The organism is Chryseobacterium elymi, from assembly GCF_003385495.1.
GTDB lineage: Bacteria > Bacteroidota > Bacteroidia > Flavobacteriales > Weeksellaceae > Chryseobacterium > Chryseobacterium elymi.
Window position 1 is genome coordinate 1 of the sequence record NZ_QNUH01000017.1, and the last position, 57671, is coordinate 57671.

The 57671-nt window shown below is 37.3% G+C and carries 50 protein-coding genes and 4 tRNA genes (1 of these 54 running past the window's edge); 19 read left to right on the plus strand and 35 right to left on the minus strand.

Translation table 11 applies throughout. The annotated features are described in order from the left end of the window. Window positions 1–248 precede the first annotated feature (248 nt). From DRF60_RS16350 to DRF60_RS16365, 4 genes are all read right to left on the minus strand, one after another. Complete coding sequence (locus DRF60_RS16350; RefSeq protein ID WP_116013136.1) at window positions 249–1691, minus strand: TolC family protein; 1443 nt, start codon at window positions 1689–1691, stop codon at window positions 249–251. Beyond that, the gene (locus DRF60_RS16355) at window positions 1678–4872 is read right to left on the minus strand and encodes an efflux RND transporter permease subunit (protein WP_116013138.1); all 3195 of its coding nucleotides are present in this window, start codon (window positions 4870–4872) and stop codon (window positions 1678–1680) included. The genes DRF60_RS16350 and DRF60_RS16355 overlap by 14 nt, the downstream gene beginning before the upstream one ends. A gap of 22 nt (window positions 4873–4894) precedes the next feature. Continuing rightward, a complete protein-coding gene (locus DRF60_RS16360; RefSeq protein WP_116013311.1) occupies window positions 4895–5977 on the minus strand; it encodes an efflux RND transporter periplasmic adaptor subunit in 1083 nt (360 codons plus the stop codon). 152 nt (window positions 5978–6129) lie between these two features. After that, window positions 6130–6519 (minus strand): hypothetical protein, encoded by a 390-nt coding sequence (locus tag DRF60_RS16365; protein ID WP_116013141.1) that lies wholly within the window; start codon window positions 6517–6519, stop codon window positions 6130–6132. Window positions 6520–7077: 558 nt separating this feature from the next. Here DRF60_RS16365 and DRF60_RS16370 point away from each other — a divergent pair. Together DRF60_RS16370 and DRF60_RS16375 are read left to right on the plus strand one after the other, a co-directional pair. Next, entirely contained in the window at window positions 7078–7470 is a 393-nt protein-coding gene (locus DRF60_RS16370; protein WP_116013144.1) for a hypothetical protein, read from the plus strand. Window positions 7471–7500: 30 nt separating this feature from the next. After that, window positions 7501–7938 (plus strand): META domain-containing protein, encoded by a 438-nt coding sequence (locus tag DRF60_RS16375; protein ID WP_116013147.1) that lies wholly within the window; start codon window positions 7501–7503, stop codon window positions 7936–7938. Between the two features lie 71 nt (window positions 7939–8009). On the opposite strand, the gene DRF60_RS16380 is transcribed toward DRF60_RS16375, so the two are convergent. The 9 genes from DRF60_RS16380 to DRF60_RS16420 form a co-directional block, all read right to left on the minus strand. Next, window positions 8010–8267 carry a SemiSWEET transporter gene (locus DRF60_RS16380; protein WP_116013150.1) on the minus strand — a complete coding sequence of 86 codons (258 nt, stop codon included), beginning with the start codon at window positions 8265–8267 and terminating at the stop codon, window positions 8010–8012. A gap of 67 nt (window positions 8268–8334) precedes the next feature. After that, window positions 8335–9372, minus strand: coding sequence for an NAD(P)/FAD-dependent oxidoreductase (locus tag DRF60_RS16385; RefSeq protein WP_116013152.1), 1038 nt, complete (start codon window positions 9370–9372; stop codon window positions 8335–8337). A gap of 56 nt (window positions 9373–9428) precedes the next feature. Beyond that, window positions 9429–10367: a type IX secretion system ring subunit PorN/GldN gene (gene porN, locus DRF60_RS16390; RefSeq protein ID WP_116013155.1), complete on the minus strand. Its 939-nt coding sequence runs from the start codon at window positions 10365–10367 to the stop codon at window positions 9429–9431. A gap of 20 nt (window positions 10368–10387) precedes the next feature. Next, window positions 10388–11980, minus strand: coding sequence for a type IX secretion system motor protein PorM/GldM (gene porM / locus DRF60_RS16395; RefSeq protein ID WP_116013158.1), 1593 nt, complete (start codon window positions 11978–11980; stop codon window positions 10388–10390). Between the two features lie 53 nt (window positions 11981–12033). Continuing rightward, the gene (gene porL / locus DRF60_RS16400) at window positions 12034–12726 is read right to left on the minus strand and encodes a type IX secretion system motor protein PorL/GldL (RefSeq protein WP_116013160.1); all 693 of its coding nucleotides are present in this window, start codon (window positions 12724–12726) and stop codon (window positions 12034–12036) included. Window positions 12727–12783: 57 nt separating this feature from the next. Next, window positions 12784–14205: a T9SS ring complex lipoprotein PorK/GldK gene (gene porK / locus DRF60_RS16405; RefSeq protein WP_116013163.1), complete on the minus strand. Its 1422-nt coding sequence runs from the start codon at window positions 14203–14205 to the stop codon at window positions 12784–12786. Window positions 14206–14313: 108 nt separating this feature from the next. Then, a complete protein-coding gene (gene glmS, locus DRF60_RS16410) occupies window positions 14314–16167 on the minus strand; it encodes a glutamine--fructose-6-phosphate transaminase (isomerizing) (protein WP_116013167.1) in 1854 nt (617 codons plus the stop codon). Window positions 16168–16208: 41 nt separating this feature from the next. Beyond that, window positions 16209–17843 carry a DUF4270 family protein gene (locus DRF60_RS16415; protein ID WP_116013169.1) on the minus strand — a complete coding sequence of 545 codons (1635 nt, stop codon included), beginning with the start codon at window positions 17841–17843 and terminating at the stop codon, window positions 16209–16211. An 11-nt stretch (window positions 17844–17854) separates the two neighbouring features. Beyond that, window positions 17855–18625, minus strand: coding sequence for a glycogen/starch synthase (locus DRF60_RS16420; protein WP_111959196.1), 771 nt, complete (start codon window positions 18623–18625; stop codon window positions 17855–17857). 171 nt (window positions 18626–18796) lie between these two features. Between DRF60_RS16420 and panC the strand changes: the two genes are divergently transcribed. Further along, the gene (gene panC, locus DRF60_RS16425; RefSeq protein ID WP_116013172.1) at window positions 18797–19645 is read left to right on the plus strand and encodes a pantoate--beta-alanine ligase; all 849 of its coding nucleotides are present in this window, start codon (window positions 18797–18799) and stop codon (window positions 19643–19645) included. Window positions 19646–19830: 185 nt separating this feature from the next. On the opposite strand, the gene DRF60_RS16430 is transcribed toward panC, so the two are convergent. From DRF60_RS16430 to DRF60_RS16445, 4 genes are all read right to left on the minus strand, one after another. Continuing rightward, window positions 19831–19903 (minus strand) — tRNA-Lys (locus DRF60_RS16430). Between the two features lie 176 nt (window positions 19904–20079). After that, a tRNA-Lys gene (locus DRF60_RS16435) sits at window positions 20080–20152 on the minus strand. A 73-nt stretch (window positions 20153–20225) separates the two neighbouring features. Next, window positions 20226–20308, minus strand: a tRNA-Leu gene (locus DRF60_RS16440). 36 nt (window positions 20309–20344) lie between these two features. After that, a tRNA-Lys gene (locus DRF60_RS16445) sits at window positions 20345–20417 on the minus strand. Between the two features lie 114 nt (window positions 20418–20531). Here DRF60_RS16445 and DRF60_RS16450 point away from each other — a divergent pair. Next, window positions 20532–21047 (plus strand): shikimate kinase, encoded by a 516-nt coding sequence (locus DRF60_RS16450; protein ID WP_116013175.1) that lies wholly within the window; start codon window positions 20532–20534, stop codon window positions 21045–21047. A 12-nt stretch (window positions 21048–21059) separates the two neighbouring features. Here DRF60_RS16450 and DRF60_RS16455 read toward each other — a convergent pair whose 3' ends face one another. Further along, entirely contained in the window at window positions 21060–21500 is a 441-nt protein-coding gene (locus tag DRF60_RS16455) for an RNA-binding S4 domain-containing protein (protein ID WP_116013177.1), read from the minus strand. Window positions 21501–21555: 55 nt separating this feature from the next. Between DRF60_RS16455 and DRF60_RS16460 the strand changes: the two genes are divergently transcribed. Continuing rightward, entirely contained in the window at window positions 21556–22299 is a 744-nt protein-coding gene (locus DRF60_RS16460; RefSeq protein ID WP_116013180.1) for a hypothetical protein, read from the plus strand. A 70-nt stretch (window positions 22300–22369) separates the two neighbouring features. Here the strand turns inward: DRF60_RS16460 and DRF60_RS16465 are convergent, their stop codons facing one another. The 5 genes from DRF60_RS16465 to DRF60_RS16485 form a co-directional block, all read right to left on the minus strand. Next, entirely contained in the window at window positions 22370–23887 is a 1518-nt protein-coding gene (locus DRF60_RS16465; protein WP_116013182.1) for an FMN-binding glutamate synthase family protein, read from the minus strand. A 51-nt stretch (window positions 23888–23938) separates the two neighbouring features. Then, window positions 23939–25285 (minus strand): tRNA (N(6)-L-threonylcarbamoyladenosine(37)-C(2))-methylthiotransferase MtaB, encoded by a 1347-nt coding sequence (mtaB, locus tag DRF60_RS16470; RefSeq protein ID WP_116013185.1) that lies wholly within the window; start codon window positions 25283–25285, stop codon window positions 23939–23941. Between the two features lie 70 nt (window positions 25286–25355). Continuing rightward, window positions 25356–25943, minus strand: a complete 588-nt coding sequence (locus DRF60_RS16475; protein ID WP_116013188.1) for a DUF1572 family protein — start codon at window positions 25941–25943, stop codon at window positions 25356–25358. Window positions 25944–26037: 94 nt separating this feature from the next. Further along, on the minus strand, window positions 26038–28146 hold the full coding sequence (locus DRF60_RS16480; protein ID WP_116013191.1) for a T9SS type B sorting domain-containing protein: 2109 nt from the start codon (window positions 28144–28146) through the stop codon (window positions 26038–26040). A gap of 168 nt (window positions 28147–28314) precedes the next feature. Continuing rightward, window positions 28315–29112 carry a hypothetical protein gene (locus DRF60_RS16485; RefSeq protein WP_116013313.1) on the minus strand — a complete coding sequence of 266 codons (798 nt, stop codon included), beginning with the start codon at window positions 29110–29112 and terminating at the stop codon, window positions 28315–28317. Window positions 29113–29315: 203 nt separating this feature from the next. On the opposite strand from DRF60_RS16485, the gene glgP reads away from it, so the two are divergent. Next, a complete protein-coding gene (glgP, locus tag DRF60_RS16490; protein WP_116013194.1) occupies window positions 29316–30971 on the plus strand; it encodes an alpha-glucan family phosphorylase in 1656 nt (551 codons plus the stop codon). Window positions 30972–31052: 81 nt separating this feature from the next. Here the strand turns inward: glgP and DRF60_RS16495 are convergent, their stop codons facing one another. Continuing rightward, complete coding sequence (locus tag DRF60_RS16495; protein ID WP_116013196.1) at window positions 31053–31238, minus strand: DUF6496 domain-containing protein; 186 nt, start codon at window positions 31236–31238, stop codon at window positions 31053–31055. A gap of 11 nt (window positions 31239–31249) precedes the next feature. After that, on the minus strand, window positions 31250–31723 hold the full coding sequence (locus DRF60_RS16500; RefSeq protein WP_116013200.1) for a hypothetical protein: 474 nt from the start codon (window positions 31721–31723) through the stop codon (window positions 31250–31252). Between the two features lie 120 nt (window positions 31724–31843). Between DRF60_RS16500 and DRF60_RS16505 the strand changes: the two genes are divergently transcribed. The 7 genes from DRF60_RS16505 (at window position 31844) to recG (ending at window position 43028) form a co-directional block, all read left to right on the plus strand. After that, the gene (locus DRF60_RS16505; RefSeq protein WP_116013203.1) at window positions 31844–33973 is read left to right on the plus strand and encodes a S9 family peptidase; all 2130 of its coding nucleotides are present in this window, start codon (window positions 31844–31846) and stop codon (window positions 33971–33973) included. 147 nt (window positions 33974–34120) lie between these two features. Beyond that, window positions 34121–35776 carry a peptide MFS transporter gene (locus DRF60_RS16510; RefSeq protein ID WP_116013205.1) on the plus strand — a complete coding sequence of 552 codons (1656 nt, stop codon included), beginning with the start codon at window positions 34121–34123 and terminating at the stop codon, window positions 35774–35776. 132 nt (window positions 35777–35908) lie between these two features. Next, window positions 35909–37663, plus strand: a complete 1755-nt coding sequence (locus DRF60_RS16515) for a peptide MFS transporter (protein ID WP_116013208.1) — start codon at window positions 35909–35911, stop codon at window positions 37661–37663. A 58-nt stretch (window positions 37664–37721) separates the two neighbouring features. Then, window positions 37722–38717, plus strand: coding sequence for a PDDEXK nuclease domain-containing protein (locus tag DRF60_RS16520; protein ID WP_116013210.1), 996 nt, complete (start codon window positions 37722–37724; stop codon window positions 38715–38717). 21 nt (window positions 38718–38738) lie between these two features. After that, entirely contained in the window at window positions 38739–40250 is a 1512-nt protein-coding gene (locus DRF60_RS16525; RefSeq protein WP_116013213.1) for a peptide MFS transporter, read from the plus strand. 41 nt (window positions 40251–40291) lie between these two features. Next, the gene (locus DRF60_RS16530) at window positions 40292–40825 is read left to right on the plus strand and encodes a thioredoxin family protein (RefSeq protein ID WP_116013216.1); all 534 of its coding nucleotides are present in this window, start codon (window positions 40292–40294) and stop codon (window positions 40823–40825) included. Between the two features lie 118 nt (window positions 40826–40943). Then, complete coding sequence (recG, locus tag DRF60_RS16535) at window positions 40944–43028, plus strand: ATP-dependent DNA helicase RecG (protein WP_116013219.1); 2085 nt, start codon at window positions 40944–40946, stop codon at window positions 43026–43028. Window positions 43029–43626: 598 nt separating this feature from the next. Here recG and DRF60_RS16540 read toward each other — a convergent pair. From DRF60_RS16540 to dapA, 4 genes are all read right to left on the minus strand, one after another. After that, on the minus strand, window positions 43627–44073 hold the full coding sequence (locus DRF60_RS16540) for a response regulator (RefSeq protein WP_116013222.1): 447 nt from the start codon (window positions 44071–44073) through the stop codon (window positions 43627–43629). Further along, complete coding sequence (locus DRF60_RS16545; RefSeq protein ID WP_116013225.1) at window positions 44066–44647, minus strand: helix-turn-helix domain-containing protein; 582 nt, start codon at window positions 44645–44647, stop codon at window positions 44066–44068. The genes DRF60_RS16540 and DRF60_RS16545 overlap by 8 nt, the downstream gene beginning before the upstream one ends. Before the next feature lie 294 nt (window positions 44648–44941). Further along, window positions 44942–45445, minus strand: coding sequence for a GNAT family N-acetyltransferase (locus DRF60_RS16550; protein ID WP_116013228.1), 504 nt, complete (start codon window positions 45443–45445; stop codon window positions 44942–44944). 134 nt (window positions 45446–45579) lie between these two features. After that, window positions 45580–46452 (minus strand): 4-hydroxy-tetrahydrodipicolinate synthase, encoded by an 873-nt coding sequence (dapA, locus tag DRF60_RS16555; RefSeq protein ID WP_116013231.1) that lies wholly within the window; start codon window positions 46450–46452, stop codon window positions 45580–45582. A gap of 106 nt (window positions 46453–46558) precedes the next feature. Between dapA and DRF60_RS16560 the strand changes: the two genes are divergently transcribed. The 4 genes from DRF60_RS16560 to recO are packed head-to-tail and all read left to right on the plus strand — an operon-like array spanning window position 46559 to window position 51213. Continuing rightward, window positions 46559–47317 carry a 5'-nucleotidase C-terminal domain-containing protein gene (locus DRF60_RS16560; RefSeq protein ID WP_116013234.1) on the plus strand — a complete coding sequence of 253 codons (759 nt, stop codon included), beginning with the start codon at window positions 46559–46561 and terminating at the stop codon, window positions 47315–47317. Beyond that, entirely contained in the window at window positions 47317–48267 is a 951-nt protein-coding gene (locus DRF60_RS16565) for a bifunctional metallophosphatase/5'-nucleotidase (RefSeq protein WP_116013237.1), read from the plus strand. Before DRF60_RS16560 ends, DRF60_RS16565 begins: the two co-directional genes overlap by 1 nt. Window position 48268: 1 nt before the next feature. Continuing rightward, complete coding sequence (gene porZ, locus DRF60_RS16570) at window positions 48269–50527, plus strand: type IX secretion system anionic LPS delivery protein PorZ (RefSeq protein ID WP_185144597.1); 2259 nt, start codon at window positions 48269–48271, stop codon at window positions 50525–50527. Beyond that, window positions 50527–51213, plus strand: a complete 687-nt coding sequence (recO, locus tag DRF60_RS16575) for a DNA repair protein RecO (protein ID WP_116013239.1) — start codon at window positions 50527–50529, stop codon at window positions 51211–51213. Before porZ ends, recO begins: the two co-directional genes overlap by 1 nt. Window positions 51214–51399: 186 nt before the next feature. On the opposite strand, the gene DRF60_RS21650 is transcribed toward recO, so the two are convergent. The 3 genes from DRF60_RS21650 to DRF60_RS16590 form a co-directional block, all read right to left on the minus strand. Then, entirely contained in the window at window positions 51400–51597 is a 198-nt protein-coding gene (locus DRF60_RS21650) for a hypothetical protein (RefSeq protein WP_238640227.1), read from the minus strand. Window positions 51598–51692: 95 nt separating this feature from the next. Further along, complete coding sequence (locus DRF60_RS16585) at window positions 51693–52166, minus strand: GNAT family N-acetyltransferase (RefSeq protein ID WP_116013242.1); 474 nt, start codon at window positions 52164–52166, stop codon at window positions 51693–51695. A 4-nt stretch (window positions 52167–52170) separates the two neighbouring features. Then, window positions 52171–52788: a DUF1684 domain-containing protein gene (locus DRF60_RS16590; protein WP_116013245.1), complete on the minus strand. Its 618-nt coding sequence runs from the start codon at window positions 52786–52788 to the stop codon at window positions 52171–52173. Window positions 52789–52924: 136 nt separating this feature from the next. Here DRF60_RS16590 and DRF60_RS16595 point away from each other — a divergent pair, with 136 nt between their 5' ends. After that, window positions 52925–54508: a GMC family oxidoreductase N-terminal domain-containing protein gene (locus DRF60_RS16595; protein ID WP_116013247.1), complete on the plus strand. Its 1584-nt coding sequence runs from the start codon at window positions 52925–52927 to the stop codon at window positions 54506–54508. A 2-nt stretch (window positions 54509–54510) separates the two neighbouring features. Here DRF60_RS16595 and DRF60_RS16600 read toward each other — a convergent pair whose 3' ends face one another. The 3 genes from DRF60_RS16600 to mqo all read right to left on the minus strand — a co-directional run bounded on the left by DRF60_RS16600 (window position 54511) and on the right by mqo (window position 57378). After that, window positions 54511–55377, minus strand: a complete 867-nt coding sequence (locus tag DRF60_RS16600) for an AadS family aminoglycoside 6-adenylyltransferase (RefSeq protein ID WP_116013250.1) — start codon at window positions 55375–55377, stop codon at window positions 54511–54513. A gap of 8 nt (window positions 55378–55385) precedes the next feature. Beyond that, the gene (locus DRF60_RS16605; RefSeq protein ID WP_116013319.1) at window positions 55386–55787 is read right to left on the minus strand and encodes a hypothetical protein; all 402 of its coding nucleotides are present in this window, start codon (window positions 55785–55787) and stop codon (window positions 55386–55388) included. Window positions 55788–55872: 85 nt separating this feature from the next. After that, window positions 55873–57378, minus strand: coding sequence for a malate dehydrogenase (quinone) (gene mqo, locus DRF60_RS16610; protein ID WP_116013252.1), 1506 nt, complete (start codon window positions 57376–57378; stop codon window positions 55873–55875). Between the two features lie 262 nt (window positions 57379–57640). On the opposite strand from mqo, the gene DRF60_RS16615 reads away from it, so the two are divergent. Next, on the plus strand, window positions 57641–57671 hold the beginning of the coding sequence (locus DRF60_RS16615) for an aminopeptidase P family protein (RefSeq protein ID WP_116013255.1). 1367 nt of this gene lie beyond the right edge of the window; the window shows 31 of its 1398 coding nt (coding positions 1–31); its start codon is at window positions 57641–57643; its stop codon lies off the right edge, out of view.

The window sequence follows — 57671 nt, forward strand, 5'->3', positions numbered from 1 at the left end:
TTTGTGTGTATTAGTTGGTATAATTCTGCAAATTTAACGTTTTTTAACGTATCAAAGTCATATGAATGTGATTTAATATCAATTTTATCACTTATTCGTGTTTTTATTGGTATGCTAAGTTGTTATAATACAAAAGTATTACTACAAAGCGACAAAACCTGTCGTATTAAAATAAAAAAGGGCCAACTCAAAAGAATTGACTCCTTCCAAAAAATATTAACTGTTTATATAGATAGAATTATGATATTTTATTTCCAGCCACCACCTAAGCTTTTGTAGATGTCTACAACGGTGCTCAGCTGTTTCTGTTTAGCTTCAATCAGCTCCATTTTAGCATCCAGAGCGTCTCTCTGATTCAAAAGAACCTCAAGATAATCCGCTCTTGAATTTTTAAATAATTGATTGGCTATATCAATAGACTGATTCAAAGCTTTGGTTTCCTGGGACTTCATCTGATAGTACTGATCAATATTTTTGATCTTTGACATTAAATTCGCTACATCCAGATAGGCATGTAAAATCGTTTTGTCATACTCATACAACGACTGTATCTGTTTAGCATCAGCAGTCTGAAAGTTCGCTTTGATCGCGCTTTTGTTGATCAGCGGACCAGCCAGTTCACCTGCCAGATTGTAAGCAATGGATTCAGGCATTTTAACCAGATAAGAAGGTTTGAAAGCTTCCAATCCTAATGTTGCAGAAATCTCCAGTGACGGATAAAATTCCTTTCTAGCAGCCTGTACATCAAGTTTTGCGGCTTTTAATTCCAGTTCTGCCTGTTTGATATCCGGACGGCTAGCCAGTAACTGGGACGGTATCCCTGTGTAAACAGTCTGTGGCATCGTAGACATAAAGTTTTCTTTCGTTCTCACGATAGGTTGCGGATATCTTCCCAAAAGTGCATTGATCTGATTCTCTTTCTCAGTGATATCCTGGCGGATCGTATATTCCGCAGCTTTTGATTTTGCCAGCTCAGCTTCAAATTTCTTCACAGCCAGTTCCGTTGCAGCTGCAGCTTCTTTCTGAATTTTGGAAATTTCCAGTGCTCGTTCCTGCAACTTAATATACTGCTGAATAATATCCAACCGATTGTCAAGTGCCAGCAATTCATAATAATTGTCCGCTACTTCTTCAATAAGATTGGATAATACAAAGTTTTTTCCCTCAACGGTAGAAAGATAATGAGCAACAGAGGCCTCCTTTTCAGTTCTGAGCTTTTTCCAGATATCAATCTCCCAGTTGACCATCAATCCAACTTCAAAATTACCCAGCGGATCGGGCATTTCTTTTCCGGGTTCTATTTCTGTAGTGGCATCACCGGCTCCTTCACTGGTATAGCGGCCAGCTTTTTTTATTCCAGCTCCTATTCCGGCTGATACCGTTGGTGTCAGTTTTCCTTTTTTAGCCAATACTCCGCTTTTCGCAATTTCAATTTCCTGAAGTGTGATCAGTAATTCCTGATTGTTTTTCAAAGCGGTTTCAATTAAGCTCACCAGATTTGGATCTGTAAAAAACTGTCTCCAGGGAGTAGTTCCGCTGTTTGCACTGGCATCCTGCTGTTCTTCCAGATTAAAATTCTGAGGCAGGTTTTCTTTTACTTCATCTTTTATAACGGTACCCATCGGAGCTCTACAGCCTACGAGGATAAGCGATAGAGCAATGGCTACTATATATTTATTATAAATCTTCATGTTTGTTATCGTGTTGATAAGGTTCAGTTTGTTCTGTTAAAGGATTTTCCTCTTCATATCTTGCCAGTTTCGATTTCTCTGCGATGGTTCCGAAAATATAATACAGCCCCGGAATAATCATAAGTCCGAAAATAGTTCCTATCAGCATTCCTCCTGCAGCTGCAGTACCTATTGTCCTGTTTCCTACAGCACCCGGTCCGGTTGCAATTACCAATGGAATAAGGCCTGCAATAAAGGCAAATGAAGTCATCAGGATCGGACGGAAACGGATCGCCGCCCCTTCGATAGCCGCTTTCGCTACGGGAATTCCCTCCTCTGCTTTCTTCTGAACGGCAAATTCTACGATCAATACCGCATTTTTACCTAGCAGACCAATCAGCATGACCATCGCTACCTGAGCATAGATGTTATTTTCCAGACCTAGCAATTTCAGGCATAAGAATGCTCCGAAAATACCTGTAGGAAGGGATAAAATTACCGGTAACGGCAGAATAAAGCTTTCGTACTGTGCTGCAAGGATCAGATAGACAAATCCGAGACAGACCAGGAAGATAAACACAGCCTCGTTTCCTCTGCTCACTTCATCTTTGGAAATACCCGCCCAGTCAATACCGAAGCCTCTCGGAAGGGTTTTATCCGCAACTTCCTGGATTGCTTTAATGGCTTGCCCGCTACTGTATCCCGGTGCCGGGGTTCCACTTACTTCTGCAGAATTATACATATTGTGTCTTGTAATTTCTGATAACCCATATACCTTTTCCATTCTCATAAAGTCTGAATACGGAACCATCTGATCTTTATCGTTTTTAACATAAAGTTTCAGCAGATCTGTAGGTAAGGCGCGGTATTGAGGACTAGCCTGCACAATTACTTTATAAGGTCTGTCGAAACGGATGAAACTGGTCTCATAGTTAGACCCGATCAATGTAGACAGGTTATCCATTGCATTTTCTATCGTTACTCCTTTCTGTTCGGCAAGGTCATTATCTACCTTCAACATATACTGAGGGAAACTTGCAGAATAGAAGGTAAATGCAGATCCAAGCTCAGGACGTTTTTTCAGTTCTCTTACAAAATCATTACTTACCTGCTCCATTTTGTGATAGTCTCCGCTTCCTGCCTTATCAAGCAAACGAAGTTCAAAACCTCCTGCGGCACCATAACCCGGAATGGAAGGCGGCTGGAAGAATTCTATATTAGCGCCGGGAATATTCTTGGCTTTTTCTTCAAGTTTTTCAATAATCTCAGCAGCGGATTCTGTTCGTTCTTCCCAGCTTTTAAGGTTAATCAGACAGGTTCCTGAGTTGGACCCCGTACCTTCCGTTAAGATTTCGTATCCTGCCAGTGAAGAAACGGACTGTACCCCATCGATGTCTTCAGATTCCCTTAATAATTCTTTGGCAATCTGGTTAGTTCTTTCTAAAGTGGAGCCCGGAGGTGTCTGAATAATGGCATAGATCATTCCCTGATCTTCCGCCGGAATAAATCCTGAAGGAAGCGAGTTGCTTAAGAAGTATGTACAGGCACAAAATGCCAAAAGTAAAGGAAGGGTGATGGATTTTTTCTTCACTGTTTTATTCAGCATTTTCTCATACTTCCCGGCACCTTTCGTAAATAAATTGTTGAATTTATCCAGGAAAATGGTAATCGGGGTTTTATTTTTGGCTTTTCCGTGGGTATTTCTTAAAATCAAAGCACATAAAGCCGGAGTCAGTGTTAATGCTACAATCCCTGAAAGGATAATGGCAGAAGCCATCGTAATGGAAAACTGACGGTAAAACACTCCCACCGGACCGGACATGAATGCAATCGGGATGAATACGGATGCCATAACCAAAGTAATTGCGATAATCGCGCCACTGATTTCATGCATGGCCTCTTCCGTCGCCTTTAATGGGGAAAGTCCTTTTTCTTCCATCTTGGCATGGACGGCTTCAATCACCACGATCGCATCATCAACAACGACCCCTATGGCCATTACCAATGCAAAGAGCGAGATCATGTTTAACGTAATCCCAAATGCGGACATGACGGCAAATGTACCAACCAGTGAAACCGGAACCGCCAGCGCAGGAATTAAGGTTGAACGCCAGTCTCCAAGGAACAGGAATACCACGATGGCTACCAGGATAAAGGCTTCAAATAGGGTATGAATAACCTTTTCCATAGATGCATCCAGGAATCTGGAAACATCATAACTGATGTCGTAATGCATTCCTTTCGGGAAGTTATTTTTCTCAAGATCTTTCATCAAAGCTTTAACATTTTTGATGACGTCACTTGCATTGGAACCGTAGGACTGTTTTACAGTGATCGCTGCAGAAGGCTTTCCGTTCAATGTAGAATAGATATCATACATTGAGGAACCGAATTCTATATCAGCCACATCTTTTAATCTTACAAATTCTCCACCCGGTTTTGCTTTTAAGATAATATTTCCGTAATCTTTTTCATTATTGAAACGTCCGGAATATTTCAGAATATATTCAAAAGACTGGGAGCGTTTTCCTGAACTTTCACCTGTTTTTCCGGGGGAAGCCTCCAGACTCTGCTGGTTCAGGGATTCCATCACTTCGTCTGCAGAAATATTATAAGCGGTAAGCCTGTCCGGTTTAAGCCAGATACGCATAGCATATTCGCGGGTTCCGAGGATATCTGCAAAACCTACTCCACTTACTCTTCTCAATTCAGACATCACGTTGATGTCAGCATAATTGAAAAGGAATTTCTGGTCAGCTTTAGGATCATCACTGTACAGGTTAATGTACATCAACATGTTGGGTTCTTCACGGGTAATCTTTACCCCTTCACGCACTACCAGAGGCGGCAGTTTGTTAACCACGGAAGATACACGGTTTTGAACGTTTACTGCGGCTACATTGGGATCTGTTCCAAGATCAAATACGATCTGAATGGAAGCTTCGCCATCGTTACCGGCATCGGAGGTCATATATTTCATACCCGGAACTCCATTCAGGCCTCTTTCGAGGGGAATAACTACTGATTTAATCAATAGTTCGTTGTTGGCTCCCGGATATTCTGCGGTGATATTTACTTTAGGCGGTGAAATGGAGGGAAACTGGGTCACTGGAAGTTTTACCAGCGACAGAATCCCCATAAATACAATGATCAGTGAGATCACAATAGACAGAACAGGTCTGCGGATGAATTTCTTAAACATACTGTTTCGTTTTACGAGTAGACTACTCTGCTTTTAGTTTCAATGACTGAAGAACTTTTTTAGGATCCTGGAATTTGGTCTGTATTTTTTGGTCGTCTTTTACTTTCTGTACCCCTTCTAAAAGGATTTTATCTCCTTCTGCAAGCCCTGAACCTACCACATAGAGATCCGGAAGTTCATAAGCCACCCTGATATTTCGGGATTTTGCCGTTCCGTTTTTATCGATGATGAATACATATTTCTGATCCTGAATTTCATAAGTTGCTTTCTGCGGAATGATCAGTGCATTGTGAACAGGCATAGTCATTTGTACTTTTCCGGTTTCACCATTTCTAAGCAACTTGTCAGGGTTTGGAAATTTTGCTCTGAAGGCGATATTTCCTGTTTCATTGTCGAATTCTCCTTCTATGGTCTGAATTTCACCTTTCTGAGGAAGCATTTCTCCATTAGCCATGATCAGAGATACCTGATTGCTCCCTCTGTCGGCAGCGTGTGTCTGATAGGTTAAATATTCAGGTTCTGAAACATTAAAATAGCTGTAGACATTGGTATTATCCGATAAAGAAGTCAGCAAATCTCCTTCATCCACAAGGCTTCCCAGTTTTAAAGGAATTCTGTTGATCACCCCTGAAAACGGTGCCTTAATGTCGGTAAAAGATAAATGAATCTGTGCCAGTTTCATTTCAGCATTGGCAGCATCCAACTTAGCTTTAGCCATTGCTCTTTCGTTATTAGAAACGATGTTGTTACTGGCCAGGGTACTTGCATTTTTTAATTCTATGGTAGCCTGTTCTGCTTCTGCTCTGGCTTTTAATAATTCTGCCTGATACAGCTGCGGCATAATTCTGAACAGGGTTTGTCCTGCATGAACATACTGACCTTCGTCTACGTAAATTTTTTCAAGAAATCCTTTTTCCTGTGCGCGGACTTCAATGTTCTTTACAGACTGGATCTGGGCTACGTATTCTTTGTTGATGACCGTGTCCATTTTTACAGGACTGGTGATGGGATATACTGTGGCTTCATCTTTCTCTTCTTTTTTCTGACTGCAGCCGACAGTCAGTAAAAGGGTGCTTATCGCAATGCCTGAGGCAACTCTTTTGATCATAATTCTAGAGTTTAATATAAATCGTTAATATTTTGAATGGAAATAAAATGGTAATGGAGTTCCTGCGCAGGAATGATTACCGGCATATGCAACGCAGGATATTTCCTATCCGGACTGAGGACAGAAAACAGATCACGAAAAATGATTTTTTAAATTCTGATAGAACGGATCAGAATGAATGTTTTAACATTGGAATACAGCGAAATAAAACCATTGATATCAGGCTTTCTGCTCTTAGAAGAACGAAGACCAAAAATATAGACAAGGTTGAATACACCGGCAAATACAGCAATCATCTGAATCTTATCCGATAGCTGAAAATCATCTTCAGTAAGCTCAAGATTGGTATTATCAATATTGTCTGCCATCTGCTGTACCGAAAGCTTTTCGAAAGTCTGATTCAGTTTATTGGCTTTTTTAGGCATATGATGAGAAACATGACCTGAATAGTCATTTCGGAGTGTTTTAACGCTAAGCCTGCTTTCAACTACGAAGAGCAAAAAAAGACCTGTTAAAAGATATATTATAAAGTTTCTCATTTTGAAGTGGCAAATGTACATTTAGAAATGTATTAGTCATAGCAGATTAACAAAATTTAACTCTCCTTTAAATGAGCTGAAGAAAAAAAATTAGCCATTAGAAAGACTAAAGTTCTTGCGGAATCTAAATAAAGAGTTTCAAAATAATTATCTACAGAGAAATCTAGAATTGAGTAATTATTTTTAACTGAATATGAAAAAGAAGGTATTCTAACCAGCATGATTTAAATCATTTTTTACTGGGTATCAGCATCATATAATTTTAATACTTTTGCAATCAATTAAAACAACAAATGTACCTATGAAAAAAACTGTACTATTTCATTCTTAAAACCGACAGCTCAAAGAGCATTCCTGCGGTAGTTTATTCTTTACAAATCTTTAAAAATCCGGTATTTTTATGATTTATAAAAACGCCTGTGAAGAACTGTAATGCATAACAGATAGAAATATCAGATTAATTTATGTAAAATTAACATATATTTATTAAAAATATTTGTAAATTTATATAGTATTAATATCACTATTTCATGATACACTTACCAATCACTTATCACTATGAAAAAATTATTTACATTGGTCCTTATGGGGCTGGCAATCCTTTCCTCAACAGCGTGTAAGCATCCAGGCAAAGAGGCAGAGGTAATTACAGAAGCAGTACCGGAAAACAAAGATGAAACCACAAAAGATGTTTTCACCGACAGTTATGGGGAAAAAATTGAGGTCATCATCAATCATACAAAAGGTACAGCAACAGTACATCTGGAGGGTAAAACCTATGATCTTAAAAAAAGTGATGCGCTTCCTGAATACACTGCAAGTAATGAAGAATATCAGTATTCGAATATCAAAGGTAATATCACTTTACTGAAAAAAAATGTGGATATGGTTCTGTTCCACGCAAAACGGGAAGCAAAAGGATCCGGCTCTGCAAAAATGGCTTCTTATTAATTTAATCACCAACCTTACACAAAATATATTATGAAAAACTTATATTATTATTTGTCTGCTCTTTTCTTATTTGTATTTCTTACGGCATGCAAAACAACACCAGCTACGGAGCAAAAGCCAACAGATATTACTGGAAAAACATGGAAGCTGACGGAACTGAACGGACAGCCAATCCAGCTAAAAAATCCGAAAAACAATCCTTATTTCAAACTTAATACGGAAGGTATGAGATATGAAGGTCATGCCGGATGCAATGGATTTGGAGGTACTTTTGAGATTAAACCTGATATGATGAGAATCAAATTCAACCAAGGAATGTCTACAATGATGGCTTGTGAAGATCTTGAAACTGAACAACTATTTACAAAAGCAGTGCTTGCCGCAGATAATTATTCTGTAAACGGCAATACGCTGACATTGAATAAGGCAAGGATGGCTCCTTTGGCTAAATTTGTTCTTCAACCATAACTGAATTAAAATTTTACAATATAAAAAGACGTTTTACAATTTGTGAAACGTCTTTTTTATTATAAGTTCTCTTAAGATTTTTTATAAATCATATAGCAGATCAGAAGGCTTATATTGACCATCACCGCAAATGCATTTGATAAAATAATGGGTAACTCATCTTTTATAAAGCCGTACCAAACCCATAGCGAAAGTCCAGTAATAAGCACTATGAGCATGACCAGGGAAATATCATCTACATTTTTCTCTTTGATGACTTTGATCAGTTGGGGGATCATGGAGATGGAAGTAAGGACTCCAGCTATTATGCCCAGGATATTTTCATTCATAGTTTAAATTCTTATAAAGATATATTTCATTAATTTTACTGTAACCGTAAGCCCAATAGTTGTTTACTTAACTATTAAATCTGTCACTGGAAATTTCTTCATGCAGCGGAATATTTTCTTCAATAAACTGATAAAGGCTTTTTGAAAAATAGCAGCCATTCAGAATTCCTCTTGCCCCAAGCCCATTGAATACGTACAGGTTTTTGTACAATGCATGCCTTCCTATAATTGGTCTTCTGTCCTTTACTGTCGGTCTGAAACCAAAATTCACTTCTTCCACTTCAAAATCATACGGATAAATTTCTGACAGCCCATTTACCAGCTGTGTAACTGCAGATTCATCAATATGATGGTGAAGCTGTTCCCTGTCATAAGTCCCGCCATAGAAATGAAGCCCATTATCCGTTGGGAATAAGAAATGTTTCTTTTTGATCGTCATATCTTTTGGAATTTCTTCGGAGAGTTTTACTTTGATGTGATGCCCTTTATTCGGAATTACGGCAATGTCTGAGAAAAATGGATTTTCTTTCACCCCCATTCCTTCACAAAATATAATATGCTTACACTGAAAATCTTTATAAGTAGCTGAAGAAGCATTTAATTTTTCATAATCAAACTTTTCTTTAATCAAGAGTTCTTTTTTTTCTAAAAAATCAAATAGATCCCCGAAAAATCCACTTACCTGAAGTCTGGCAGACTGATTGACCTTTCCCGTGTTAAAGTCGTTTTTTACTACCTCTAAATGATCGAATTTTTTATCAAGGAAGCCTGAAAGTTCTTCGTTATCTGATTTTTTGAGCCAAAGGTTCTGTTCATTCCCGTCATGAAAAATTCTGTGGATGGGTGAATTGATGAAATAATTTTTTCCGGTATAAGATTCTATTTCATTCAAAGTGCCTTTCAGAAAGTCAATCTGTTCCTGGGCTTTCCAGAAGGTCGTGAATTTTTTGAGAACTACCGGATTAATAATTCCGGCAGACACCTGGGAAGCACTCTTTCTCCCCTCTGAAAAGAGTACAAAAGATTTATTATTCTTAATGAGCTGATGAGCAAAGAACAACCCCGCATATCCATCCCCAACGATAATATAGTCTGTATATTTCATAATAAAAAAAACCTGAGTAAAAGTACTCAGGTTTTGTATAAATATCAAGTGAAATCTTAGTAATTCCACATATCGTTTTCCATACTCAGGATTTGCGCTTTGATTCTTTCGCTTTCTTCCAACTGATCTTCAGCATCTTTAGGGATATAGTCCTTGATGGTACCGTCACCTAAACCGCTTGATGATTTGTAAATAACTGAAGAGAATCTTCTTGCATTAATGATATCATCGAAAGAAAGGTCAGCAGAAGAGTTCTTTCTGTTGTAAACATAATTGTTTGCCAGAATATCTCTTGCATTCGGATAGTAGATCCAGAATAAATCGATCAGCTCGTCATTACTGGCAATCGGCTTACCATCTGGTCCAATAACTCCCTGTACAGCAGGATCTGGTCCCATTGCTGCAATTCCCAGAGGTCTGTATTTCATCTGTCCGTCTCTCTTATCGATAAACCACATACCCATGATTTTAAGAACTTTTACTTTTTCAGTAGTCGTCTTGAAAACGTCGGTATATTCCTTCTTCTCCTGTTCAGTTAGCTGTCTTCCGGAGTTAAGGATATCAATAGCAGCATCGTTGATTACTACTTTTTCCAATCTCTTCTGAATACCTTCCGGTGAAAGCTTCACGGTAAAGTTTTCGTCATCATAGACCTGCTCAATCTTCCCTGTCAATGCACCATCTAATAGTAACTGGTACAAAGATCTGGTAGGTGTAGAAAGAAGCCCATCAGGATTGTCATAGTAGAATGGCTGGTTGATCTTATCATTCATATCAATGATTTCCCATACAAACATACTCTTAAGGATATCTTTATCTTCTACAAAACCATATTCAAGAGGCTTTACTGTGTTATCAATAATAGTATCACCAACTTTTTGTTTGTTTTCCTCTCTCATCTGTCTGAACTCTTCCGGAGAAGAAGCATTCAGAATAGTTTGGGATAAAGCAAATCCCGAAACTAATACTAAAAGGCTGCTAATATATTTTTTCATAATAAATTACAATTTTAGTCCTATTGAACATTAATAATTATAGGAGTAATGTTTTTAATCTGCTGTCCTTCTAATCCTTGTGCTGTAGCTTTAATTTCGAAAATTGAAACTACATCTCCAGATCTAAGATTTTTAACTAATCCTGCGGCATCACTTAATGAATTTCCATGGATCAGTAATGCTGCTCTTCCAGGAACTCTAACCATGAACTGGGTAACATTGAATGAAACCGGGAAGTCGAAGTCTGGAATCGCTGCCTGTACAGACTGGTTAGGAATAGAAGTTGCCGGCATCGACAATACATTCTGTCCTCTCATCTGACCTTGTGGTGGCGGCACATTTTTAATTCTATATTCAAATACCTGAGATACGGATTTTCCATAAGGATCAATTCCGGATAATGTCAATCTAACTACGTTACCTGTTGTAGGCTTCACGATCCATTTTCCTGGGCCTGTATTTCTTACAGATGCTCCCGGAGCAGATAATGAAAGTTTAGAATTATCAGCGCCTAAGATAGATCCTGAAACAGGATTCTCAAGTCCTCTATACATTACGTTCATTTTATCAGCAGAAAGTAATAATCCTTTTTCAAGTTTTACTTCTCTTGGACCTGCGATTACATTATACGTGTGCGTCCATGGGAAACTCTGAGGTTTTCCTGAAGCATCCGTTAAGGTAATTGTTCCTCCTAATTTATGTTCTCCGATACCAGAACCTGATATTGAAGTAATACCTTTACCATTTTCTACTCTGCCTACACCAGTAATACTGATTTTATTGCTTGTAGAATAGGTACCTAACATTACTTTTACTTCAGCCTGTTTTCCTGCCTGGATATCTACCGGACCTGAAACGATAGGCTCATAGCTTGAGAATTTGATACTTGCATCCACTTTCTCCTGAAGTAATAATGCCAATGCATCAGACTGTACGTTTCTAGCATCATTCTGGATGATTTCCAAGTTAGAAATTGCACCAATCAACGGCTGATGATAGAATTTATTCTGGAACCATGTTTTCTCGTTTGGCGATTTTCCTTTAGGATATTCAGCAATGATAGATGCATTAGCTCTGTTAACTAAATTCTGTAATTGAGGATTTTTCCCAAAGGTAACATTAATATAGTTTCTTACTGCATCAATCTTACTTTTTAGTTCATTTGCTTCTTTTGAAGGAGTATTTTCATCACCTTCCTTAAAGAAGTATTCTGTAGCACCTTCATTATTATTAAGCGCTGAAAAATTCTCACTAACATCAATGACTTTTCCAGTTACTGGATCTTTTTCCATAAATTCAGCCTGTTTTTTCAATTTATCTTTGATAGCTTCTGAATGAGAAACTAAATCATTGATTTTTTGTTTCAATATTTTATATTGTTCCCAAGGCTGAGAATAAGTATCGGGTACTTGTTGAGCTTTAGCTTCTAAAGTTTTTTCAAAAATACCCTCATTTTTCATTTCAGTTAAAAGACGGGTATCTCTTAATGATAATGTAGAGTCATAGTATGATCTGATGATTTCTGCATCAATATTTAGGGCCATCATCGCGATGAACACCAAATACATCAGGTTGATCATCTTCTGACGAGGGGTCTGTTTTCCTTGTGCCATTCTCTTTTCTTTTAGTTTTTGATTAAGTAGTTAAATATAGAAATGGTTAGGAATTAAGACTTCATAGCAGTAAGCATACCGCCATAAACTCTGTTTAAGCTGTTAAGATTAGTTGTTAAACCTTGTAACTCTTGATTGAATTTTTCAGACTGCTCAGCAGATTTCTGCATATCTGCTACATATTTGTTAGCAAATTCAGATTGTTTTTTACCGTGTTCGAGCTGCATTGCATATAAAGCATTCATACTTTCCATATGCTGAGCTGCTTTGTTAAGCTGATCGTTATATTTATGGGTAGAAGCAGATACGTCAACAGTCTGGTTGATCTGATCAACAGAACTGGAAAACTTATCGATACCTGTTCTAAGTCTATCAAACAACTGAACGTCCAGTTTTGCTTCCTGAAGCATTTTGTCTAATTTATTTGAAAGAGAATTTTCTAATTCAGCAAACTGCTGTGCATTGTTTTTGGATGACACATTAGAATGCAAAGGGTTTGGGTTAGCATGCTTATCCAATAGTTCAGGATATACATTTTCCCATGCATAAGACTCTTCTGATTTCGGAGGATCAAACGCGAAAATAATGAAGATAATAGCCTCTGTAATAAGCCCTACTGTAAGAGCTATATTACCATTAATTGGTCCCAAGGTAATGTGAGTAATTTTAAGCCAAGCTCCAAGAATTACAATTGCAGCACCGAATGAATAAAAGAAATTCATCCAAGCATCTTTAGTCTTAAACATATTAAGTTAGTTTTTTTAATGTTAAATAAAATTGTTATTGAAAAATTGTCTGGTTAATTATCTGTTAACTCTTCTTGGCTTAACAGCTGCTTCAGGAATATCCTGTACAGTTCTGAATCCGATATAGCTTCTTGCAGAATCTTTTCTTTCCCAATCTCTAGCACCTGTCATAAGGGCATATCCTATATCTTTCCAAGATCCACCTCTTACAGACTTCTTCGTATCTATTTTATTTTTCGTAGAAGGATTTAATGTAGAAGAGAACCCATAAGAAGAGTTGTTATACGCAGATTCCGTCCATTCAGAAACGTTTCCAGCCATATCAAATAAACCAAATCCATTTTTCTTAAATTTCTTTACTGGAGCTGTATATGTATAAGTACCTTTTTTATCATCTTCCATATAGTTACCTCTCTTAGGCTTGAAGTTAGCAAGGTAGCAACCTCTGTCATCCATTAAATATGGACCTCCCCAAGGGTAAGTAGCATTTTGCATTCCGCCTCTGGCAGCATACTCCCACTCGATTTCTGTAGGAAGACGGAATTTCATTGGTCTTTGTTTTTTTCTTTTTAAGCTTTCGTTATAATCTGTTTTCAGTTTAGATCTGAAGTTACAGTAAGCTCTTGCCTGGTCCCAGGTTACCCCAACTACAGGATAATTCTTATAGGCTTTGTGCCAGAAATATTGTTCGAACAATGGTTCGTTGTAAGCGAAGTGGAAATCTTTTACCCAAACTGTAGTGTCAGGATAGATCGCAATGCTGGAACTTTTAAGGAAGTTCGCTCCTCTTTCGTTCTCTGCAAGTGCGGCATCCATATCTTCCCACTGATAATTGTATTTTAGTTTACTAACGTCTAAAATTCTTTCGTTTCCGATTCTGGAAGAAGCAGGCAGATACATAGATTCCAGAACTTCCGCGTATTCTACATCAGGATACTTTCCAGTGCTCCAATGTAAAGGGATTTTCCAGTCTAGTCTTTTAGTAGCATCATAACCTCCGTCTTCTCTTCCTCCCTGACTTTCTAAATATTCTTGATAAGGTGTTAAATTTTCTTCTTTTTTAGCAAGATATGCATAGTCACCGATGCTTGCCCCTCTACGTCCGCCTTCTTCGCCACCTTCCCCAGCAGCTTCAGCTAGTAGAGTTCTCGCAATGGAATCTCTTACATAATTGATAAATACTCTGTACTCTGCATTGGTAGTTTCCGCCTCATCCATGAAGAAAGAGGAAACAGTAACAGTTTTCAATGAAGCCTTTTCAGGAGTATTTGTTGGGTCCTGGTCTGCAAGACCAGCAACAAATGAACCTGCAGGAATACCAACCATTCCAAATGGTCTTTCCGCAACAAATGATCTCGTTTTTTCTCTTGGTATCAATTCTCCTTTTGTTCCAGGCTTCCCTACAGAAGAACTGCCACCACCTGAACAAGATACTGATGCTACCGACGCAGACAATAATAAAAGAAATATCCTTTTCATGTTAATTTTTATAATTAAGCCGTAAATATATAATTTTTTTAAGAAACTTTTAAGATTTTTTTTGAAATAACGGAGGAAATCTAAATTTATTTTATTTACAACTGTTTTTTATTCCACGGTTACAGATTTTGCCAGGTTTCTCGGCTGATCTACATTGGCTCCTCGGTATACAGCAATGTAGTAAGCTAATAACTGTAAAGGCACTGATGCTACGATTGGCGAGAAACATTCTGAAGTCTCTGGGATTTCAATAACATAATCTGCCATTGCGCTTACCTGCTTATCTCCTTTATTAACTACAGCAATTACCTTTCCTTTTCTGGCCTTAATTTCCTGAACATTACTCACAATCTTATCGTAATGTCCTTTTTTAGGAGCAATAATAACGATTGGCATATTCTCATCAATAAGGGCGATAGGTCCATGCTTCATTTCTGCTGCCGGATATCCTTCTGCATGTATATAAGAGATTTCTTTCAGTTTTAAAGCGCCTTCCAATGCCGCAGGATAATTGTATCCTCTTCCCAGATAAAGGAAGTTTGTAGTGTTTATAAAATCTTTTGCAATATTCTGGGTCAACTCGTGGGTCGTAGTTAATACTTCTTCGATCTTTTTAGGGATGGCATCCAATTCAGCGATTAAGCTCATGAATTCAGCATTTCCTAAATTACCGTTATGTTTTCCTAGTTTCAATGCAATTAAGCTAAGAATGGTAAGCTGTGCAGTGAATGCTTTTGTAGAAGCCACACCAATTTCCGGCCCTGCATGGGTATATGAACCTGCATCTGTAATCCTTGCAATAGATGAATCCACTACGTTACATATACCATATATAAATGCTCCCTTTTCTTTTGCCAGCTTCAATGCAGCCATTGTATCTGCTGTTTCTCCTGATTGGGAGATCGCAATAACAACATCTTTATCCGTAATAATCGGGTTTCTGTATCTGAATTCCGATGCATATTCTACCTCTACAGGAATTCTTGCATATTCTTCAATAAGATATTCCCCGATAAGACCTGCATGCCATGAAGTACCACAGGCGATAATAATAATCCTGTTTGCATTTTTGAATCGCTCCAAATGATCCCAGATACCTGCCATTTTTATAATCCCTTCATCTACAAGAAGTCTCCCTCTCATCGTATCATGAATAGATTTAGGCTGTTCAAAAATCTCTTTAAGCATAAAATGCTCGTAACCTCCTTTTTCAATTTGTTCTAAGCTCAATTTAAGCTCCTGAACTTCAGGTTCGATTCTTGAATTATCATTAATAGTTCTGATGTCTACCCCATTTTCTAAAGAGATGGTAGCCATGTGTCCTTCTTCAAGATAGATTGCTTCTTTGGTAAATTCTACAAAAGGTGATGCATCAGAAGCAATAAAGTATTCTTTATCTCCCAGTCCGATTGCCAATGGAGAACCTAGTCTTGCAACTACCAGTACCCCCGGATAATCTTCATGAAGCACAGTAATAGCGTACGCTCCGTATACTTCATTCAAAGCATATCTTACCGCTGTCGGGAAATCTGTTTCAGGTTTCAGATCCATGAAATATTGGATAAGATTGACCAATACTTCCGTATCTGTTTCGGATTTGAAAGTAAATCCTTTTTCACTAAGCATTGTTTTGATGGTATCATAGTTTTCTATAATACCGTTATGAACAAGAGCGATTTTTCCGTTGTTTGATAAATGAGGGTGTGAGTTTCTATCACTTGGGACTCCATGAGTAGCCCATCTGGTATGTCCCATCCCAATTTTAGCTGTCCCCTTTAACTGTGCTGAAATATTAACCAAGTCATCTACCTTACCTTTTGTTTTTTCTACTTCAAATTTGTTGTTTGAACCTTCCAATACAATTCCCGCACTGTCATATCCTCTATATTCCAATCTTCTAAGACCGTTGATTACAATATCATACGCATCTTGAAACCCTGTATATCCTACAATTCCGCACATATTTTTATTTTGTCTAGTGTTTGTTTATTTTTTTATCTGTACTATTTTTTAGTACCGTAAGTGATTTTTAACTGAATTCTTCTTTTAAGGTCATTTTCATCTGATCCTACAAAAACCCCTCTTTCTGTAGCAAATGCTCTTTCTGTAAATCTGTATCCTAACCTGGTAGTACCACCAGACAGGATAAAACTCCCCATGTTAAGCAATAGTGGCTTATTTTCCTTAGTTGTTCCATCAGCTGCTTTTTCAACAATATCTTTTACTGTTTTCGTCACTGTAAACTCATAATAAGAAGGATTTTTATCCAGATCATAAGACCGTATCCAGTTAAAGCCTACAGAGGTATCAGTAAGAAAATCTTTAGGCACCTCCAAGTTTGTCTTTTCATCCTTCGTTAAAGGAAGAAGGGTAAAATTATTGTCTATCCTCTTGTAGCTATTTTTCCAGGCTACCTCATCTGTATAAATTCTGATCTTTGCACTTACGATGGCTGCTTTATTCTTTTCGTATAGTGTTTTAAGATCTTCAATGGTTTTTTCCGGTATTTTCACACGTACTGAAGGTCCCCCCATCCCCTGAAGATAAAGTTTCTTGTCTCCGGTCGTTGGATTGATTGAATTTCTTGCATTCTCCCAAGCAGAACCTGTTCTGTCGTATTCATACTGGCCAATACGTGCATTTCCTACATTTCCTGCCAACGAGAATTTAAATGTAGATTGCGGTCTTGTAATAGTTCCGTTATCATTTTTCTCATTGGTATAATACATGATGATCTCCATATTATCAGGTGACATCTGTAAAAGATATCCGTCTGTATCGGTTACGGAAAGTCTTATTCCTTTAAAATATCTTGTAAAGTTGGCCGCATCCATTAGTTCCGGCTTACCATTCTTATCAAGAATCTTGGTCTGAAAAAAATCTTTGTTTAAACGGATTCTAAGTCCTGGGTCCGAAGTAAACACCGTTGAATTATCTGATTTCTTGGTAATGGTTTTGGCAGATACTCTCCCTTCAAGAATACCGGAACCCAAAGATTCGCCAGTGCTCACCGCTACATTGGAATATTTGAAGCCCTCTGTATTACCGTCTAAGAATGTAGTAATTTCATCTACATTGATATGTAGTAAAGTATGAGATCCCCCGGTACCCAGCTTCGTTTTACCATATTTAAAGGCAAAATCTGTAGGATATGTCTTTATCTCTGTAGAAACAGCTACATTTTCAGTTCCTATCAATATATTTTCTTCCTTAAGCGGGCGTGTCACTATAGAATCGGTTGCAGAAGAAACAAAAGGTTTCATTACAAATACAACAGAATCTACTTTTGGAGTTTTCCCAAAATCAAAATTGTCTGTACTCATTCTCAGCTGGGTAAGGAAGGATGCTTTCTGCATACCAAACTGCACTTCAGAAAAAGCTCCTAAAACAGCAAGAGACGAAGAGCTCCCCGTTCCGGTTACCTGGCTTATAAGTCTGCTTGCCTCGCTTCGGATGGAATCATTATTATTAACATTATAAGCTATAAGAGGATATGAAGTTTCATTACCTTCCGCGGCTCCGTCAATAAATAGCTGCTCACCCAACGAATCCGCTTCCGGTTCGCAATTATAAAGAAGGGCACTCCCGAAAACCGCCATAAAAAGTATGGCAAAGGTCCTTTTAACAGTATGAATCATTAAAAATGTGTTTAATAAAGTTGGTTTATAGAATCTACGTCCACATATTCTGATTTCGGAGTTGCTGTTTCGTTGAAACCTTTATCAAGGTCTGCATCCAGAAACTCATCTCCTTTAACCACCATGTCAACGTAGTTCATACTTTCAATAACAAAGTTTTTGATTGTTGGATTATCTAACGCTTTTAATCCGGAAATATTATCGAATGTCAATTTTTCAGCAATGTTTTTGTCCAAGTCAGCGTCTTTCTCATTGTATAAGGAAAGAACAATTTTGGCATCTTTAAAGTAAGTATCAGATTCGTAATAGGTTTTCAGATAAATTGGAACAAAGGAGGACATCCATCCGTTCAAATGGATTACATCCGGAACCCAGTTTAGTTTTTTGATGGTTTCTATAACACCTCTTGCAAAAAAGATCGCTCTTTCATCGTTATCATCAAAAGGATTTCCTTCGTCATCTACGTAGTATTGCTTTCTTTTGAAGTATTCTTCATTATCAATAAAGTAAACCTGAAGTCTTTCCCCCGGAAGAGACGCTACTTTAATAATTAAAGGTTGGTCCAGGTCATTGATGATAATATTCATTCCCGAAAGACGGATCACCTCATGAAGTTGGAATTTTCTTTCACTTATTTGTCCAAATCTTGGCATAAAAACTCTTACATCATTGCCTTCATTGTGCATCTTAAGTGCCATTTTGTTTACCAATGCAGCCATATTCGTATCTTCCTGATATGGATACATCTCTGTAGTAATGTACAGTATTTTTTGATTCGGCATAAATTTCTATCTATATTTTTGTAAAAATGCTTTAATGTGCAAAATTACAAAAAAACATTCAACATTATTTTAATTAACATTTTTTTACGATAATTCCTATTTTCAAATTATTAAAAACTCATATAATTATATGATATTTTTAGTATTTTTGAATTAGTATTAAAATAAACTATGGAAGTTATAAAGAATAAGAAAACCCTTCAGGATTTCATTGAAAGACAGAAAGAAATGGGAAAAAAGATAGGTTTCGCCCCTACGATGGGAGCACTTCACAAAGGCCATCTTTCCCTGTATGAAGAAGCCAGAAAAGATAATGATTTGGTAATTTCTTCAGTTTTTGTAAATCCTACTCAGTTTAACAATCCGGAAGATCTGCAAAAATACCCAAGAGATATTAACAGAGATGTTCTTATTCTGGAAAATTCGGGATTAGTAGATGCAGTTTATATTCCTGAAGTAGCAGATATTTATCCTGAAAAAACAGAAAGCAAGCATTATGATTTCGATGGATTGGAAAATGAAATGGAAGGAAAATCCAGGCCTGGACATTTTGATGGTGTGGGAACTGTGGTAGAAGAGCTTTTCAGACAGGTTAAGCCAGATAATGCTTATTTCGGGGAAAAAGACTTCCAACAGCTCGCTATTATCAAAAAAATGGTTGAAAAGAAACATCTTCCCGTAAAAATTGTAGGAGTTTCTATTTACAGAGCAGAAAATGGGTTAGCATTAAGTTCAAGAAACCAAAGACTCCACGAAGACCGAAAAGAAGCTGCAAAAATAATTTACCAGAGCTTAATCAAAGTAAATGACTGGTTCAGAGTTATCACTATTCCTGAAATAAAAGAAAGAATAACAGATATCTTTGATCAGCAACAAGGCATGAAATTAGAGTATTTTTTGATCGCTGATGAAGATACATTAAAAGAAACTGATTTTTTCTATAAAGACAGAAATTACAGAGCATTTATAGTAGTTGTAGTAGATGGCGTGAGATTAATTGATAATATGCATATGGATTAATATTAAACACTTGTTCAACAAAATATTCAACATATTTCCTTAATAAATATAAACTCTGATTTACTTATCGGAGTTTTTTTTGCATTAGCACATAGCATAAAAAATCAAAGGTCTCTTGCGGAGACCTTTGAAACACCAAATCACAAAATATTAATATGAAAAAAATTTACTTTTCAGTAAACTTGTGACCCGGCTGGGATTCGAACCCAGGACCCATACATTAAAAGTGTATTGCTCTACCAGCTGAGCTACCGAGTCGGTCACTTGCTCACGACCTGCATTCAACGCTATCGTTTTTAAGAGGTGCAAAGATATGATTTTTTTTTATTTCTACAATAGATGCATAAAAAAAATCAAAGGTCTCTTGTGGAGACCTTTGAAACACCAAATCACAAAATATTAATATGAAAAAAATTTACTTTTCAGTAAACTTGTGACCCGGCTGGGATTCGAACCCAGGACCCATACATTAAAAGTGTATTGCTCTACCAGCTGAGCTACCGAGTCGGTCATAACTAATAATGATAAATATAAAATTAATTTTTAATTAATCATCATTAATTTTTAAATTTCTTTGCAGTGCCTGCGACTGGACTCGAACCAGCACATCCTTAGGAAACCACCCCCTCAAGATGGCGTGTCTACCAATTTCACCACGCAGGCTATAAAATTACAGAAATCTAGTAATTTTTTCGCTTGTGACCCGGCTGGGATTCGAACCCAGGACCCATACATTAAAAGTGTATTGCTCTACCAGCTGAGCTACCGAGTCGGTCACTTTGCTACGATTTTACATTTGAATAATGTCCCTCGTTTTCAGTGGTGCAAAGATAGGAGTTTTTTCATTATCTCAAAACTTTTTTGCAAATTTGTTTAAAAAAAATTCATGGTTATTTCACTGATAGGATACATGGGATGTGGCAAATCTCACATTTCCAAAATTTTAAGCGACAAAATAAATTTTAAACTCATTGACCTCGATAAAGAGATTTCCAGAAGAAATAAATTAACCATTTCTGAGATTTTCGAAAAAAAGGGAGAAATTCAGTTTAGAAAGCTGGAAAGAGAGGCATTGGAAGAAATCCTGGCTTCGGAAGAAAACGTAGTATTAAGCCTGGGAGGAGGAACACCTGTTTATTATAACAATATGGAAATTATTAACCTCAGCTCAAAAAGTATTTTCTTAAGAGCTTCTGTAGGCACTTTATACGAAAGACTTTCCAAACAGAAAGAAAAGAGGCCTTTAATAGCTAATATTTCCGATGAAGATTTGCCTGAGTTCATTGCCAAGCATTTATTTGAAAGAAATACTTTTTACAGCAAAGCGCAGTTTAGCGTCAATACGGATTCCAGGGATCCTGAAGATATTGTCCGGGAAATTATAGAAAAGCTCTATCTCTAGAGCTTTTTTATCTTAATCTTCGTTTTCTTCGGGGCCATCTGCTGCTTCTCCAAAGAAATCATCCCAGTCTGTAAAGTCTGAAGCTATATCATTTCCTACATATTCATCCATCTCGCGCCTGTCTTTTTTGGTAGGCCTTCCTTCGCCCTTATTTCTATAATAATCCTGCGACATCTTGCGAAGCTTTAATAATTCATATTGCTCTTTGTCTGTGACATCCTGGATATGAAGAGGGACAAGCTTTGCTCCCATCCTGCTTTTGGGGATCTGAGTGACCTTTATTTTATAATCAATCTGATTTTTTCGGATTTTGATAACATCTCCTTCTTTAACCTCCTTAGATGACTTTACGGCAGACGTTCCTATTGAAACTCTGTTCTTTTTAATTTCCTCTGTTGCAATACTTCTCGTCTTATAAAAACGAATGCACCATAAAAATTTATCTATTCTCATATTTTTTTATACTTTTGCCGTTATATTATTTGTAAAGTAATTAAAGTTTTTTGAAATGAAAAAAATATTTTTATATATCCTTGCGGGATCTTTATGTTTTTCTGCATGTAAGAAAGATGATGAAGTTGAAACTTATAAAGAACCGGAAGACATCGCCGTTCAAAACAGTTATGATGATCAGGCTATTAAGAAGTTTATGAGCGAAAATTATCTGGACGCCCAGGGAAATATAAAAGCTTTCAGCACAACAGATACCAGTGATGACAATGAAAAAAAATTAATAGATCTGCCGTATCAGACGCTTCCTTCCGGGACCATATACATCATGAGAGACGGGGCACAGCCAACAGTTGAGCCGCAAACTATCGGAGAAGATGATATTCTTACGCTTATGATAAGAGCTAATGCTTATTTAGCAGGAAATACTGATGGAAATATTTCTTTTATTTCCAGCCTGACATTGGTAAATACAATTAATGGTAATGGGCTTCCAATGATTGACCCGTTATTCTACTATGCTAAAAAGAGTATCCGTGACGCAGCAACAACAGGAGTTGCACAGCAAAGAAGTTATTATGAAGTTGAAGGCTTCCGTGAGGCTATTCAGAAATTCAAAGCTTTTAAAAATCTTCCAAGCGGAGATCCATATAATCTTCAGGGCGTTATTTTAGTACCATCAAGAGCTGCATTCGCGAGAGATCCACATTATCCTTACAGCACGCAATACTCTTTAAGAAATTATTCTATGGTATTTAATTTCCAGGTATACGGAAGAGCTGACAGACCTGACGGACAATAACTTAAGATTAATACATTCTGCATAAAGAAACCGCCTTCATCTGAAGGCGGTTTTTATTTTATATACTTTTTTAAGTTCTTGCTTTCTGCTTTACATTTCCTAAAATATCAGGGAAATACAAATCCGCCAGATGGTCAAATTCATCCCCTCTCATGAACATAGTAGCATCCACTTCTTCGTAAGAGCTTCTTCCCGCCGCTGCAATCAGCTCATTACAAGTATGCAGTGTATTTTTATGGAAATGGTATACTCTTTCACTTTTGTCGGTAACATCAAGCCCTTTAACCAACATTTTATCCTGAGTGGCAACGCCTGTCGGGCAATTGTTATTATTACATCTTAAGGCCTGGATACAGCCTAATGAGAACATAAATCCTCTTGCATTATTACACATATCCGCCCCCATTGCTACTGCTCTCAGAATATCTAAGCTTGTCAGAACTTTTCCACTGGCGATTACTCTCAGTTTACTTCTTAAATTATAATTATTTAGGGTTCTGTTAACAAAAATCAGGGCAGGTTCCAAAGGCATCCCTACTCCATCTGAAAATTCCGGTGGTGCAGCTCCTGTTCCTCCTTCTGCTCCATCTATGGTAATAAAATCCGGATAGATCTTTAAAACATTCATCTGTACGCAGATATCCTCAAATTCCCTGGTATCTCCAATACATAGTTTAAAGCCAGTTGGTTTCCCTCCTGAAAGCTCTCTCAATTGCTGTACAAACCTCAACAGGCCTGCAGCATCAGAAAATGAACTATGGGATGGCGGTGAAATAACAGTAACTCCCGGGGTGACGTGACGGATCTTTGCGATCTCCGGTGTATTTTTCACACCCGGAAGGACACCTCCGTGTCCTGGCTTTGCCCCTTGGGACAGCTTAATTTCAACCATTTTCACATTGGGAAGGGTTGCGTACTTTTCAAACAGTTCGGGATTAAATTTCCCTTCTTCGTCACGACAGCCAAAATATCCGGTTCCAATTTGCCAGCAAAGATCTCCTCCTTCCAAATGATAGGGAGAAATGCCTCCTTCTCCGGTGTTATGATAAAAATTTCCTTTTTTTGCACCTCTGTTTAAAGAAATCTGTGCCCTGTCGCTTAATGCCCCAAAACTCATTGCTGAAATATTGAACAGGGAAGCATGGTAAGGCTGTGTACACTGCTCTCCTCCTACCCATACTCTTGGGAGCTCTTCAACAGGCGATTTTGCATAAATAGAATGCTTGATTCCTTCATATTTTCGGTGATTAACTTCCAGCTGTGTTCCAAAAGCCACAGTATCACTCAGGTTTTTAGCTCGTCTGTATACTGCAGAACGCTGATTTCGGGGAAATGGTTTCCCGTCTGTCTCCCTTTCTATGAAATACTGCTGCATTTCGGGTGAAATACTTTCGAAAAAGTATCTGAAGTATCCCAATACCGGGAAGTTCCTCAAAATAGCGTGTTTCGACTGGTAGGCATTGTAAACACCCAATGCATAAATGGCAGATAACAGGATGGGTATCCAGTAATGCGCTCTGATCAGTAATGCAACGATCCATGTAGCAGTTACTAATACAATTCCCCAAGATAAAAACTTATCTCTCATGAATGTAGTATTTAAAGTTAAAATAAATTTAGTAGAAATTTTGCAAAGAGACTACGCTTTTGCTAAAAAACTTTCGAAGGATGACTGCACAGAAACCGTGCCATCTGACAGGATTTTTTCTAAATTTAGAAATTCAATCTGATTAACGAATGCGGGATCAAAATCTTTCTGGACTCTCACATAGTTTTCAGTGAAGCCATACATTTTGCCGTCTTTATTTTCGTGCTCCCAAAGAACGGGAAGCGTTTTTCCAAGTTGGGTCTGATAAAATGCCATTTTCTTCTTTTCAGAAAGGATTCTCAGCATCTTATTACGCTTTTTTCTTTCAGGAACAGGAACTACTCCGCCCATATCGGCTGCTTCCGTATTTTCTCTTTCAGAATAGGTAAATACGTGAAGATAAGTGATAGGAAGCTCATTCAGGAAGTTATAGGTTTCCATAAATTTCTCCTCTGTTTCGCCGGGAAACCCTACAATAACATCTACACCGATAGCGGCATCAGGCATTACCTCGCGGATCTTATTGACTCTGTCATTATACAGTTTGGTAAGGTAACGGCGCTTCATTTTTTTCAGCAGATCGTCGCATCCTGACTGTAGCGGGATGTGAAAATGAGGAACAAAGCTTTTGCTTTTTGAAACCAGATCAATACTTTCGTCTTTCAAAAGGTTCGGCTCTATGGAAGAAATACGGATTCTTTCAATTCCTTCCACTTTATCAAGCTCTGATATCAGGTCCAGGAAAGTATGTTCGTGTCTTTTATTTCCGAATTCTCCTTTACCGTAATCACCAATATTCACACCGGTAAGAACAATTTCCTTGATGTCTCTTTCTGCAATTTCTTTAGCATTTTTAAGAACATTCTCGATGGTATCTGAGCGCGAGATTCCTCTTGCCAGAGGAATGGTACAGTAGGTACATTTATAGTCGCATCCGTCCTGCACTTTCAGGAAGGCTCTTGTTCTGTCCCCTATTGAGTAGCTTCCGATAAAGAAATCAGTTTCCTCAATCTCGCAAGAATGCACAATGCCTTTATTTTCCGATTTTTCCAAATCATCCAGGTAGCTTAAGATATTGAATTTCTCTTTAGCTCCCAGGACAAGATCTACTCCATCAATCTGTGAGATCTCTTCAGGCTTCAACTGCGCATAGCATCCTACAATAACGACCAGTCCTTCAGGATTGGCTTTCATAGCCCGCTTTACATGTAATTTGCATTCACGGTCAGCATTTTCCGTTACCGAACAGGTATTGATGACATAGACGTCTGCTTTATCGTCAAAACTTACTTTATCATAACCAGCATCTGTCAATTGACGGGCAATAGTAGATGTTTCCGCAAAATTTAATTTGCAGCCGAGTGTATGAAATGCGGCAGTTCCGTGAAAAGTAGACATTTATTTACTCCTGAATTTTCTGGGTGCAAAGATAGTAATTTTAATAATAATTCTAAATCGATTCAGTCTATTATTTATATTCGTCCCTTACTTCAGGGCTGTTTTGAAAGCATACCGGAGATGAATTGGAAACATCTTTTTGTTTAGAAAACTTATCTTTCATTCCGGCATTAAATTCCTGAGACTTATTTCTTTCAATAGAAAGCGTTTTCCAGTCGTCATTCTTAATCATTTTCGCAATAGAAACAATCTGCCCGATATGATAAGGATAATGAGCGAGCTGACGCAAAACGGCATCTAAAACCGGGTGTGCTTCTCCCCTGATATAAATAGTGGAATGCAAATTTTTATCATTGATCCGGCTCAAAGCATCAAAAAAACACTCCCAGCCCTTTTCCCAGAAATCAATAACCTCCTGTTTGGTTTTAAAGGTATTGATAAATTCCCCATCACGGTTGCGCCAGGCTTTCTCTCCGTCTTCCGTTAGGAAGTTGGTCCACCTTGAAAGCATATTGCCAGCCATATGTTTAACAATGACTGCAATGGAATTGCTTTCATCATTATACTGCCAGAACATCTGCTCATCAGAAAGCTGCTCGAATGATTTATCACCGAGAGATTTATAATACTGAAAACGTTTTATAAAAAGATCCTTCATTTTTCTGTTATTGATCAGACTAATTTAAAATTATTTTAACGACAAAACCATCTCTTTCGAAATGGTTTTATCTATATAGTTTATTATTAAAAGCTTAATCTCTGTTTTTAACTACGATCCATCCTGAATACTTAATTGGAGTGTTCATTTTATCATTTTCATTCCAGCCTACAGAATACCAATAGTTTCCGGTAGGCACCTTCACTCCGCCCCTACTGCTTCCGTCCCATTTATAGCCGGTAGACTTATCAATCTGATAGATCATATTTCCATAACGGTCGAAAATATTCATCACCAAATTTTTCTTATTGGCTAAGGCAGAATAATCAATAACATCATTGTAACCGTCACCATTTGGTGTGATCACATTGACAAGATTAGGAACAACGATACTGATATCTATTGGATCACAGTCGTAAGAATCTTTGACAAATATAGTGGCATCGCCTCTTTTAACATTGCTGAATTTATTAGAATCCTGCCAGTTTATATTATCCATGGAATATTTGTAAGGTGCCGTTCCTCCTATCACAAATACCGTAACGGTAGTATTTGAAATTTCTATACTTGAAACAACTGGCTGTTCAGAAGGATATACTTTTACGTTCTGCACCACGGTACAATCTCCTGTTTTAAGCTTTACCCAATAGGTTCCTACGCCCACATTTGTAATCGTCTGTGTAGTTGCTCCCGTGCTCCATTCATATCCGTTAAATCCCGGACCGGCATCTAATGTCGTTCTGTCTTCCACACAAATAATTTTATCTTTAAGAATAGTGGAATAAACCGGAGGAATAACGACCAATGTAATTTTAGCAATGTTATAACAACCCTGCGCATTGGAGACCCGGACATACACTATACCACTAGGGGCAATGTATGCTGCAGGCGTTAAAATTTCATTGGTCTGATTCACGGCATCCGTTGCAGAAGGATAGTATTTTTTACCTGCCCCAGTCTGAGAGGTTACCGATGCAACTGTAAGGTTAAAAGATGCCGTAGACGGATTACCTTCAATAGCACAGGATCTTAATGTAGTATCATTTACCACAACAACCGGGTAGAATTTTAATGTTATCTGCGCAACAGCAGTACACCCGAAGGATGAAATCACTTTGACAAAAACGGTTCCTTCGGCAGATGTAAATGCTGACGGAGTGGTAATTTCATTAATCCCTGCATTCAGATCTGAGAGCGTATTGTAATATTTCTTGGTCACGGTTGGATCTGTAATAACATCTGCTGTTGTAAGATCAAATACTGCTGTTCCCGCATTATTGTTGTTACATTGAGTGAGTGTTGCATTTTTTGCTGTGATTTTACCGTCCTTAAATTTAAATATTCCAATCTGTTTACATTGATTCAGCGGACTGTTTGGATTGGTCGGATCGGTATAGCTGATACTATAATAATAAACAGAAGTTGTATTAACGGTTGTAGGAACAGTGATCGCATTATTTCCTGTCAATGCATCATTCTGACTCATATGATAGCTTACGCTGAAATGGGGATTTCCGTTTAAAATTCCTGCAGAAAGTGTTGAAAAATCAAATACGGCAGGATTTACACATATAATTACTTCTTTGGGATCTGCTGGATTAGCCGGCGGAACTCCCGGCGGAATAAACGGATATGGCTGTAAAGCGGGATCTGTAAAGGGAGATGCCAATGTTGCAGTTCCACCCCAGGTTAAAGAAAACGGAGCTGTTGTTGTACTGGTACTGCTTACCCAGTTGTCAATGAATAAATAGTAAGTTTGTCCCGGTAAAACATCAAGATATTTACAATAAGGTGTGAGTGAACCTCCGACCGCATTGGTAAGAGTACTTGTCATATTTAATCCTGTAGCAGGTCCGGGGCCTATAACCGTTGCGGCATTGCAGCGTATGGGTGCTCCTAAAGCTCCACAGTTTACATTAGGGCCGAAAATCGCCCAGTCATAGTCAGCATCCGGATTATTCGGGACAAGATCGAAGGTAAGTGTCCCTCCTGTAGCAATTGTTATTTTATACCAGATTGAATTATGCTCACCGGTTGCATCTAGGCAAGTTCCTGAATTGACCAATTCTTTAATGTTGCCATATCCGGTTGGACTATAAGTAATATTGGAATTTCCGCAGACGGCAAGCGCTGTTGAACAGTCTGCCTGCGCAAAGAATACCTGAGAAATACCTAAAAAAATAAGGAGTAAAAGTTTTTTCATAGATATATAGTTTTTAGTTATTGATTTGAAAACCAAATGTATGTGCTGATTGACAACACATACATCAAATATACCTATATTTTAATCACGAACAATGGATTTTTAAAAATCTTAAATTATTTTAAATAAAAAAATGAAATAATTACGATATAACACGATAAACACCAACTATTTTATACTTGTAATATTTCCACAGAGATTTTCAAGATGGAAAATTTTATGAAACGGACTCTTCACTTCCTGCAAATGTTCTTTGTCCTGAATAAACGTATATCTTGAAGCAATGGAATTCATGTCCGAAACAATCACCAGCCAGCATTCATCTACGGAAGTATCGTAATACGGGAATTTCTCATTTTTCTTATCGATAAGCTCAAGGATCTTCTCGGAACAAAGTTCATCAAAAAGGTTCATGCTATATTCGTGGGTAATAAAGACATTTCTACGATGAAAAGATTTCCTCATCCCTTTCACACAGCCCAAAGGTTTGTTCTTTTTAATGCTTCTGTAAATACTGAGTATATTTTCCTCCTGCTGTTCTATATTGTCAAATTTAATATTCGGGTAAAATTCTAAAAAATAAACACCACGATATTTCGCGGTGTCTTCCTGTTCTAATAGTATTTCTGCCTGGCGGAACATCTTATTTAAAGTACTCTCTACCTTTTTCATTTCCAGATGATTGATCACTTCGGTAAGTTCTATCCCTATCTTTTTATCGTTGAGTTTAGCGATAAAGTCCGGACTTTCGCAGGTAAGGTCTTCAAATTTAACATCGGGAAAATGATGCATAAACGAATTAAGCAGTAAAATCTCAGATTTCTTTCTATACTTTTCACGGTCATGGAGCAAAGATTCGTCTATTTTACGGTGATACTTTTCCATCGGCTTTTTTTTCAAATGCCGGTTCATATAGTATAGGCTTAGATTCTTTATTAAATCTTCATCAGAAAATGTTTTTTTCATAGGTGATTTTTTTATGTGACCAAGAACATACGCCCTATTGGTTTTCACCGTTAGAAGTTTTTGATTTTCAAAAATTTACATATTAAAGGTAAGTAAAAAAACTATTCACAGGATACTTTTAAATTAATTTATCAAATAATTAATGTAAAGTTTATTTTCATAATCAATACCTTTAGCGTTCAAATTATAAAACTGTGATTTATATGGATTTTAAAAACTTTAAAATACCTTACAGCATCAATCCACAATATTCTAAAAAAGCCGTCTATTTTTCGATGGAATTTGCCATTGAACAGGTTTTAAAAATATATTCGGGAGGTCTGGGATTCCTTGCAGGATCTCATATGAGAAGCGCGTACAACCTGAAACAGGATCTTATCGGGATCGGAATTCTCTGGAAATTCGGATATTACGATCAGGCCAGAAATCATGACCAGACTCTTCAGCCGGTCTGGACCAGAAAAATGTACAGCTTCCTTGAAGATACCGGAATAAAATTTCAAATTGAGATCCACAGTGCCCCGGTTTGGGTAAAAGTATGGTACCTTGATCCTGAAATTTTCAATACGGCACCTATGTTTTTCCTCTCTACGGATGTTCCGGAAAACGATCATGTTTCCAAAACCATCTGCCACAAATTATACGATGCCAATGAATCTACAAAACTGGCGCAGTATATTTTATTAGGAAAGGGAGGTGCTAAATTACTGGACGAAATGAATGCCGTAAGAGAGGTGTATCATCTGAATGAGGCTCATGGACTTCCCGCCGCATTTTACCTGCTGAAAAAGTACAATGGAGACCTGAACCGGGTAAAAGAAAAACTGGTTTTTACCACCCATACTCCTGAAGAAGCCGGAAACGAAAAGCATAATCTGAAACTCTGCCACGATATGTCCTATTTTTCAGGTTTCAGCATGGAAGAGGTAAAAAGCATCGAAGGAGCAAGCGATGACCGTTTCAATCACTCGTTGTGTGCTCTGAAAATGGCAAGAATGGCGAACGGGGTATCTAAGCTGCATGGTGAGGTTTCCAGAGCTATGTGGAGTAAATACCCTGGAATCTGCGAAATTACTTCCATTACCAATGCACAGGAATTTAAATACTGGGCGGATAAGCCTCTTTATAATGCCAAAGATGAAAACGATGCTACTGTTTTTGATTACCGCAAAAAACATTTAAAGAAAAGACTGTTCACCATTGTTGCAGATCAGACCGGAAATCTATTTGATCCTAACATTTTCACTATTGTCTGGGCAAGAAGATTTGCAGGGTATAAACGTGCAGATTTACTGCTTCATGATAAGGAAAGATTCTACAGGTTATTGAATAATCAAAAATATCCGGTACAGATCATCTGGTCAGGGAAACCTTATCCTATGGATTATTCCGCTATTTCTACTTTTAACACCCTGGTAGAGGAAAGCAAAAATCACAAGAATATGGCTGTCCTTACCGGTTACGAACTTTCTTTAAGTAAATCTCTGAAACAGGGCTCGGATTTGTGGCTCAACAATCCGAGGGTGCCAAGAGAAGCTTCAGGGACCTCAGGAATGACTGCTGCAATGAACGGATCTGTAAATCTTTCTACCGATGACGGGTGGATCCCTGAGTTTGCCCAGCCGGGAGAAAATGCGTTTGTTGTTCCGAAGGCTGATTATTTAAATATGAGTATTTATGAACAGGATACTTATGACCTGAGTAAGCTGTACGAAATTCTTGAAAACGAAATCCTGCCTACTTATTATGACAATCCTAACCAATGGAGAAAAATTCAGTATAATGCTATGAATGATGTACAGGACCGGTTTAACAGTGATAGAATGGCAGATGAATATTACAAGGTGCTTTACCAATAAGTAAAAGATAAAAAACTCCAATCAACTTATTTATAATAAAAATTCCGTGTAAGTATTTTCACGGAATTTTTATTATTGGTATTATTCTTTTTTCTTTTTCGGAACTTTCAAGCCTGTTTCTCTTGCTTCGGAAATACCTATTGCTACGGCTTGTTTCCTACTTGTCACTTTCTTTCCGGAAGAAGACTTAAGTTTTCCCTCCTTGAATTCGTGCATGACTTTTCCTACTTTGTCCTGAGCTTTTTCTGAATATTTGGTTTTGCTCATGATAAAAAATTTTAAGATTTTGGCAGGGATACCCCTAATTCGTAAACTTTGGCGTGCTTCAAATATTTTGAGCGTTCTCTGGAAGTTACCGATTCAAAATGGTCATTCTTGATCACAATAATCGGATCTTCTGCATTTTCAATTTCAAAATTAGCCAGATATCTTTCGTCCGGTGCATCCTGACGTATTTCTGATTTTATCTTCTGTAATTCATCTGCGTATTTCCTAAATCCAGGATCAGATGAATGAATAAATTTATATTCATCACCAGCATATACGTAGTAGTGAAGCTTTTTCTCAATAAGCCCGGCTTCATCTGTAATCTGCGGATTATCATTCCCGTCTTTAAAACTAACTTCTACCAAAGTTCCGCCTTTTTTGCTTGCACAATCTTCCGCATCTTTAAAGCTTGAAAAGCCAGTATAAACAATCTGATCGGCCAAAACATAGCGGTTCAGTTTTTGGTTGTAAGCATTCGTTTCCATAATTATTATTTAATTTGATTGTATAATGGTATATTCAATTTTTTTGCCAAAAGCCGTATTAAAAAAGCTTTTTTATGCATTTAATAAAATTATTATCTTTGAGATCCATTAAAATTAGAAATGAAAAAAATACTCTTAACTCTTACTGTAGCCGTAGCATTTCATAATGTATCGGCACAGGAAATCACTTTAGATAAAATATATTCAGGATATTATCGTGGAAAAGGCATTGCCGGTATAGCATCTATGAAGAACGGAGAAAACTATCTGGTCATTGAACCGACAGGAATTACCAAATATTCTTACAAAACTTCACAAAAAGAAGGTAATATTGTTGATGGTAAATTTGAAAGCTATGAATTTTCTGATGACGAGTCAAAAATTCTTCTTTTAAAAGAAAGTCAGCATATCTACAGACATTCTTTTCTTGGAAAGTTTGAGGTAAAAGATCTGAAATCGGGGAAAACAATCAGCTTAAATGACGGCAAAACAGTTCAGGAACCCAGATTTTCTCCTGATGCCACTAAAGTAGCTTTTATTGCGGAAAATAATTTATTCTATCAGGATCTGAGTTCAGGAAAAATTACTCAAATTACAAATGATGGCAAGAAAAACTCTATTATCAACGGACTTGCAGACTGGGTTTACGAAGAAGAGTTCGGGCATGCAAGACAATATGAATGGACAAAAAATTCAGATGCCATTGTATTTGTAAAATCTGATGAAAGCCAGGTTCCGGAGATTTATATTCCGATTTATGGGAAAAAACTTTATCCGGAGGAAATGCGTTATAAATATCCTAAAGCTGGAGAAAAAAATTCTATAGTTTCTGCGCAGCTTTACCGTCTTGATACCGGGAAAACGATGCCTATCAATTTAAGTTCATTTAAAAACTACTATATCCCGAATGTTATTCAGACAGCAAAGCCTGACGAAATTGTTTTGATTACTTCGGAAAGAATTCAGAATGCTTCAGATGTTTTAAAAGTCAATACTAAAACCGGAGCTGTTCAAAAGCTATTCACAGAAACGGATGATAAATGGATCGATACGGACAGCCCTACCCTTGAATTCCTTGAGGATGATTCTTTCCTTTGGGCTTCTGAAAGAGACGGCAACCGTCATTTGTACTGGTATGACAAGGATGGAAAGCTTAAAAAGCAGATAACAAAGGGAAACTGGGAGGTAACTGGCTACTACGGATTCAATCCAAAATCTAAGGAAATTTATGTTCAGACCACTGAAAAAGGAAGCATTAATAAAGTAGTTTCCAAAGTTAATATTGAAAACGGAAAATCCCAATTGATCTCCAATGCGGAAGGAAATAATTCAGCCAACTTCAGCAAGAACTACAGTTATTTTATTGAAACGTCTTCTACGGCGTCAAAACCTTATACTTATGTTTTAAAAGACGGAAACGGCAAAACAGTAAAAGAGCTTCAGAATAATAATGATCAACTGCAGAAATTAAAGGCTGATAATTTTGTAGACAAAGAATTTATCACGATTCCAAATGATGCAGGCGATCAGATGAATGCATGGATCATGAAACCTAAAAACTTTGATCCCAACAAAAAATACCCACTGTTCATGTTCCAGTATTCCGGCCCGGGATCGCAACAGGTTGCCAATTCATGGGACAATGGAAATGCTTTATGGTTTAATCATCTGGTACAAAAAGGCTATATCGTTGCCTGTGTAGACGGTCGTGGAACGGGTTACAAAGGAGCTAAGTTCAAAAAAGTCACCTACATGAATTTAGGGAAATATGAAATTGAAGATCAGATCACCGCTGCAAAATGGTTCGGAAACCAGTCTTATATTGACAAAACAAGAATCGGTATGTTCGGATGGAGTTTTGGAGGCTATATGACTAGCTTAGCAATGACTAAAGGAGCTGATGTCTTCAAAGCTGGAATTGCTGTAGCACCGGTAACCAACTGGAGGTATTATGATTCCGTATATACAGAAAGATTCATGAGAACCCCTCAGGAAAATCCCGATGGATATGATAAAAATTCTCCCACGGAATACTCCAGCCTGTTAAAAGGTAAATTCTTATTGATTCACGGAACTGCAGATGATAATGTACATTTCCAGAATTCTATGGAATTCTCTGAAGCGTTGATCCAAAACAAAAAACAGTTTGAGTTTATGGCCTATCCGGACAAAAACCATGGAATTTACGGTGGACAGACAAGACCACAGCTGTATCAGAAAATGACGGATTTTATTTTAAATAATCTATAAATTCTTTTTATAATAAAAATTTTAAAAACCTCTTAAATACATTGAGAGGTTTTTTTATATTATTTCATTAATGATTTCTATAGCATATTATTTATTTTATCAATTGAAATTAAAAACTTATTTTTGAGAAATTTGAAAATTGATTATATGAAGACTAAACATCCTAAAGGCCTGCCTTTCCTCTTTTTCACAGAAATGTGGGAACGTTTCGGATATTATCTGATTCTTGGAATCTTTGTTCTTTATGTCATTGAGCCTACCGGAATGAAAGGAGGACTTGGACTTCCGGATAAAACCGCTGATGATATTTTCGGAACTTATATAGCTTTAACTTATCTTACCCCTTTCCTTGGAGGATTTTTGGCTGACAGGGTTTTAGGTTATATCAAATCCATCTATTTAGGAGGAATCCTGATGGCCGCCGGATATATAGGAATGGGAGTTTTCAAAGAGCTTCCTCTTTTTTACGGTTCTCTGGCGTTAATTATCATTGGAAACGGTTTCTTCAAACCTACCATTTCCACCCTCTTGGGGAACCTTTATTCTGAGGAACCTTATAAAGCCAATAAAGATTCCGGATATAATATTTTCTATATGGGGATCAATATCGGGGCATTTATCTGTAATATTATTGCGGCTTTCATGCGTAATAAATTCGGTTGGGGTGAAGCTTTCATCACTGCAGGTGTAGGAATGCTTATCGGCCTTGTGATCTTTAGCATCGGAAGAAAACACTATATCCATGCTGCACAGATGAAGCCTGTAGAGGAAGGTGATACCAAACTTTCTGAAATTTTAATTAAGGTTTTTGTTCCTGCAATTGCTGTTGGAGCTATTGGATGGTTTATTCCCGGAAATATCTTCGGAAGTGACAGTACAGATGCCTTCATTTTTGCCTGTGTTCCTGTTATTTATTTTTATGCCTCGCTTTACTTCAAAGCTAAACCAGAGGAGAAACCATCAATCGGGGCTCTGCTTTCAGTATTTCTGATCAGCATGTTTTTCTGGGCTGTTTTCAAGCAGAATGGTACGGCTTTAACAAGATGGGCGAACTATTATACGGACAGAAGCGTTCCCGCCTCACTGGAAAAGCCTCTTGAGAATATTTATATGGTGGAGGGGAAAAGCTACGAAGATAAAGAGGTACCTGTTTATGATAACCAGTTCCAGTCTCAGAAGGATAAGGATGGAAAAGCCATTAAAGAAACCGGAAAGGATATCTATTTTAGAAATATCTCTCCTGAACAGCGTGCTGCTCTGGAAAGAAATACGGAATCCAAAGTCTATTTATACAATACGGAATTATTCCAGTCTATCAATCCATTCTGGGTAATTGCTTTAACGCCTGTCATTGTAGGATTCTGGGCTTTATTAAGAAGAAAAGGAAAAGAACCTCTTACGCCTACAAAAATTGTTTTAGGTTTATTTATTTCAGGATTGTCATGCCTGGTAATGGTTCTTGCCGTTATGGCTGGAGACAATGGTGCCGAAAAAGTTTCACCTTTGTGGCTGGTAGCAGGATATGGAGTGATCACCATCGGAGAGCTCTGCCTTTCTCCCATGGGTCTTTCTTTCGTTTCCAAACTTTCACCGGCAAGAATTACGGCTTTAATGATGGGAGGTTTCTTCTTAGCAAACTCAGTTGGCAATAAGCTTTCTGGGATTCTCGCAAGTACATGGTACAGCTACGACAACAAGATGAATTACTTCCTCGTTAACTTTGCTTTATTAATATTTGCGACACTTTTAGGACTTTCCATGTTAAAAAGACTGAACAAGATCATGAGGGAAAAAGGACACTAATCCTTATTTATCATAAAGAATACCAAGCTGCAGAATCGTTCTGCAGCTTTTTTATTTAAATATAAAATTAAAACCTTGCCAAAAACTCAAAAAAAACTATATTTGTCAGTCTTAACAAAAATTAACAATAGAATGGATAATATTGAAGCATTAAGTCCGAAACCGGATGAATTTGTAGAGAATAAGAATTCAAGGCATCCAAAAGGATTGTGGGTTCTTTTCGGAACAGAAATGTGGGAGCGTTTCAACTTTTATGGGATGAGAGCCCTTTTAACGCTCTTCATGGTAAATTCCTTATTAATAAAAGAAGCTGATGCGGCAATCATCTACGGTGGATTTTTAGCTTTATGTTATTTAACTCCTCTTTTGGGAGGATTTATTGCAGATAAATATATCGGAAATAGAAATGCCATCTTAATTGGTGGATCTTTAATGGCTATCGGCCAGTTCCTGCTTTTTATCAGCGCCTCTACTTTCTCTGCCGATCTGGGCAGTTCCAAAATGGTGATGTGGCTGGCATTATTCGTTATCATTTTCGGTAATGGATTCTTCAAGCCGAATATTTCCTCAATGGTGGGAAGCCTTTATCCTAAACAGGAGAAATCCAAACTTGACTCTGCTTTTACCATTTTCTATATGGGGATCAACATCGGGGCATTCCTTGGACAGTTCATCTGCCCATATTTGGGAGATGTGAAAGATGCAGCCACAGGAGTAAGAGATATCTTTGCTTTTAAATGGGGATTCTTAGCCGCTTCAATTGCAATGGTCATTGGAACCGTAACATTCTTTATTCTTAAAAATAAATATGTGGTAAATCCGGAAGGAAGACCTATCGGTGGATTGCCAAAGAACAATACAAGTGAAGACTTTGAAGAAGGTGAAACTCAGACCGCAAAATTCTCAGGAACAGCTTTAGGTATTACCGGGTTTTTATTTGTTGCCTTATTCTTCGCCTTCAGATACCTGCTGGTAGGAGAATTTGGATTTAAAGCCGTAGAAATGGGTCAGCTGATCAAAGGAATTATTTATCCTTTCATCTATGCAGCCGGGATTTCCCTTGCTTTCCTGATTATGAGTTCTGCAGAAAACAAGATTGAAAGACAGAGAATCTGGGTAATTTATATTGTATCCTTCTTTATTATTTTCTTCTGGGCAGCTTTCGAGCAGGCAGGATCTTCACTAACGTTTATTGCAGATAACCAGACAGACAGAAACATTTTCGGATGGAATATGCCTCCTTCAATGGTTCAGATTTTCAATGGTATTTTCGTAGTTCTTTTGGCAGTTCCATTCAGTTTAACTTGGGATAAATTAAGAACAAAAGGAAGAGAGCCAGTTTCTCCGTTCAAACAAGCAATGGGATTAGCATTGATTGCTCTTTCTTACTTCATTATTGCACACAATGTAAAAGATCTTGGAAATTCAGGATTATTGGCAATCAAATGGTTAATGCTTCTTTATTTCATCCAGACTTGTGGTGAGCTTTGCTTATCTCCAATCGGTCTTTCATTGGTAGGAAAACTAGCTCCAAAAAGATTTGCATCATTATTATATGGAGTATTCTTTATTTCCAATGCTGCAGGGTATGCATTGGCAGGTTCATTGGGAGCTCTTATCCCTGCTACAGGTGATAAATTCACAAAAGCACAGGAAATAGGCGTAAACCTTCAGGACGTTTTAGATAAAAAAGTAACGTTGACTGCTGAACAGACGGCAGCATTTGAGAAAGCTCAGTTACCATTGCACAATCCTACATTTGCAGGATTTGAGATCCACAACCTATTCGAATTCTTTATGGTATTCGTAGTACTTTGTGGTATCGCAGCTGTTATTTTAGGGCTGATCTCTCCAATCTTAAAGAAAATGATGCACGGTGTAAAATAACCGCATCAATAAAATACAACAAAACCTCTGCAAAGTCAGAGGTTTTTTTTATTTTCGTATGATGGAAATTTCCGAAGATTCTTTATTTCAATCCGTAAAGGAAATTATTAAGCAGTCGCGCGAAAAAGTGTTTCGGATCGCGAATTCTACTTTACTGCTCACTTACTGGCAGATCGGAAAACTGATCGTAGAAGATGAACAGCAGGGAAAAGAACGTGCCGAATATGGAAAAAAAACCTTAAAAAATCTTTCTAAAAAACTTTCTCTGGAGTTTGGAAAGGGCTTTGATTACACTAACCTTTCCAATATGCGCAAATTTTACACAGCCTTCCCAATTGTTGACACATTGTCTCTACAATTGAGCTGGTCTCATTACAGATTACTTTTTGGACAGGATGATAAATCAAAAAGAAGCTATTATCTTAATGAAGCTGTACAAAATAACTGGAACGTACGGGATTTGAAAAGACAGATCAATTCACTTGCCTACGAAAGAGTTCTGGAACATAAAAAATCCCCTTCAGAAAATATCCACAGTGTTTTAAAAGACCCTTACATTTTTGAATTCTTAGGTTTTACACCGGATCAAAAATTTTCTGAAAAAGAAATTGAAACTGCCATCATTGATCATATTCAGAAGTTTCTTCTGGAATTCGGGAAAGGATTTGCTTTTGTAGCAAGACAACAGCATATTTCTACAGATACATCCGATTTTTATATCGACCTTGTCTTTTACAATTATATTCTGAAATGCTTTGTCATTATTGACCTTAAAACCGGAGAACTCTCCCATCAGGACATCGGACAGATTGATATGTATGTACGAATGTATGATGATCTGAAACGCGGAGAAGGTGATAATCCGACGATAGGAATTTTACTGTGTTCTGAAAAAGACGAAACCATTGTAAAATATTCCGTTCTGAATGACAAAAACAATCTCTTTGCGAGCAAATACCTCCTCTACCTTCCAAAAGAAGAAGAATTAAAAGAAATCATAGACCAGGACAGAATCCGTTTTGAACTGGACCAAAACAACAATAAACAACCCTAATTAAAACAATCATATACAATTATGAGCTTAACTCTAGATGAAATACAAAATTTCAAAGGAAAATACCCCAGACAAATCTGGAGCCTTTTTTTCTCTGAAATGTGGGAACGTTTCTGTTTCTACGGAATGCGCGGAATGCTGGTTTTCTTTATGATCTCACAGCTTAATTTCCATGAAAAAGAAGCTAACCTCCAATATGGCGCTACTCAGGCATTTGTGTATGCCTTTACTTTTGTGGGCGGTCTTTTTGCAGATAAAATCCTCGGATTCAGGAAATCTCTCTTTTGGGGCGGGCTACTGATGATCGTTGGAAGCTTGATTCTGGCAACTGATCCACACAAATTCTTTTTCTTAGGAATTGCATTCACTGTGGTAGGAACAGGTTTCTTCAAACCGAATATTTCATCTATGGTTGGACAGCTTTACAAACCTAATGATTCAAGAGCAGATGCAGGTTTTTCTCTTTTTTATGCAGGAATCAACCTGGGTGCTTTATTGGGTGGTTATTTATGCATCGCTATCGGTAAAGGAGAAATTCTAAGCGGTATTATTTCAGAAGCCATGAGATGGAACGTCGCTTTCGGTCTGGCCTCCGTGGTAATGGTAATAAGCCTTATCAATTTCATTTTTACTCAGAAAAGAATGGGAACAATAGGTCTTCAGCCAGGGCATCCTTTGGCAGAAGTAAAAGCTGCTCCAATCCCAAAATGGAAAGAATATGGAGTGTACGTTTTATCTCTTATTTTCGTCCCAATTATCATGAAGATGGTGGCTAAAACGGAGTATACGGATTATTTTATGTGGACCATCGGGCCTTTGACACTGATCTACCTATTCTATGAAATGTCTAAAGTAACTGCTTCAGAGCGCAAAAAACTTTGGGCCGCATTAGTTTTCATTATTTTCTCGATTCTATTCTGGGGAATTTATGAGCAGAGTGGCGGTTCGTTAAGTATTTTTGCGGCTAAAAATCTGAATAAAGACCTTCTTGGATTAGATCCGAACGGTGTTAATAATTCAGGGGGAGCCTTTTTTATTATTTTCCTTGCGCCGCTTATCGGGCTTCTATGGATATGGCTGAATAAAAGAAAAATCGAACCCAATACCATCGTTAAATTTGGTTTAGGATTTATTTTCCTAGGAATCGGGTATTACGTTTTATTTGCAACAAGACTTTTTGCAGACCTCCAGGGAATAACATCGCTGAATTTTTTCACGTTGGCATTATTGATTATCACTCTCGGGGAACTGTGCCTGTCACCTATAGGATTGTCTATTATGACCAAGCTTTCCACTAAAAACCTTCAGGGAGTGATGATGGGAATGTGGTTCCTGGCCTCTGCTTACGGACAGTATGTTGCCGGTATTATCGGTGCAGGACTTGCCACAGCAAAAGAGGGTTCTACCAACTATGATGCTTTGGTCACTTATACTGATGGATATAAACAATTGGGATTATATGCAGTAATTGCCGGTGTGGTATTAATTTTGATATCTCCGTTCGTGAAGAAATTAATGCAGGATGTAAAATAAAGTAAGCGAGATTATGCTTATTTTTACGTAAATATCAAATTATGAAAAAAATTATAAGCATAATACTTTTATTTTTAGTAAATTTTAGCTTTGCACAGATAAAATGGATGACTATTGAAGAAGCTTTAAAAGCCCAAAAGGAAAATCCTAAAAAAATCCTGGTCGATTTTTATGCAGACTGGTGCGGACCCTGCAAAATCATGGATAAAAAAACATACGGCCACAACATTATCGCCCAAATCTTGAATGAGAACTACTATCCTGTAAAATTTAATGCTGAAGAAAAACAGTCTATTGATGCTTTCGGAAGGACATTTTCCAATGATAATACTGCCCATAAAAAAGGAAGAAACTCTTTACACGAATTTACTCAATATATGAATGTTGGTGCTGTTCCAAGTACTGTATTCCTGGATGAGAAAGGTGGCCCTATCACAATTCTTCAGGGAGAACTATCAGCCAAAGAACTGGAGCCTTATTTAGAATTAATATCAAAAGATCTTTTCAAAAAGATCCGTACCAGGGAACAGTGGGAAGATTATCAGAAAAAGTTCAAATCTAAAATCAAAGATTAAAACCATACAGCGACTTTCAGAAATTGGAAGTCGTTTTTTTGATCTTAGCAGCTAATATTTTCAATAAAAAAATTTTAATCTTAGCCCTATTTTACCGAAATTAGGGCTCATTTTTAAAATGAATTTAGAAACCTCCATAGAATATGTAAAAGGCATAGGTCCTGACAGAGCCAAACTCATCAAAAATGTGTTAGGACTTTCAACCGTTGATGATCTTTTGAACTTCTACCCTATCCGCTATCTGGATAAAAGTAAAGTATTTAAAATTTCTCAGCTGGAGGAAAGCAGTATTGAGGCACAGCTTAAAGGAAGAATCACACAGGTACAGGAAATCCAGACCGGAAAGGTAAAAAGACTTTCTGCCAAATTCAATGATGATACCGGAACAATGGATCTGGTATGGTTTCAGTATTCAAAATGGCTGAAAGAACAGATTCCGATCAACCGTGAAGTTTATATTTTCGGAAAAATAAATGTTTTTAACCGTCAGTTTTCCATGCCTCACCCTGAAATTGAAGCCGAGGAAAATAAGGAAAACGACACCCGCCTGAAACCTATTTATCCAAGTTCCGAAAAGCTGACTAAAAGAGGTTTGAATCAAAGGTTTTTTCAGGTTGTCTTAAGGAATATCTGCAAGGAAATCCCTAACCTTATTGAAGAAAACCTCCCTGATTATATGATGAAAGCATTCAAGTTTTTATCAAGGCAGCATACTTTTTTAAATATTCATTTTCCAAAAGATATGAAGCATTTTGAAAAAGCTGATAACAGACTAAAATTTGAAGAGTCATTCTTTTTTCAGTTAGGTTATGCCCTTAAAAAGATTCATCATAAAAACCACTCACCGGGAAATCCATTTCCAATTGTGGGTGATCATTTTAATAATTTTTACAATCATCATATTCCTTTTGACCTTACCAATGCCCAGAAAAGGGTTTTAAAGGAAATCCGTCTGGATATGAAGAGGCCTATTCAGATGAACAGGCTTTTGCAGGGAGATGTAGGGTCCGGAAAAACGATGGTTGCCTTACTTACTATGTTAATTGCTATGGACAATGGTTTTCAGAGCTGTATGATGGCTCCTACCGAAATACTGGCACAACAGCATTACAATGGCATCAAAGATCTTTTGGAAGCTACGGATATCAATGTCCGCCTTCTGACGGGTTCCACCAAAGCTTCAGAAAGAAAGATCATCCACGAAGAGCTGGAAAACGGAACATTATCTATATTGGTAGGAACGCACGCTGTTCTGGAAGATAAAGTTAAATTTAAAAACCTTGGACTGGCCATCATTGATGAGCAGCATAGGTTTGGTGTGGCACAAAGGGCAAAATTATGGGCTAAAAATAAAATACCTCCACATATTCTGGTAATGACTGCAACTCCTATTCCAAGGACCTTGGCGATGAGCTTTTATTCTGATCTGGATGTTTCTGTTATCGATGAAATGCCGGTGGGAAGAAAACCGATCATTACCGCCCACAGACGTGAAAAAGACAGAACGTATGTGTATAATTTCTGCAGAGACGAGATTAAAAAAGGAAGACAGGTCTATTTTGTGTATCCGCTGATTGAAGAATCAGAAACTTTAGATTATAAAAACCTGATGGAAGGGCTCGATCATGTAATGAATGCATTTTCTGATTACAATGTCACCATGCTTCACGGAAAAATGAAACCTGCCGAAAAAGATGCTGCCATGAATTATTTCGCCTCAGGAAAAGCTGAAATTATGGTAGCCACCACTGTGATCGAAGTGGGCGTGAATGTTCCGAATGCTTCTGTAATGGTGATAGAAAGCTCTGAAAGATTCGGGCTTTCTCAGCTTCACCAACTCCGGGGACGTGTTGGAAGGGGAGCAGAACAAAGCTACTGTATTCTTATGACTTCTGATAAATTATCAAAGGAAAGCAGAACCCGTATCAAGACGATGACGGAGACCAATGACGGCTTCAAGATTTCTGAGGTAGATATGCAGCTCAGGGGTCCCGGAGATATTCTTGGGACACAGCAGAGCGGTGTTGTAGATTTTAAAAGACTGGATCTTGTGAATGATTCTGCAATTATTAAAACAACCAAAAATACGGTAGATAAAATCTTAGAAGCAGATCCACACCTGATGAGATCAGACAATCTGATCATCAGAAATTACTATTTGAAGCACTACAAGGGAAAAAATAAATGGAGTAAGATTTCATAAAAAAACCGCGAAAAAGAAAATCTTTCCGCGGCCCCCTTATAAAACTGTTATTTAGAAGAAATTACTTTTGGTCTGTTTAAAAAATTTATTTTAATAGCAAGAACTAATATCTTATGATTTGGTATGAAAATATTTATATGTATTTAAATTCTCAGCCCTTGCTATTAAAACAAATTAAAAAAACAAAATGAATTATTTTTCCAACTTGCTTATTATAAAAACTAACTGTTTCAGGTTGAAGGAGTGGAAATGAAACGAATAAATACCCTTCAACTCTCTTAAGTTTTCATGATTGTACCGTTTTGTTTAAAGATCTTCTATGCTTTATAGCTGGAAATAAACATAATTCATTTTGTTAAAACTAACATTGTGATTTATATCTTTTTTCTAAATGAAATAATCTATTCTCTACCATTCATTGCTTTTTATATAGCTAATTTGTGTTGCAATGTTTACATTTACAAAATTGATGATATTGTGTGGATTTCTTATTATATTATTTTAATTATTAATTATACAATTTTCACTTCTATGTGAATATTATGTATTAAATATTATCTTTTTAATAAAAAATATAAGTGTTTAAATCCTTTATTTATCACACCTTCATAATAAAATTATCTTTGTTCAATCCTGAAGAATGATATTGCCAGTTTATGGTAATAACTTCTGTAAGTGATTTTTTCAGGCCATCGTAAGTCTCAGGCTTCCTCATGAAAATATTGGCTCCGTTAATGAAAATCTCTTCTATTTCACTTTCAGGAATCTGGCCGCCATACACTGTAATTACAATGTTACTGAATCTGGAATCTATTTTAATTTCTTTCACACATTCCATGCAGTTTTTTCCTGGAATATCGAGCTTAATGAAAACTATTTCCGGAATTATTGCAGCACTGTTCTTCAAATATGCCATAAGATCATTACCGCCAGAGAAACACTGGGATTTTACTCCTACCTTTAAATCTTTGAAAATATTTTTAAAGAATACAATGTTACTCTCGTCATTATCTACTGTTATTACATTCAGATATTCTTTATTCATACAGCACTTTTGAATTTATACTAATGCTTTGGTTTTTTCTTCTTTTTGTAATGGTTTTATGAAATTGCGAAGGTGTGATGCCGGTTGTATTTTTGAACTGGGTGCTCAAATGGGCTACACTGGAATAATTCAGTTTATGGGCAATTTCTGTCAGGCTTTGCTTATTATTCAGAATCAGTTCCTTGGCATACTCTATTTTCTGAAGAATAATAAAGTTTTCTATAGAGGTATGGGCAACCTCAGAAAAAAGATTGGAAAGATATCCATAACTGTGGTTCAGTTTTTCAGCAATATAAATAGATGCTTTAACGGGAACAGCATTTTCGGAGAAAACAAGCTCTACAATCACATCTTTTATTTTCTGTACTAAAGCCGTCTTCTGGCTTTCAATAATCTCTATGCCGTAATCTTTAAGATTCTTCTTAAAAAGATTATGCTGCTCCTGGGTAATGGGCTCATAGAACTCCACTTCCCCAAAGTTCAGCAGGCGGTATTTCAGCCCGTGCTCCTTTAGCTTTTCATCCAACACTTTCTTACAGAGAGCGTTGAAATCAAATTTTACATACATTTTCATCCTGGTATAAGTGTGTCAAATTTCGAAGTAAATATAATAATTTATTTCATTTAAAAGTGAAATAAATTATAAATTTTAAACATAATATATAAAAAAGAAAAAACTCCTGCATATTGAATACAGGAATTTAAACACTAAGGATGAAAAAAATATACTGATAAAAAGCTGCGACAGCTCAAAACCAAGCATATGAATGTATTATTGAAAGTGATTTGGTTCTGATACAAAGATGGAATAAAAATAAACATCACTTGTTATAGAATTAAAATTAAATGTTATAGAATTTTAAGTCAATTATTTGTGAATTAAGAATTCCATGAGGTAATCATCCATTACATAACCGCCACCGATATCAAAAATTCCTTCATCATAAACCTTATATCCTTGGGATTCATAGAAATTCCGGGCGGCATTATGTTTATTGACATTCAGAATAATTCTCTGATCTCCGTTCTCAGACACTTTGTTGTTTAAAAACTGAAGCGCTTTTTTACCAAAACCCTTTCCTTTACTTTCAGGAACCAAATAAATCCTGTGAAGTTTTGTAGTTCTTACTTCATAATGATGCTGGTACCCGATAAAGCCCTCGTAAGAGTCATTACTTTCATCCTGAATCAGGTAATAGTGATAATCCGGATTCTGTAAATGACTTTTGATCTCAGCTTCAGAGTACATCTCTGAAAGCATATATTCCATTTGCTCATCCATCAGGATTTCTGCATAAGCATTTTTCCAAGATCTTCTCGCCAGATCCTGAATAAGAGGAATGTCTTTTCCTGTTGCTGCAATTAATTTCATAATTTTCTGATTAAAAAAAGTGAAAAGCCGGAACTCTTCACCTTTGGTATTTTTGATGTCAATGGTGAATGGTCAACAGTTACTTTTAAAATTGACGATTCACTTGCGAAGCAAAATTCACAATTGACTGCTTATTAAATTTTCGCCATTTCAGCTTTAATTTTCGCGTAAAGTCCTTCCGAAGCAGGAACTAAAGGAAGTCTTAAATGATTTTTAATGATTCCTTTTTCTGTAAGGATTACTTTGATTCCACAAGGGTTTCCTTCTGCAAAAATCAGTCTTGTGATCTCAACCAGTTTATTGTGAATTTCGTAGGCCTCTTTTACTTTTCCTTCAAAAGCCAGTTGAACCATTGTAGAAAATTCTTTCGGATACCCCTGCCCTATTACAGAGATCACTCCGTTTCCACCTGCTAAGGTTACAGGAAGCGTATATTCATCATCTCCGGAAACCAATGAAAATCCTTCAGGTTTCTTTCTCAAAATATCAAAATACTGAAGAATATTTGGTGCCGCTTCTTTGATCATGAATAGATTTGGGAATTCGTTGGCCAGACGAATAGTGGTATCTGCCTCAACATTCTGTCCTGTTCTTGACGGAACATTGTAAATAATAATATTCTTACCGGTAGATGCCAACATTTTATAATGCTGGTAAAGGCCTTCCTGATTAGGTTTATTATAGTATGGAGATACAGAAAGTACTGCATCAAATGCGGAAAGATCTGCCTCTTCTATCTGTTTCTTTACTTCAAGAGTATTATTTCCGCCAATTCCCAAAACCAGGGGAAGACGTTTATTATTAACTTTAATGATATGTTCAGTCACCTGTTTCTTCTCCTCTTTAGAAAGCGTTGCAGCTTCTGCTGTAGTTCCCAAAACAACTAAATAATTGGTTCCGTTTTCGATATTATACTCAACAAGTTTTGTTAAGCTATCGAAATCAACGGATAAATCTTCATTAAAGGGTGTTACCAAAGCAACACCTACTCCTTTTAAAATGCTCATCTGTTAGAATTATTTTTTTCAAATTTAATAATTTACGATAAGAATTTGTAATAAATAATAATGTTTTATTATACATATAATTATATTTGCATATACTAAAAGATATATGAAAAATAAATTCTTGTTACTAGGAATTGCTCTGGCTACACTCACTGCGTGCAAAACAGCTTCTACGCTGCAGTTGGCGCAAGTTCAGCCTCAGAAAAATATTTCTATTAATAATGAGCTAAAGAATGATGAGGAGTTTGTAAAAGTTATTGAACCTTATAAGCAGAAACTGGACAAAGAGATGAACCAAAAGATCTCCCACACCAGTGTAGACCTTACAAAGCAGGGTGATAACAGCAATCTGGGTAATCTTTTGGCCGACTATACCTTTGAAGGTGCCGATGCATGGACGAAAAAGAATCTTAATAAAAACGTTGATGCCGCTCTGATCAATATCGGAGGAATACGTACTACAATTGGTAAAGGTGATATTCTTCTGAAAAGTGTTTTTGAAGTAATGCCTTTCGAAAATGAAGTGATCATTGTAAAAATGAAAGGATCAGATCTTCAGGGACTTTTTGATTATTATGCAAAAACTCAGGTCAACAATCCTGTTTCTCACTTATATATTGAAACCAATAACGGACAGCTTACTAAATATCAGATCAATGGAAAACCAGTAAATCCTGACCAAAATTATTACATCGCTACTTCAGATTATCTGGCTCTTGGCGGAGACAATATGAAGTTCTTTTCCAAAGGGGAATCTATTTCTACAGGGATCAGGTTAAGGGATCTTTTCATTGAATATTTCAGAAAATCTTCTGAAGTGATTCCAAATACAGATGTTCGTTTAAATTTTATCGGTAAGAAATAATGGATAGAAAAAGTTTTTTAAAAGTTATAGGTAGCGGATCTTTAGCAGCAGCTTTAGCTCCCAATATGATGATGGCAGAAGAATTGAAATTCAATCCTTTTCAATCTGAAAATAAACTCACCATCCTTCATACCAATGACCAGCACAGCAGAATAGAACCTTTCGATGCAAGCTATACGAAGAATCCCAATCAGGGTGGATTTGCAAGAAGGGCAAGCCTGATACAGCAGATCAGAAATCAGGAAAGCAATGTTTTACTTCTTGATTCAGGTGATATTTTTCAGGGAACTCCGTATTTCAATTTCTTCGGAGGTGAATTGGAGTTTAAACTAATGTCGATGATGAAGTATGATGCTTCAACAATGGGAAATCATGATTTTGATAATAGCCTGGACGGTTTCCTGAAAGTTCTTCCTAATGCAAAATTTCCATTCATCTGTTCAAACTATGATTTTAAAAACACAGTTCTGGATGGAAAGACGTCACAGTATAAGATTTTTAACAAAAACGGAATAAAAGTTGGAATTTTCGGAGTAGGTATTCAGCTGGATGGCCTTGTAGGAAAGAAACAGTATGGTGAAACCATATACTCAGATCCTGTAGATGTAGCCCAGCATTATTCCAATTTCCTAAAAAACGAACAAAAATGTGATCTTGTGATCTGCCTTTCTCATATCGGCTATGATTATAAAGATGAACCTAATAAAATAAGCGACAAAATACTGGCTGCCAACACAGAAAACATCGATATCATTCTAGGCGGACATACCCATACTTTTTTACCTGAACCGCAGACGTTTACCAACAGACAGGGTAAAAATGTTCTGGTGAATCAGGTAGGATGGGCAGGTCTTCTTCTTGGCAGAATAGATTTTTACTTTGATGCAAATAAAAACGTAAAGCATATTTCCTGGAACAACCAGACAATAGACAGCAGCATAACCGTATAATATGAAAAAACTCTCTTTAATCTCTCTAGGTATTTTAGCCTCCCTGCAATTTGTGAATGCGCAGGTGATTTCATCTAAAAAATGGACGGATCTTTTTTCCTACAACAATGTTCTTGCCATGAAGGAAGACAACGGAAAGATAATTGCCGCTACTGAAAACGGGATATTCTACTATACCATTTCAACCGGAGAGATTACAAAGCTGTCAAAAGCCAACGGTCTCCATGACATTAATATATCCGCCTTCGACTATAACCCACAGACTAAAATAGGTGTAATAGGATATGCAAACGGTTCTATGGACGTTATTACTCCACAGGAGATCAAATATATTGTGGATATTCCTATCGCAACAGGGTATAACGGAAGCAAAAGGATCAATCATATTTCCATTACAGGAGATCAGGCTGTAGTGTCTGTAGGCTATGGAGTTTCTATATTTAACATTAACAAAAAAGAATTCGGAGATTCGGCATTCTTTGTAAACGGTGGTGTATATGAAGCCAGCAACGAAGCAACCCTATTTGGGAACAAGGTATATTCTGTAACAAATACCGGACTTAAAAGCCATGAAATGAATACTACATTTCCTGTATTTTCAACATGGACAACGGAAATTCCCGGATCATTCAAACATATTGATGCTGAATCATCACTTATCTTTTCGTCTGCAACATCAGCATATATATACAATAGCGGTACCGGCACTCCATTACCGGTAAGTTTTTCAAATATTCAGGACATAGTTATCAATTCCAGTAATATTGTAGTTACAGATAACAGAATATATACCTTCGGATTAAACGGATTATCTTTAAATGCCGCAAGCATGGGAGAAGACTGTAATACAGCTATCACAGCCGGCGGAAAAATATATGCAGGAACAATCTTATCCGGAATAAAGGAAGAAAGTGGAACTACCTATAAGCCATCAGGTCCATATTCAAACTCTTCATACAAGATCAATTTGTATGACAATAATCAAATGCTGGTATCGTCCGGATCCAGAGTGAACAGATATAACCAGCCCGGAGAAAATCCGAAAAAGCCTGGTTTTTATTATTTTAACGGATCTGAGTGGCTTCGATCTACTTTTTTCTCAACTACTACTGCTCCGATAAATGTACTGGATGCAATATTCAATCCGGCAGATAACAGTGAGGTATTTTTCACTAACTATACAACCACTGCGCAAGGGGTCTATAAAATGAAATACAATGCCAGCAGTAAAGATTTTGATTTTATAAAATATTATAGTTTGGGAAATCCAGCTCCATCTTATAATCGCCCTGCAGGCTTCGCATTTGATAATCAGAATAATCTTTTTGTTACTGTAGGGTTCAATAATGGATCACCATCTGTTGGTATTTATGACAAAGCAGCAGATGACTTTATCATGAAAAAATTCGGGTTAACCAGTGACGGTATCCAAAAACCAATCTATTACGAAAATATGTTGTGGATCCCACTTCCAAGATCCAACAATTTCATTGCATACGACTATAAAAACCCGACCAATCTTTCTGACGATACGGACTATATTTTAAAAGATTCCAATGGGTTCGCAGGAAACTCAAAAGGAACCTTATCTGTAGCTTTTAGTAAATCGGGAGACGCCTGGATCGGTACCGACAGCGGCTTAAGAATATTACCTAATGCTGCTGCAGAAATAAAAAACCCTGACCCTGAAGTAGAACCTATCATTATAGAACAGGGAGGACTTGGGGAAGAACTTTTCAGAGACGGACAGATACTTCAGATAGAAGTAGATGCCGGAGACTATAAATGGATTTCTGTAGATGGTGGCGGTGTATATTACCTTTCTTCCGACGGACAGCAAACTATAAAACATTTCACAAAAGAAAATTCCCCTCTTCCTACCAATTCCGTGACCGATATAAAGGTAGACAGAAAAACAGGGAAAGTATATTTTGTAACCTTTAATGGTATTGTAGCTTATCAGGGAGATGTAGCGGATGTAACTTCCAACTTCGGGAATGTAGTGGTGTATCCTAACCCTATAGTATATTCAAACTTTAAAGGAAAAGTCACTATTAAAGGGCTTGCAGAAAAAACGAATATCAGAATTGCTGATGCAGCAGGAAACGTAATACATTCTGCAGTAGCAAGAGGAGGTTATTACGAATGGGATCTTAATAATCAAAAAGGGAACAGGGTAGCTTCAGGTATTTATTTTGTACTGATGACCAATGAAGACGGTTCGGATAAAGCTACTGCAAAAATAGCTGTGGTTAATTAATGAATTCACAAAACGGATTTTTATTATCATTCATAAAATACGGCGAAAATGATGCAGTTCTGCATTGTTTTACAGAAGAGGAAGGTTTTCAGACCTATTTCGTAAAAGGAATTTATTCCAAAAGAAATAAAAAGAAAGCTCTGCTTCAGCCTTTGAATATGCTCAGCTTTACCATTAATCCAGCAAGAGGTAATGAAATCCCTTCAGTTTCAAGATTTGAGCTGGTAAAGAACCACGATATGTATATGGATATCAAAGCCAATACAGTTATATTCTTCATCTCAGACTTCCTGAACCAGGTTTTAAGGCATGAAAATAAAAATCCGAATCTCTTTTTCAGTATTGATGAATTTGTCAATGAGCTGGCAGTCAAAAACTATCAGTGTCATCTGCTTTTTTTAATTACAATATTAAAAATCCAGGGCGTTGCTCCATTGATCAATGACGGGCAATATTTAGATCCCGAGACAGGAACATTCTCTGTAAGTCAGTCCCACCATTTGTTTACCAAAGAAATATCAGCCATCTGGAAAACAGCCATCCGCTCAGAAAATCTCTATGCAACAAAGATACATCACTCATTAAGAAAAGATTTTCTGGACAGTCTTCTCGTTTACTACCATTATCATATTACTGATTTTAAGATCCCCACATCGCTGGAGGTTATTCAGCAGATCTTTGAATAATCTGAGGATAAGGAAGTATGAGGGTGGAAGAGAGAATTTATTGAGGTCATAGAAACAACTCCCACTCGGTTTTCACTGTTCTTTTAAAACCCTCTTAATCAAATTTCACGATAACTGCAAAAAATTATAAGCCTTAAAGGGAATTTCCTAACTATTCCAGCTCCCAAGCATTACCCCTTCGTCTCTTCAGGCATTTCCGTTTCGGATTCTGCTATTTCTTTTCTGGAGAATTTTCGCAATAAAAGCCATTCCAGTAAATTTTGCGTCTTTCTGAATTCCGGCATTATTGATCAGGAAATCTACCGTTCCGAATGTAAACGGTATCCTGAAACATTTTGATGACCTGATCTTCTTTGGAGACATCACACTGATAAGTGGTCCCATTTCCGCCTGAATCTGTAATTTTCTTTAAGACAGCCGGTGCTTCATCTAAGCATTTTTCTGAGGAATGGTTAACAATTACTATAGCACCTGAGGTCTTAAAGTTTTTTATACATCAGATATTGGGGACCATTTCTTCCTATTCTGGTTTTACCGTTGTACAGATAACCTGCTTTCAGGTAGATATGATACGCTGAAACATTTTTCTGATTAACCGCAAGAACGATTTCATTGCAATACGGAAAATTTTCTTTGACAAAACCGTCCACTTTATCCATAGCCGTTTTTCCGATTCCTTTTCCCTGTAAGTCAGGATTTATAGACAAAGATCTTAGTAAAACAGATTTTTCGTTGTCAGTAAGATCCAGTTTATCTTCGCCAAAATCCAGTGCAAAAAAACCTGCAGGCTTTTCACCTTCAAAGATGGTCACTGCAAATTCTTTTCCGTCATTTCTGTTATTAATCCTCGCTAAAGCCTTTTCTACTGTTGAAGTATACTGCAACTGATTTTTATCCAGAGCATAATTAAGTTCCGTGAAATCGGATTCTTTAAAAAAATCTAATCTGATCATATGCTTAATGATGATAAATATCCTGGTACATCACACCGGCTCTGATTTCGACCGGAAGCTTATTTTCTTCAGGAACAATCGGGCAGTTGTAATCGTAGGCATTGTAAGCACAATATGGCTGATAGGATTGGTTGAAATCCAGAACAATCGTGTTCCCTTTCGGAATTTTCAGATCCATATATTTTCCGCCGCCATAGGTTTCTTTTTCGTTAGTAGCATCCCGGAAGGGTAAAAATAAATAATCTTTATATTTTTTCTGCTTAATCAGATCAAGGCTTTGATACAAGGTTAGCGTATAGGATTTTCCATCCAGCTGAAATATTGCTTTTCCGTATTCCTTATAAGATTTTGTTTTACCTGAAGAGGTTGGAAGCTCAAAAGGCCTGGCATTTTTTGTTTTACTGAATTTAGCAGTGACAATATACTTGAAATCCACCGGAAAGAATGGATGCTCCTTAAAATTGGTAAAATTATCTCCACGCAAAGGCGTTTCCTTTGGGTTAAGATATTCTGCATTGAGTTCTTCCTGAAATTTCCTGATCTCCATGATCTCTTTTGAAACCATTTTTTGAGAAAACATAAAAAGCGGGAGAAACAGAAGTATGGTAATATATTTTTTCATGAGTGCATCAAAATTATAAGTAAAACTATGAATTTTTAACGGCTTGAAAAGTTAAAATTGTAATAAAAACATACAATCTGTTTTAAATAATCTGTACTTCACTTTCTTTAGCATATTTTTTGACCATACAGAGCACATGGACAGAAAGAAATTCATCAAAACAGGCATTCTCGCGGTGTCAGGTTTTTATTTCCTTAACTCTAACCTGTTTCAGGCCGTACAGCCCAGAATAGGGAAACAGAAAAAAGACATTATAGAGGCTCCGATACTTATTATTGGAAGCGGATACGGAGGTGCTGTTTCTGCCCTTCGGCTCTGTGAAGCAGGAAAAAAGGTCCTTATGCTGGAAATGGGCCTCAACTGGGGGGAATCCGGGATTCCGTTTTCCAATATGCTGAAGCCCGGAAAAAGTGCTGCGTGGCTTAAAAATAAGACAATTGCTCCGTTTATGAATATTTTTTCTCTGGAACCTTTTACTGGAACCCTGGACAGAATGGATTTTGATAATATAAATATCTGGGTTGGCAGAGGTGTTGGCGGCGGCTCTCTTGTTAATGGAGGAATGGCGGTTACTCCGAAGGAAAGTTATTTCAAAGAGGTATTTCCTGATCTGGATCCTGAAAAGTTCTATAATCACTATTTTCCTTTGGTACATAAAGAACTGAAGGTAAATGTTATCGGTGAGCAATTTTTAAAGGATTGTCCTTATTATAAATTTACTAGAGTGGGTGAAGCAGAAGCCCATAAAGCAGGCTTTAAAACCGTGCGGGTTCCGAATGTCTATGACTTTCAGTATATGGAAAAGGAATACAGAAATGAAGTCCCCCGCTCTGCTTTTAATACGGAAGTAATCTATGGAAATAATCACGGAAAGAACAGTCTGGATAAAACGTATCTTAAAAAAGCCTTAGAAACCGGAAATCTTGAGATCCTGGACCTTCACTGTGTTGAAAATATTAAGCTTAATGATGATAAAACCTATACTTTAGAAGTTCAGCAAACTGATACTTCAGGAACTGTAATTTCTGATAAAGTATTCAATTGTAAAAAACTGATTCTTGCCGCAGGAACGATGGGAACTTTAAAACTGCTGCTACATTCTAATGCAGTCAATGGTTTTCCAATTCATGAACAGATTGGAAAAAACTGGGGAAACAACGGTAATTTTATGACCGGCAGAAACTGGGTAAAGCCTTTATCAGGCGGAACAGGCGCCAAACAGTCGACCATTCCTGTGGGTGGTATAGATAACTGGGACGATAAGGAGCATCCTTTTTTTACAGAAATCGCCCCGCTTCCGATGGGAATGGATGTGGCAACGGCATTGTATCTGCTGATCAACCGGGTGGATAAAAAGGGAGAGGTTTCTTATGACAGCACAAAGAAAAACCTCAGTCTGGACTGGAACCAGAATCATACAACTAAAATGAGGGAGAATGCTGATTATTTCATAAAAAAGATGAACAGAGCCAATGGCGGAACGAGAAGCCACTTCTTATTTAATAACGGTTTCGGCGCAGATGTGTGCTACCATCCATTGGGCGGCTGTGTTTTGGGTAAAGCTACTAATGAATACGGAAAATTAAAAGATCATGAAAATCTTTATGTTCTGGATGGATCTTTGATTCCGGGAACTATTGGTGTCAATCCGTTTGTGACGATTACCGCCATTTCAGAATACTGTATGGAAAACCTGATCACACAGAATGAATTTGCCTGATGTCAGGGCATGGATTTCACCTCAGCAAGGTACTTCCTGATATCATGTTCATGTTTTTGAGGGTATTCAAAATCAAGCTTCTGCGCCAAAGCCGTTCCCAGCTCATGTACAAGATCCGCAGCAGCGTATAGGGCATGCCAGTTATCATTAATATTGCTGCCTGAAAATGTAGCTTCTACCTGTGTCCAGAGTTCCGCAGAAAGATATTTTCTGAAAAGGCGGCCGTGTTTATTGGTCGTTATATTTTTCCAGTCGTGAAAGCTGGCAATATACCATTCGATGAGAGGAACGAGATAATCTGTCCTGATCACGTCTTCGGACATGAATTTAGCATAAAACAGATCTCCGCGTTTAAGACATTTTGCCACATAGGTTGTATCCCACCAGAAATCGTTCATTAATTGCTGAAATCTCTGTTCTGTTGGCTTCTGGATCATAACAGATTGATAGGTTGGATGCTTCAGGTCTTTAGTAAGATTGTCTTTATCAACCAGAACTTTATAGCCTACATCCCAATCTTCCGGAAGCTGCTCTTTTTGTACCTCTTTCAAAAACTCTGATTTCTGATAAAGTTTAAAATCAACCTTCACATGATCGGCGTACAGTACCATTTTCATGGCGTGCTTTCCTTCAAAATAAGTCTCCTCTTCTTCCACTATGGAAATCGGCTCACCAAAAAGATACATCCATTTTTTATCAGTCTCATATTCCTTCATATTTTCAAAAATCAGCTCTACATCGAGGTCACTGAAATCATCTACAGGCGCATATGGACTCACCAGTGAACTGGTCAGCAGCGCAGCACGGATATCAGGATTATTTTCTGCCCAAATGATGATCTGCTTCAGTTTCTCTTCGCGTACTTTCATGCCTTACGTTAATAGGATTCTGAGATTTTCACACGGTAAACGTCCAGAGAATTTCTTTTAATAGACTCCACAAAAAAACCTCCCTCTTCCGGAATAACTTCTTTCAGGTCGAAACTTTTACAGTCTCTGGGCAAACCGGAAAATACTAAAGTAAACCAGAAATCCTGCATAAACGGAACAGCTGTCCAGTTGGGATAGATCGTAATATTCTCAGCATGGATCAGCTTACTTTTATGGTCAGACTGATTATCAAGAAGGTAAGTGGAATTCCAGATCCTGATCAGGTTGCCCAAAAATGGTGATGCAGGAAAACAGCAGTGTACAATAACCTGCTTCTCCTCTTCTATTTTGGTTTGAAGAGACTCCAGGAGTTCTTTGGCAATAACGGGCTTTACAATTACTTCTTCCACCTTTATAACAATTGTCAATTGTCAATGGTGAATAGTCAATTTTTAGAATTTAGAATTCACAATTGACTATTCACCATTCACTTTTTTAATATTCTAATTCCAGTTTTTCTTTGGTATAATTTCTTACCTTTTCAGTTAGCTCCGAATTGTGGGCTAATTTCTGTCCGTAAGAAGGAACCATTTCCAGCAACTTGTCTTTCCATTCGCCCTGTAGTTTTTCAGGGAAACATTTCTCGAGAACATTCAGCATGGCATATACTGCTGTGGAGGCTCCCGGAGAAGCACCAAGCAATGAGGCTATGGTTCCGCTTTTATTTACAACGACTTCGGTTCCGAATTCCAGTTTTCCACCATCTTTTTCATCTTTTTTAATGATCTGTACTCTCTGCCCGGCTACTTTCAGTTCCCAGTCTTCTTCTTTGGCATCTTTGATGAATTCTCTCAGGTGCTGTATTCTCTGAGACTTTGTCATCGCCACCTGCTGAATAAGGTATTTGGTCAGGGGAAGATTATGCCACCAGGCACCAAATAGTGATCTTAAATTTTTTGTATTAACACTTTCTGGCAGATCCAGGTAACTTCCCTCTTTCAGGAATTTTGTAGAAAATCCGGCAAAAGGCCCGAAAAGAAGCGCTTTTTTACCATCAATAATTCTAAGATCCAGGTGAGGAACGGACATTGGCGGAGCATCTACTGTTGCCTGGGTGTACACTTTTGCATGATGCTTTTCTACCAGTTCCTGATTGTGACTCACCAGCCACTGTCCGGAAACAGGGAAACCTCCATACCCTTCACTTTCTTTAATATCCGAACTGTCCAGTAGCGGAAGTGCGTAGCCTCCGGCACCAATAAATACAAAATCAGCAACTACTTCCTGCTTATGATTGTGGATTCTGTCTTTCACCTTCATTTCCCACTTCCCATCTTCTCTTGGATCAACGTCTTTTACTTCGTGGTACAGGAATACCTCAACATTAGAATCTTCCAGCAAATGTCTTCCCATTTTTCTGGTTAATGTTCCAAAGTTAACATCTGTTCCCATATCCATTTTGGTCGCCGCCATTACTTCAGACTGGTTTCTTTTGCTCATCACCAAGGGAAGCCATTCTCTGAGCTGTTCATGATCCGTGGAATATTCCATACCAGAAAACAGTGCGGATCCGGACATTTTTTCGTGACGCTTTCTAAGATATTCTGCATCTTTTTCGCCGAATACCAGGCTCATATGAGGACATGAATTGATAAAATCTTTGGGATTCTGAATGTATCCTTTAGTAACCAGGTATGCCCAGAACTGCTTCGACATTTCAAACTGCTCTGCGATACTTTCCGCCTTGGTAATGTCAACAGTTCCATCTGGTTTTTCAGGAGTATAATTTAGTTCACAAAAAGCTGAATGCCCAGTCCCTGCATTATTCCAAGCCGCTGTACTTTCTTTTGCAAACCTGCCAAGCCTTTCGAATATGGCAATTTCCAGATGGGGATCAAATTCGTGAAGCAGTGTTGCTAAAGTGGCGCTCATGATTCCGCCGCCTATCAGTACAACGTCATATTTTGGCTTCGGTGTTCTGCTTGTAAGCGAGTGTGGCATAATTCTAAATTTTACATCAAATTTCGGGAAAAGTTTTATAAATAAGGATGGGTTTAACGATTTTAACACGTCAATTTTTTGTGCTTAAATAGTTTTCTAACAGGCAAAAAAAATTCTATGGAAACTGTCAATATTATACTATCGAAATAAGTAATCGGATTATCCCTTCATTATTTATTATAACTTTTATATTTTAGCTTATAATTTGCAAATATCAATTGATGAACGCTTTTTGAGATATTTGTTTTTAATATTTAATAACATGTTTGAAAAGAAAGTGTACATTCAACGAC

Bases quoted from the DNA above. Each gene is read 5' to 3' on its own strand.
- porZ (WP_185144597.1), top strand. From the start codon at position 48,269: ATGAAAAAACTCTCTTTAATCTCTCTAGGTATTTTAGCCTCCCTGCAA.
- recO (WP_116013239.1), top strand. From the start codon at position 50,527: ATGAATTCACAAAACGGATTTTTATTATCATTCATAAAATACGGCGAA.
- porK (WP_116013163.1), bottom strand. From the start codon at position 14,205: ATGAAAAGGATATTTCTTTTATTATTGTCTGCGTCGGTAGCATCAGTA.
- DRF60_RS16450 (WP_116013175.1), top strand. From the start codon at position 20,532: ATGGTTATTTCACTGATAGGATACATGGGATGTGGCAAATCTCACATT.
- DRF60_RS16600 (WP_116013250.1), bottom strand. From the start codon at position 55,377: ATGAAAGTACGCGAAGAGAAACTGAAGCAGATCATCATTTGGGCAGAA.
- DRF60_RS16415 (WP_116013169.1), bottom strand. From the start codon at position 17,843: ATGATTCATACTGTTAAAAGGACCTTTGCCATACTTTTTATGGCGGTT.
- glgP (WP_116013194.1), top strand. From the start codon at position 29,316: ATGGATTTTAAAAACTTTAAAATACCTTACAGCATCAATCCACAATAT.
- DRF60_RS16500 (WP_116013200.1), bottom strand. From the start codon at position 31,723: ATGGAAACGAATGCTTACAACCAAAAACTGAACCGCTATGTTTTGGCC.
- DRF60_RS16485 (WP_116013313.1), bottom strand. From the start codon at position 29,112: ATGAAAAAAACATTTTCTGATGAAGATTTAATAAAGAATCTAAGCCTA.
- DRF60_RS16560 (WP_116013234.1), top strand. From the start codon at position 46,559: ATGAAAAATAAATTCTTGTTACTAGGAATTGCTCTGGCTACACTCACT.
- DRF60_RS16370 (WP_116013144.1), top strand. From the start codon at position 7,078: ATGAAAAAATTATTTACATTGGTCCTTATGGGGCTGGCAATCCTTTCC.
- DRF60_RS21650 (WP_238640227.1), bottom strand. From the start codon at position 51,597: ATGGGACCACTTATCAGTGTGATGTCTCCAAAGAAGATCAGGTCATCA.
- DRF60_RS16550 (WP_116013228.1), bottom strand. From the start codon at position 45,445: ATGAAATTAATTGCAGCAACAGGAAAAGACATTCCTCTTATTCAGGAT.
- DRF60_RS16530 (WP_116013216.1), top strand. From the start codon at position 40,292: ATGAAAAAAATTATAAGCATAATACTTTTATTTTTAGTAAATTTTAGC.
- porL (WP_116013160.1), bottom strand. From the start codon at position 12,726: ATGTTTAAGACTAAAGATGCTTGGATGAATTTCTTTTATTCATTCGGT.
- DRF60_RS16455 (WP_116013177.1), bottom strand. From the start codon at position 21,500: ATGAGAATAGATAAATTTTTATGGTGCATTCGTTTTTATAAGACGAGA.
- DRF60_RS16505 (WP_116013203.1), top strand. From the start codon at position 31,844: ATGAAAAAAATACTCTTAACTCTTACTGTAGCCGTAGCATTTCATAAT.
- DRF60_RS16460 (WP_116013180.1), top strand. From the start codon at position 21,556: ATGAAAAAAATATTTTTATATATCCTTGCGGGATCTTTATGTTTTTCT.
- DRF60_RS16510 (WP_116013205.1), top strand. From the start codon at position 34,121: ATGAAGACTAAACATCCTAAAGGCCTGCCTTTCCTCTTTTTCACAGAA.
- DRF60_RS16355 (WP_116013138.1), bottom strand. From the start codon at position 4,872: ATGTTTAAGAAATTCATCCGCAGACCTGTTCTGTCTATTGTGATCTCA.
- DRF60_RS16385 (WP_116013152.1), bottom strand. From the start codon at position 9,372: ATGAAATATACAGACTATATTATCGTTGGGGATGGATATGCGGGGTTG.
- DRF60_RS16380 (WP_116013150.1), bottom strand. From the start codon at position 8,267: ATGAATGAAAATATCCTGGGCATAATAGCTGGAGTCCTTACTTCCATC.
- DRF60_RS16595 (WP_116013247.1), top strand. From the start codon at position 52,925: ATGGACAGAAAGAAATTCATCAAAACAGGCATTCTCGCGGTGTCAGGT.
- DRF60_RS16495 (WP_116013196.1), bottom strand. From the start codon at position 31,238: ATGAGCAAAACCAAATATTCAGAAAAAGCTCAGGACAAAGTAGGAAAA.
- mtaB (WP_116013185.1), bottom strand. From the start codon at position 25,285: ATGTCTACTTTTCACGGAACTGCCGCATTTCATACACTCGGCTGCAAA.
- DRF60_RS16520 (WP_116013210.1), top strand. From the start codon at position 37,722: ATGATGGAAATTTCCGAAGATTCTTTATTTCAATCCGTAAAGGAAATT.
- glmS (WP_116013167.1), bottom strand. From the start codon at position 16,167: ATGTGCGGAATTGTAGGATATACAGGGTTTCAAGATGCGTATGATATT.
- DRF60_RS16545 (WP_116013225.1), bottom strand. From the start codon at position 44,647: ATGAAAATGTATGTAAAATTTGATTTCAACGCTCTCTGTAAGAAAGTG.
- porN (WP_116013155.1), bottom strand. From the start codon at position 10,367: ATGAAAAAATATATTAGCAGCCTTTTAGTATTAGTTTCGGGATTTGCT.
- DRF60_RS16525 (WP_116013213.1), top strand. From the start codon at position 38,739: ATGAGCTTAACTCTAGATGAAATACAAAATTTCAAAGGAAAATACCCC.
- panC (WP_116013172.1), top strand. From the start codon at position 18,797: ATGGAAGTTATAAAGAATAAGAAAACCCTTCAGGATTTCATTGAAAGA.
- mqo (WP_116013252.1), bottom strand. From the start codon at position 57,378: ATGCCACACTCGCTTACAAGCAGAACACCGAAGCCAAAATATGACGTT.
- DRF60_RS16585 (WP_116013242.1), bottom strand. From the start codon at position 52,166: ATGATCAGATTAGATTTTTTTAAAGAATCCGATTTCACGGAACTTAAT.
- DRF60_RS16480 (WP_116013191.1), bottom strand. From the start codon at position 28,146: ATGAAAAAACTTTTACTCCTTATTTTTTTAGGTATTTCTCAGGTATTC.
- DRF60_RS16350 (WP_116013136.1), bottom strand. From the start codon at position 1,691: ATGAAGATTTATAATAAATATATAGTAGCCATTGCTCTATCGCTTATC.
- porM (WP_116013158.1), bottom strand. From the start codon at position 11,980: ATGGCACAAGGAAAACAGACCCCTCGTCAGAAGATGATCAACCTGATG.
- DRF60_RS16590 (WP_116013245.1), bottom strand. From the start codon at position 52,788: ATGAAAAAATATATTACCATACTTCTGTTTCTCCCGCTTTTTATGTTT.
- dapA (WP_116013231.1), bottom strand. From the start codon at position 46,452: ATGAGCATTTTAAAAGGAGTAGGTGTTGCTTTGGTAACACCCTTTAAT.
- DRF60_RS16515 (WP_116013208.1), top strand. From the start codon at position 35,909: ATGGATAATATTGAAGCATTAAGTCCGAAACCGGATGAATTTGTAGAG.
- recG (WP_116013219.1), top strand. From the start codon at position 40,944: ATGAATTTAGAAACCTCCATAGAATATGTAAAAGGCATAGGTCCTGAC.
- DRF60_RS16465 (WP_116013182.1), bottom strand. From the start codon at position 23,887: ATGAGAGATAAGTTTTTATCTTGGGGAATTGTATTAGTAACTGCTACA.
- DRF60_RS16375 (WP_116013147.1), top strand. From the start codon at position 7,501: ATGAAAAACTTATATTATTATTTGTCTGCTCTTTTCTTATTTGTATTT.
- DRF60_RS16540 (WP_116013222.1), bottom strand. From the start codon at position 44,073: ATGAATAAAGAATATCTGAATGTAATAACAGTAGATAATGACGAGAGT.
- DRF60_RS16475 (WP_116013188.1), bottom strand. From the start codon at position 25,943: ATGAAGGATCTTTTTATAAAACGTTTTCAGTATTATAAATCTCTCGGT.
- DRF60_RS16565 (WP_116013237.1), top strand. From the start codon at position 47,317: ATGGATAGAAAAAGTTTTTTAAAAGTTATAGGTAGCGGATCTTTAGCA.
- DRF60_RS16365 (WP_116013141.1), bottom strand. From the start codon at position 6,519: ATGAGAAACTTTATAATATATCTTTTAACAGGTCTTTTTTTGCTCTTC.
- DRF60_RS16420 (WP_111959196.1), bottom strand. From the start codon at position 18,625: ATGCCGAATCAAAAAATACTGTACATTACTACAGAGATGTATCCATAT.